This window comes from Niastella yeongjuensis, assembly GCF_900110245.1.
In the GTDB taxonomy this organism is placed as follows: domain Bacteria; phylum Bacteroidota; class Bacteroidia; order Chitinophagales; family Chitinophagaceae; genus Niastella; species Niastella yeongjuensis.
The window spans coordinates 288,358-346,028 of the sequence record NZ_FOCZ01000004.1; the positions used below are offsets into that span (position 1 = coordinate 288,358).

Consider the following 57,671-nt stretch of genomic DNA (forward strand, 5'->3'; position numbering starts at 1 on the left):
TTTCCTGTGGTTTATTGTTTATGGGAGTGGATGGTATTGAACCGGAATTCGGTTTAAGCATTACCAACCTGGCAGAAGCCAGTCTCGATAAAAAGATGATCCAGGTAGCGCAGCAGGTAGTGGTGATGGCCGACAGCACCAAGTTTGGCCGCCGTGGCATTGGCCGCATCTGTGGGCTCGACCAGGTAGATTATATTATTACCGATGCAGGTGCTCCTATGGAAGCCATCCGGCAACTGGAAGAAAAAGGCGTGAAAACCATCATTGCGGAATAACAGGCTCACACCCTATAATTGTTTTTCAGGAATGGGATATTTGTAGTATACTATAATCACGTACTTTCGTTCTTTCTCCACTGGAGGTACAATCTTCAAACTCCTTTTTTCTTCGCCTTTTACGGCTTACTTACAGCGACGTTATAGCGACCTTATAGCGACGCAAATCCTCTATGTTTCCTTTATGGTATCTCTGTGCCTCGTCTGTTGCTTCTCCAGCCACGAGGCAGCAAAGGGACTGCATTGAGGCAGAAGTAAGGAAGAAGTTCCTACAATATCATCATTGGAAATCAAATAATTACAAAGCTGTCCATACTTTGTCTACACTTGTTTTTAGTAATCGTGTTGTGGAAATACGTGTTTTGCGCAAGATTATTTACCGATGCCAGCACCTTCACGGCAATAGCAGAATTGCCGAAGCTGGCACCGGCATTACTCCCCGAATCAATGATATAGCCATAAAATTTATCAAATCAGGAGAACGGGTACAAGGCTTTGATTCATTTATATGCGTCTTAGATAAGCCAAACAAATAACCCTCCCGACTCTTCGGGAGGGTTCTATTTTTAATCATGTTCTTCTAATACTTAACCGGCGTTTTCGCTGGCAGCATTTCCGGTTTTTTCCTGTACCGGTTGAACCGTTACGGGTACTGGTTGAACCGCAGGCACAACAGGCGCTGCTTCTTCATCAACCCAATCGCCAGGCAGGTAGCCCTTATACTTTAACAGGTAAGGGTTCAATTTCTTTTTAACCCATTTGGAGATGATCTCAAACACCAGGAAGCCAATGATAATGGAGATGGCCCATTCCATAAAGCTAAAGGTTTGTTTATCTACCACCGTTTTTTTAGCGGTAAGCCCCCACAGGTTTTTTATACTGCGCGTAGTAAAGAAATGTGCCACCAAACGGGTAGAGGCCATCCCAATGGCAAAGCCAATAAAATTGCCCGTATAGTTGCTGTACACATACTGCATGAACTTTTGGCCGGTATTGTTTTTCATAGATCAAAGTTTGGTCTTACTAAAATAATACCTTCCTTTCGCAAACGCCAGCATGTGAAAAAAATAACTATTTTACAACACTACCAACCGGCGGCAGCTCAGTTCCAGCATCTTTTTAAGCTGTTTTAAATTTCTTCGGCTGGCACTTCGAATGGCCAGTTTCCAAAAAGGCGCTATGGGTTTAAATGCAACGGGAACGCCCCGGTTGCGCAGGGTCATACACGTGGCATTTTCATTGAGCGCCTGCCAGGCCACCGTGGTTTCCATACCCATGCCATTGCCACTGGTTTTCATGATCATTTTTTGACCGGGAATGATCTCCACCACTTCATACACCTGTTGCAGGCTGCGTCGCAGGATCTGTTCATTAACAACCAGTCTGGCACCTGCCCGTAAGGGCGCATCATTGTTCCATTCCACTGATTTTATATGGGTGCACCAACTGGGTGCATTGCCAGGGTCAGAAGCAAATTCAGCTACTTTTTCTTTAGGGAGATTGATAATAATCTCGGTTGATACGTCTACCATTTTTTCAAACTTCAAAGAATAATTTAATGCGATACTGAAATGAGGAGGATCAACAGTGACTTCTGATGGTGAGAGAGGTAATGCAAATGGAAAATAAAGTTAAATATTAAATGTTTACACACCAACTGATTTCCTGTTAAGTTATCATAAATCAATCATTTAAGGTGTTTTGCTCGTTTTAGCAGCACCCTGTACCCTTCCCCGTGTACGGGCCATTTGTTACCTTTGCGCGATGGATTATTTCAAAAGGCTGTTGGATTTACTGAAGACCGAGCGTGAAGAAGACCGGCAATTGTATTTAAAACTCAAACAAACTTCATCCGTAAATCAACGCAGGGCCAATGGATTGACCTGGTACCCCATCGCCATCCGCGACCAGGAAATGAGCCGCGGCGATTACTTGACCGTTGAAGTGGAACGCACTACCCATCACGAGGTGATACACCAGTTACGTTTTGGGATGCCAGCTGTGCTGTTCTCGAACCACGATGCTGAAAATAATAAAGTAGAAGGCACCATCTCCTTTGTGAATGGCAATCGCCTGAAGATCACCCTCCGCACCGATGAACTGCCCGACTGGGCCAGCGATGGTAAACTGGGTATAGATCTCCTGTTTGATGAAAACAGCTACGATGAAATGCAGAATGCCGTTAAACTGGCTTCCTCCCTGGCTGAAAAACCAGCGGAAGGCCGGTTGATACAAATACTTACCGGCGCTAAAACGCCTGACTTCGACACAACTGTTTTCTCCCCCTCTATTGGAGGGGGCAGGGGGGAGGGCCTGAACCCATCTCAACAAGCTGCGGTAAATAAAATATTGCAGGCCAATGACCTCGCCATTGTACATGGTCCGCCGGGAACCGGCAAAACCACCACCCTGGTACAGGCAATAAAAGCCATGATCAAAAAAGACAACCAGCAAATACTGGTGGTGGCTCCCAGCAATACCGCTGTTGACCTGCTGAGCGAAAAACTAAGCGATGAAGGGTTGAATGTATTACGGGTGGGAAACCCGGCGCGTGTATCAGAACGCCTGTTATCACTTACCCTCGACTACAAGATGACAGAACACAGCCACATGAAAGAAATAAAACGCCTTAAAAAACAGGCGTCGCAATTCATGGATATGGCGCACAAGTATAAACGCCATTTCGGCAAGGCCGAACGCGACCAGCGTAAAGCCTTGTTTGCCGAAGCACGCAACATCATGAAAGAGGTTGATAATTCTGAACAATATATCATCAAAGACCTGGTGGCCAAAGCACAGGTGATCACCGCTACCCTGGTAGGCGCCAACCATTATACCGTACGCAACCTGAAGTTTAATACTATTGTAATTGACGAGGCTGGTCAGGCACTGGAACCCGCCTGCTGGATCCCAATACTCAAAGCACAAAAAGTAGTGCTGGCCGGTGACCATTGCCAGTTACCACCCACCGTAAAAAGCGCAGAAGCAGCCCAAAACGGACTGGCCACTACCCTGCTGGAAAAATGCGTGGCTTTACACCCCGAATCGGTAGTACTGCTGGAAGAACAATACCGTATGCATGAAATGATCATGGGTTATTCTTCTTCCACGTTTTATTCAGACCGGTTAAAAGCGCATGCCTCCGTAGCCCGCCATGTGTTGTTCAACAACGACAACCCGCTGGTATTTGTTGATACCGCCGGTTGCGGCTTCGATGAAAAGACCGAACAAACCAGCACCTACAACCCGGAGGAAGCCGCCTTTTTATTCAGGCACCTTACCCAACTGGTTTCGTCGCTAGACAGTCATTATAAACCCGAGAACTTCCCCAGCATCGCCATCATTTCTCCATATAAGCAGCAGATAGATACACTGAAGGAACAGTTCTTAAGCTCACCTGCTTTACAACCTTATACAAATAAGATCGCTATCAATACCATCGACAGCTTTCAGGGACAGGAACGCGACATTGTTTACATCAGCATGACGCGCAGCAACCCCGATAACCGCATCGGTTTCCTAAGTGATATCCGCCGCATGAACGTGGCCATGACACGCGCCCGTAAAAAACTGGTAGTGATTGGTGACAGCGCCACCCTTTCGCAATTCGATTTCTATTCCAATTTCATTGCGTGGGCGCAGGATAGGAATGCCTATCAGAGTGCGTGGGAGTTTGCTGAATAGTTTAAAGTTCAAGGTTGAAAGTTGAAAGTTGAAAGTTGAAAGTTTAAAGTTGAAGGCGCGCACCCAGATCTTTAAACTTTCTACTTAAAACCTGTATTTCTCGCTAACTGATCAACTGGTCAACTGGTTAACTCCCCCCTGTCAATAAGTTCACTGTCAATTTTTTCACCGCTACCCAACTCCCACGTTACTTCACCTGACTTCCTTTCTCGAATCGTTAACTCACTTGTTAACGAATAGCAAATCTTGCCTGATTTTATTTGGAACATTCATTCCAATACCATTACCTTTGTACCGGAATGATCGTTCCAATATAATTTAATCAATCAACAATCAAACAAGTTTTATGAGTCGTTTACAAAATAAAACCGCCCTTATTACCGGCGGAAACAGCGGGATAGGCTTTGCAACAGCAAAAGAATTTCTTGAACAGGGCGCTACCGTAATTATTACCGGCCGTAGCCAGGCCTCACTGGATGAAGCCAAACAGGCGTTACAGGGAAAGGTGCATACCATTCTTTCCGACACCAGTAACCTGGGCGATATCCGTGGCCTTGCCAAACAGGTTCAACAGATCACTCCGCGCCTCGATGTAGTATTTATCAATGCCGGTATTGGCAAGTTTGCACCTATTGAATCGGTAACTGAAGAACATTATGATGAGCAATTCAATATCAATGTAAAAGGCGCTTACTTTACTATTCAGGCATTATTGCCGCTGATCAATGATGGCGGTTCTATTATTCTGAATACTTCTATTAATGCTCACATGGGCATGGCCACTTCCAGCGTTTACTCCGCTACCAAAGGAGCGTTGCTTACCATGGCCCGCACCATATCAGCTGAATTATTACCTCGCAGAATCCGCGTAAATGCCATCAGTCCTGGCCCGGTTACTTCTGAATTCCTGAAAAAGGATGGTTTAACTACAGAACAGATCAATGGCTTTAAAGAAGTATTAACAACCAAGGTGCCTATCGGCCGTTTTGGTGAGGCCGCAGAAATTGCCCGCATTGCCACCTTCTTTGCATCAGATGATTCCAGCTTTGTAATAGGCACCGAAATCATCGCTGATGGTGGGTTCATCACGTTGTAAAAAAGTGGTAAATTTGGAACAAAGATTCCAAGTAAGCTTAATGCCAAAGACAAAACAATTCGACGAAACGGAAGTGCTGATAAAAGCCCGGAAGATTTTCAGCCAGAAGGGATACAACGGCACTTCCATGGATGACCTGGTTCAGGCAACCGGTTTAAGCCGGTCGAGTATCTATGATACCTTCGGCGACAAACATGGGCTATTCCTGAAAAGCCTTAACCAGTACCGCCACGAGCAGCAAACTTCCATGGAGAAACAAACTGCCAAAACAACGTGTCCGAAGAAAAAGATCCGTGCCATCTTCGATTATTTTGTGAAAGATATCCTGGCCGACAAAGAAGGAAAGGGATGTCTGCTGATCAATGTAAGCCTGGAACTGAGTTCGGTTGACAATGAAGTAATCAACATCTTCCATGCAAACATGGATGAAATGGAACAACTGCTGACTTCCCTGATCAGGGAAGGACAGGCAAATGGAGAGATCTCAAAAAGGTTCACCCCCAAAGCCATGGCAAGACTTCTTTACAATTCCTTAATGGGCCTGCGGGTAACCGGTACCAACAAGCCCGATGCAGACATGCTGCGTGATGTAGTTAGGTTAACGCTGTCGATACTGGACGAATAAAGATATCCCAAACGAGGTAGGAAATAGGAAGTAGGAAATTCGCGAACATCTTACTTCTTACTTCTTACTTCTTACTTCTTACTTCTTACTTCTTACTTCTTATCCACCCTCGGCGGCGCTTTAAAGATCGTTTTCCCAATCGGCGGCATGGTATCCCCCAATAAAAATCCCCAGGGTTTCAGCGGCGTAATGCGATCAAAGATCACTTTTATTATAGCCGTAAGCGGGATCGACAAAAACATGCCACCCACACCCCAGATGGCCCCGCCTATAAATACCACAATGATCGACATCAGGGCATTGATGCGTACCTTGGAGGCAACGATCCGAGGAACTATGTAATGGTTGTCGACAAACTGTACTACTGCATACAAAATAAGCACCCATACCACATAGACCGGCGACTTGCTGGTATACGCAATCAGCACGGGCAGCGCCACGGCAATAATACCCCCTATAAATGGAATGATATTTAACAGCGCACCGATGATGGCAAGCAATATCGCATAATCAATGCCCAGCAGTAACAAACCGGCTGTATTTAAGGTGGCCACAATAGCCGCTTCGAGCAAAAGCCCTACCAGGTAACTCTGGATCAGGGTTTTGGTTTCGAACAATACTTCGCTTACGGTTTCGTGGCTTTCGCGGCGGAACAGGCGGGATATAAAATCGAGCAGCAGCGGTTTATAAAAAAGGAACATAAACACATATACGGGGATCAGCAAAAACAGCTTCAGGATGTTAGTGACCGTAACAAGTGTTTGTCCCAGCAAAGCGGCCGATTCATTTAATTGTTTGTTCTCGGTATCCACGATCCAGCTATCTACTTTACCCTTGCTTATATCAAATGTGCGGGAGGCCCAGGCGCTTACATCCTTCAATAGTATATTGATTTTTTGTTGCAAAGCTACCAGGGTATCGCCAAAACGCATGGACTGATTGACAACAAAATAAATCAGTCCGCCAATGAGCAGCAGCAGCACTATAACTGCAATGAATATGGCCAGTACCCGGTTTACCCGGTGATGGGTAAGCCTGTTCACCAGCGGATTTAATAAAACGGCAAATACGGCGGCATACACAACGGGCAGAATGATATCGCGCCCAATGTATAAGATATAAAAGAATACAAAAAGCCCTACCACTACCTGGGCTGCAATAATTACAAAGGGAGTTTTGCGGACAGGTTCCATAACATTCATTTAGAGACTGGGTAACATTTCCTTTTTGTTACTATACAATTCCCGGGCCGTCATTCCCCACCCTGTTTTATGGCAATTTGCCCATACCACTGTAGATTTGTGAACTATGATGCAGGATAGCCTTTTACTCGTTTTATGCCTTTTGTTTGTTATTAGTATCCTTACCATGCTGAGTAGCAAACTGAAGGTAGCCTACCCCATCTTCCTGGTAATAAGCGGCCTGCTCATTAGTCTGATCCCGGGCATTCCCCATATCACGCTGGACCCGGACCTGGTCTTCCTTATTTTTCTGCCGCCGTTGTTATATGCTGCTGCCTGGAATACCAGCTGGAACGATTTCTGGAAATTCAAAAGACCTATCAGCCTGCTGGGGTTTGGATTGGTTATTTTTACCTCCGCCGCTGTGGCCTGGATCTCGAATATGCTGATCCCCGATTTTTCACTGGCATGCGGTTTTTTGCTAGGCGGCATTATTTCACCCCCTGATGCCGTTGCTGCTACTTCTGTTTTGGCGGGTTTGAAAGTACCCAAACGGATCACTACCGTTTTGGAGGGCGAAAGCCTGGTAAATGATGCGGCGAGTTTGATCGTGTTCCGTTTCGCATTGGCTGCTGTAATTACCGGTCAGTTTAATATGTGGGAGGCCACTCAAACATTTTTCGTGGTGGCCATCGCGGGCATTCTCATTGGGTTGGCCATTGGGCACATTGCCTACGCCATGCACCGCTACTTTCCTACCACCCCGGCTATCGATGCGGCATTTACGCTTATAACGCCATATCTTATGTATATCACGGCGGAACATTTTCATGTATCGGGGGTGCTGGCGGTAGTAGCCGGCGGCTTGTTCCTCACTTACCGTTCGCCGGATATTTTCAGTTATGAAGCCCGCATTCAGGTATTGGGGTTGTGGGACACACTCGTATTTTTACTGAACGGCATCGTCTTTATTTTGATAGGATTGCAATTGCCAGAGATCATTAAGGGTATGGAAACCTACTCTGTTGGTCAGGCTATTTCATATGCCATCATCATCAGCCTGGCAACCATTATTATTCGCATTGCCTGGATCTTCCCCGGCGCTTATGTACCCCGAATGCTGTTTAAAAGCATTCGGGAAAAAGAGATCCGGCCCACCTGGCAAATGGTATTTTTAACCGGCTGGAGCGGCATGCGCGGCGTGGTATCGCTGGCTTCGGCGCTGGCCGTACCCCTCACGCTCGCCAACGAAAAGTCTTTCCCTCACCGCAACCTTATATTATTTATCACATTTGTGGTGATCCTGTTTACGCTGGTATTACAGGGGCTTAGCCTGAAACGCCTCATCAAAATATTGAAGATAAAAGGCGATGAAACTGAGTCAAACAACCTGGAGGCGCTCGAAATGCGGCTGCGGCTGGCCAATGCCGTACTGGCGCACATTGATAACAGGTACACGAATGAAATAGAATCGAACGAAACGTACAAACGTGTACGCGACCGTTATGCCCGTATGATTGAAATAACGCAACGAAAGCTGGATGCCCGGGAATCTACACCGGAAGAACAAAATTTTTTACCCCATTACCGGCAAATGTTGTTGGAGCTGGTTGAAGTACGCCGCCGCGAACTGAATCACTTCCGGCATCATAATTCCTATAGTGAGGAGTTGATCCGGGAACGGGAATATGAACTGGATCTGGAGGAGGCGAGATTACGGGGATAGTTTTAGTTCAAAGTTTAAGGTTTAAAGTTTTAAGTCGGGTAATCATGGCTAAAGATGGCGTCCTACCACTCGGGCCAATTTGCCGGGACTTTGAGCTGCATTAACATTCAACTTTCAACATTCAACTTTAAGCATTCAACTTTCAACTTTCAACTTTAAACTTTCAACTTTCAACTTTAAACTCTGGAGCTACATATCAAACACGACCCTAACCATACAACCTTGCCCCGGTGCTGACTCGATATCAACCTTACCATTAAATACATCGGCGCGGTTGACGATGTTGTTGAGACCAATGCCGCGGCGTCTCACCTGCGTATCGAAGCCCCGGCCATTATCGAAGATGGTTAGGATGAGTTTCTTTGCATGCTCTTGCAAGACGATCGATATCTGGGAGGCATCGGCATGTTTCAGGATGTTGTTCATTTGTTCCTGTATAATACGATAGATGGTGAGTTTCAAGCCATAATCGAGTGTTGATTCATCGATATCGGTATGATTAAAATTAATATCCATTTTCTGCACCCACCGGATATCGTTAATCATATCATTGATGGTTTCAATAATGCCCAGATCGGCTGCGCTGGGCGATACCAGTGACTTCGACAGCTTACGGATCTCTTCTATGGCCATATGAATATGTTCAGCCGCTTTAAGCGTAAACTTCTCCCGCTCATCCCCTTCCAGGAAAGGAGATGACAGAAACAATTTAGCTGAAGCCAGGATCTGGTTTACATTATCATGCAACTCCTTCCCTATTTCAGAGCGTTCTTTTTCCTGTATATTGATAGTAGCGCGGGCAACCTGCCGCTGGTGCTCCACTCTTTCTTCTGCCAGCTTTGCCTGGTGAAGGCGCAATTGTTCTTCGGCATGTTTTACAACGGTAACATCATGCACCACTCCAATCAGTTTTTCCGGTTCACCCAACGTATTTATGATCAACTGTCCCTGCGCATGTACAACACGCATATGGCCATCGGGGCGAACAATGCGATGCTCGATATCAAAATCACCATTGCCTTCAATCGTATCTTTAATACTGTTCAAAACATACTCCATATCATCTTCGTGAATGACAGAAAATTGTGGTCCCAAGGTGGGCACCTCGTTTTTAGTATCCCAGCCAAAGATGCGGTACATTTCATCGGACCAAATGGAAACACCTGTTTTAAGGTTGGTTTCCCAACTGCCCAACCCGGCAATTTGCTCTGCCTGTTGCAACAGTTTCTGATTATGCCGGATTATTTCTTCTGAGTGCCTGCGCTCGGTGATGTCGATGCCAATCGCAAAATAACCATTCAGCTTGCCCAGTTTATCAAACTGTGGTTGCAGCTGTACAGCAATCCACACCTTGCGGCCCGATTTGGCATAAATCAGCACTTCCGTATCGAAAGTGCGGCCGTTTTTTTTATTTTCTATCATGTCCAATACAGCCAGCCGGTCGGTTTCTTCCCCATATAAAAAATCTTCCGGCCGTTTGCCGGCAACATCCTGTAAGGTGTATTCCGTTACCCGGGTAAAGGCGGCATTTACCCATGTTATTTTGCTCTCCACGTCGCAAATGATAATAGGGCTCAGTGTTTCACGGGCTATATGAGAAAGCTTTCTCAATTCTTCCTCTACCTTCTTTTTGGCGGAAATGTCGCGCAGGATGGTACTCATCCTGTCTTCCCCATTCAGGTCTTTGAAATAAACCGAGGAGAATTCACAGGGAAAATGTTCGCCATTTCTTCTGATGCCAATCAGTTCCCCCTGTACAAAACCCTTTGTCAGCCGTTCATGCATCATCTGGTACAATTCGGGCGTATGCATTACCACACCGTGGCGTCCGAGCTTTCTAAATTCTTCTTCGGTATACCCGAACAATTCACGGGCCTTTACATTGGTTTCCAATATGGAACCATCGGGTTTGCCCAAAATAAAAGCATACAGACTGCTGTTGGAAATAGCGCGGTATTTTAATTGCCCCAGTTGCAGCATTTGTTCAGCATGCTTATCCTGCGTTATATCCTGAAAGGTGCCAAAGAGTTGAATGGTTTTATTAAAGACCTGTTTGGGCCGGCCTATAGCCCTGATCCACCTGGCCGATGGGCACTTGGTACAATCCAGCTCTATATTAAAAGGCGTACCCTTTTCCACAGCCAGGTGCACGGCGTGTTTGAATTGCAGATAAGCTTCATTGCCAACGAAGAAAAGGATATCTTCCCACGAGATGGTATTGTATTTTGGTGTATCCAGCAATTTATACAGGCCTTCTGTGCAGGATAACCGGTTTGTTTGCACATCGAGCTGCCAGCCGCCAATGCCCGTTGCCAGCTCCGTTTCTTCAAGCAGGTGTTTATAATTCGTGGTTTCGGTAATATCAGTAATACTCACCATCATATACCGGGTGTCATCCGGTTCCATCAATACATTGAGTTTGCAATTAACGCGGAAGATGTGACCGTCTTTTCGTTGTATGGGAAATTCAATAATTGTTTGCCTGGGCACCTGGGCCTCCATAGCGGCATTAAAGGTAAAAAGGGTAAAGTCGCGTTGGATCTCTGGTACCAGGGATAGAAAATATTGCCCGAGCAGTTCGCGGCGATCGTATCCGGTAAGGCGGCAGAAGCTGTCGTTCATATCAACCAGAAAACCTTCATTGTCAGCTACCAGGATACCTACATCAATGGAATTAAAAATGGAATTAAAGACAGGATTGGCCCCACTATCAACAGCAGGAAAATTTCCCCGTTGAGTTTTGGAATGTACACGCATATCACAACCATTTTACCCAACCTCCGCCTGTGCGGTGAAGCCAGTGTATATGTAATAAGTTTCTGTAATTTTTAAATTCATCAGGTACCAGCACTCAGGTAATGCTTACTCAGGAACAGGTTACATCATCTTGCTCTCATTACGAATACCGGATAAAACAGGATCAAATCTGATTAGTGCAGTGTGGAGTTCCACCTGAAAAGGTGATAAAATAAATTTACAATATTATTTAATAAGTAGGCAGAAATAATTGTGCCTGATAAGGACTTTACTGTTGCTCAATACGGTTTAGCCCGGCTTGTTTTTCCTAATCAGTTTGATAATAAATGTTTATGAATATGGATGCACCAAAAAATAACGGACAAATCATATGTAATGACTTGTCCGTTTTACGCTTATCGTCTAAACAAGGTTTCCCCCTGCTTATTTCTCTATGTCTTTAAACTTCGTTTTACCAAATTCATCGGCCAGCTGGTTTAACTGGGTTGCAGAAATGGTATTGACACCTTCATCAAATACAATGCGATATACAAAACGCACGGTTTCCCCTTTTTTCAATTGCAGGTTTTTGGCCGATTTACCATTGGTAAATACTTTTTCGCCAAGTGGATTGGCGGCAAACAAGCCATACCCCCGTGCATGCCAGAAAGTGGGGTAATTGATATTGCCTGGGTGGTCGATGATGGCAATGCTGATGGAATCGTTCTTCATTTTGCCATACAACTTACACCATACACCTCTTGTGCTCCAGGCGCTGTCGCCTTCTTTACCGGCACTGGTTATATAGTTACCGGTAGCGATGGCATCGGTATTGGCTTTTACCACCGTAGCAATGCCTTTATTATCGGTGAACACCTGGTCTTTTTTACTGGAGATCTGTAATTCGTGCGCCACCCGTAAGCCCAGCATACCGTCTTTGGCATCTGTGAACAATACATCCATATCGGCTTTCAGGGTGGTGATGCGGTCGATGATGCGCTGGTTACCGGTACCGCTGAATTCATACTGCGTGGTTTCTTCCAGCAGGATGTTGTTCTTTGAATCGGTCCAGTTGGCATGATAGGCCAGCACGCCTTTGGTACCATCTTCCTTTTTAATGATGCGATCGGTTTTTATACTTCCGTACAAAGCCTTTCTTTCCTTGGGAATAGCGAAAGAGTTATTCCAGAAATCGAGCCCGTTCACATTTTCAAAATTGAACCATAAACCCAGGTGATGCGGGTGATCGGTAGGATCACCGGGCATGGTAAAAATAGGATACCCGCGGGTTACCATAGCCCCATTGGCTGAGAATATAGGATACAATACCGGTTTGGCGATTGTATCCGGATACATAAACCGGGTAAATAGTTTTGAACCTATGAGCACGTTGATAGTAGTCTGGTCTTTTTCAGTTACCAGTTTTACCATTTCATTTTTCTGGGCAAAGGATGCAGAAAACATACAGGAGCCGATCGCCCAAAGGAAAAGTTGTTTCATCCGTTATTTTTTATATTCCTTAATATTTAAATGGCTTGCCGTTCACCATTACTTCCTGTGTTTTTTCATCGAACGTAGCCTTTCCACCGGTATGCACAGCTGCATTGGTCATGATGGTGGCTATGGAGTGGTTGTAACCTGCTTCAACGGGCGCATTGGGTGTTTTACGGCTGCGGATGCATTCCATCCAGTTGCGTACGTGGTTGCTGGTTAGTTTATCACCTCCGGTATTGGCACTGGCCACTACGGCTTCGGTATTCGACAAGCTGAGTTCTGGCAACAGGTTTGCCTGCAGACCCATATCCTCGGCAAACTTCTTGGTTAAACCGCCTTTTGGCGAAACGGTATTGGTGATCAGGTTCAGTTCACCGCCATTGGAGAAATAGATCTCTGATGGTTTTTCGTCGCCATTGTGCATGCGGCTGCCAAACGTTACCTGGAAACCGGTTGAAGGATCATTTATCGGACCATAATCCATTACGGCGGTAATGGTATCCCAGTTCTTTCTGCCATCCTTCCACATGTAAATGCCGCCATTGGCCACTACACTGCGTGGGTGCGGAATACCGCTGAACCAATGCACGGTGTCTATCTGGTGGCTCATCCACTGACCGGGCAATCCTGATGAATAAGGCCAGAACAGGCGATACTCCAGGTATTTGCGCGGATCGAACGCTTCGAACGGACGGTTCAAGAGGAAGCGTTTCCAATCGGTATCTTCTTCTTTTAATTCTTTTAATAATGCAGGACGGCGCCAGCGGCCGGGCTGGTTTACATTCCAGGTAAGTTCTACCATGGTAATGGGACCAAACTTGCCCGATTTAATAAATTCATCAGCCGCATGGTAGTTAGACCCGCTTCTGCGTTGTGAACCGATCTGTACAATTCTGTCGGTTGCTTTAATGGCTTTTAACGCGGCGCGGTTATCCTCCATGGTTTCCGCAAATGGTTTTTCACAGTACACATCACAACCGGCTTTTACCGCTTCTATGGCATGCAGGGCATGTTGAAAATCGGCTGTACTGATGAATACCGCATCTACCAGTTTCTTGCTGTATAATTCTTCATTATTGCGACAGGCTACTATATCATGGCCCATTTTATCTTTCCATTGGGCAGCGCCTTCTTCCCGTCTTTTTTTCCAGATATCAGAGACAGCCACTACATCAAAATTCAGTTCCTTGTAGTGGTTCATAAAACAAGGCATATGCGAACTGCGGTGTCGGTCTGAAAAACCAACTACCCCTACCCGTACCCTGTCATTGGAACCTATGATCCTTCTATAGCTTTGTGCAGAAAAACCGGCTTTGGCAACTAATAATCCAGCTCCGGCCATGGTGGTTTGTTTGATAAACCCGCGACGAGAATTTTTCATATTCGGCAATTATTAAATTGGTTGTGCCTTAAAATTAAGGAACGCAACGCCAATTTAAGCATTAAAAAACAACAGGAATATATTTATATTACTAAATGGGTAGAATTGTTTAATGTACAGTTGTAGCGGGCGCCCAGATGCATGTTTTCAGTTAATGGTTGCATGGGCTGTTTAAAGTATAAAGTTGAAAGTTTTAAGTTGAAAGTCTGTTGCTTCCGGATGTCCGATAATAGGCTGACTTCCTGACACGCGAAGCAACCTTAAACTTTAAACCTTGAACTTCGAACCTATTGAAATTGCAACGCAAAATACTCCAACGCTTCACTGCCGCTGTTCTTTAACGAGTGCAGGGAATTAGACGCAAAAAATATCAGGTCGCCTTCATTTACCGGTTGTGTGGCATCGCCCAGTAATACGATGCCGGTTCCTTTGCGCACCAGTATTATTTCTTCCTGTGGGTGTTTGTGCGGGCTATGGCTCAGCAGTCCCGAATTCAGCGTGGTCACATGCAGTTCCATTTTTTGAAAGGCAGCCGTGAAGCGTTCAAACACTTCCCTTCTTTCGCCCTTTTCATTTTGCTGTACCGACCAGTTTTCCCAGTCGCCGGTAAAAGTGCCGCCCGCCTGTTTACCACGTTCAATATTGAGAGACGTCGTTGGTTTGAACCGGAGGGAATAATACACCGTCAGCACCTTGCTGGTGGATTCAAAGGTATGTTCATCACCCGGCATGATCAGGGCCACGCCACCGGGGCCGATGATAGTAGCGGTGCCTTTGGTAATGACCTTTAAATTGCCTTCTTTAACAATGATGAGTTCTTCAGAATCGAAGTGCGCCAGCGGGGGGTGCGGTTGTTTGCCCGGGTCCAGTTCCACCACCCGCATTTCAAGGTTAGCTAAGGTAGCAGTTGGCCCATTGGCAATTTTCATGACATAGCTGCTGGAGTCCTTTTGTACTACAAGGTCTTTCCAGGCAAACAATTTCGATGGTATAGGTTGTGCTTGACAGATCAAGCCGACTAAAACAGTAATAGTCAGGAAGATAGGTTTCATGGTGTAAATATAACAACTGTTTGTTATAAGTTACGGGTTTCCAGTTTATAACGAACGTAAGTGGGTATTGATTGTGAATAAGTAGGATTATCCGCCAAAAAAAGGAAAGGCGTACATTACAATGGATTAATGACCCACATAATCAACATAATGAGAACACTTGCCTGGGTAATAGCCATTACCTTTTTTCATTCAACGATCTCACGTGCACAACGGTCCGGCAATCCTATTATACCCGATCTGTTAGCCGACCCCAGCATTGTTCAAATCAACGATACCTTTTATTGCTATGCCACTACCGACGGCTATAACCAGGGACTGGCCACTTCAGGGCCACCGGTTGTATGGACATCAACAGACTTTGTTAACTGGCATTTTAAAGGCACGTTCTTTCCGGCAGCGGTTGGACAATTATACTGGGCGCCAAGCACAGTTACAAAAGTAAAAAACAGGTATTACCTCTATCCTACCATCAATACGAATATATATGCAGCAGTGGCGGCCTCCCCTGCCGGTCCGTTTCATGTTTTGAATGGCGCCGATACTTTTGCGGGTCCCACAGCGCCTAAACCAATGGTGCCTCTGAAAGGCCCCAAAGGCACCAAGGGTATAGATGCGGAAGTATTCATAGACGATGATGGCAAAGCTTATATGGTTTGGGCGCAACGCGGCGCAGCAAGGCTGCACGATGATATGGTTACCCCCGATTCTTATGTAGTGATCGATACCAAACGCAGCGGGTATTCTGAAGGCCCCTTTCTATTTAAACGGAAAGGTATTTATTACTATCTGTATACTTTATCGGGCCATGAGAATTATCAGTATGCCTATATCTACAGCAAAATATCGCCATTGGGACCATTTGAATTTCCGGAGAATGATATTATTGCCACTACCGATCATACCCAGGGAATCTATGGACCCGGACATGGTTCGGTATTCAATGTAAAAGGAACGGACAATTATTATTTCGCTTACCTGGAATTTGGCCGGGGCAGCACCAACCGCCAGGTATGGGTTGATAACTTAATCTTTAATGACGACGGTACTATTAAACCTGTTGTATTGACCCGGGAAGGAGTAGGTGCGCTGAAACCGGCAAAAAGCGAGCTCATATCCATCCCCATCAGAAGAGCAAGGGCAAGCAGTTCACTGCCCGATCTGAAAATTAAACCCATCAAGGATTCCACCTTAAACAGGACCGAAACCTATGAACCCCAAAACGCCATCGACCAATCGAATGGTACGCGTTGGATGGCCGCTGCCACCGATTCACTGGCCGTCTTCGGTATAGACCTGGGGTATGCCCGAAAAATAAATAAGCTGGAAATTTATTTTGTAAAGCCAACTGCCGGGCATGCCTATAAGCTGGAATATTCTACCAATGGAAAAACCTGGAAACTTTGTGGCGGACACAGCGATGTGCAGATCCAGTCTCCGCACACCGATGATTTTGCCGTAACAGCCCGCTATTTTAAGATCACCTTCATAAAAGGCGTCCCGGGATTGTGGGAATTGAATGTTTACCAAAAACCCTGATACACCTGGCTATCCATCTACCCTGTTCAGCTCATCACTGGCACCGCCTTTTTTGCGCTGGTTATTTGTAATCTTCAAGGGTTTACCAAATCGCCAGGTAAAGGTGATATTGGCCACCCTGGTATCGAAGATGTTCCTGTAGTGGACCGAAGTATTTTTGAAATTGTAATCTATTGTATATTTCTGTGTATAGAAGATATCCCGTATGCCCGCTTTCAGGGTCCCCTTGCCTTTCAGCACCTGTTTTGAAATGCCTGCAGGCAGTTGGCCAACCGGTTGTCTCGTGACCTGGCCATCTATTCCTTTGGTCCTGTACGTGCCACTTAGTTCTGCATTCCACCCTTTTTTAAAGCTAAGCTGGTTATTCAGGTTTACCATCAACATGCCGGTTACTGATAAAGGCGTCTACGTTTATAATCAGTCTGTCGGCCTTTTGTTCTATCAGCGGTTTGCGGCCGGTTACCGTAACTTCTTTGAGGTTGGTTGTTTTAACAGTGGAATCGGTTTGTGCTTTGCCTGTCGTTGCTACACTGATTAAAATAACAGTGGGCAGGAACGGATTAATTCTCATTCGGCAAAAGTCGGCAGAAGAGAGGTATGGGGCCTATTACAAAATTTTCAGCAGGTATAACAATTATAATATTACTGGGAAGTGTACAACTCAATGCTTCCGCTTTTCGACATGGTGCTGCTGAGCAGAAAACTTTGCTCCTTCTTCCCATATATAATGCGCACATAGGCCGTATTGGGTGGAAAGGTACCGAGGCTTTCAGCGTAGATCACCAACCGGTTGGGATAACCGGGAAATAAAGGGATTTTTACGATGTAAGGCTTTTCTTTTAAACACAGTTTAGGCACCAGCAATTGCCCGTTATAATACACGCTGATGGTATCCCCATCGACTATGCCATTATCCATAAACCTGATTTCGGCTGAATCGGCATCTATGTGGTAACGGGTTGCTTCCGACACTGCCCGGCCGGCAAAGTAATCGCGGCCTACCATGGAATCTTTATAAACAGGTTTTGCGAATGAAAAGCTGGTACCGGCGGTTCTGGTAACAGTGGTTTTGGCAGTGAAGGTACGCGGCGTGATATCAGGTTCGTATAGAAATGCAGGTTTATACACCAGCGACCCGATGTTTTTTGAATAGCGGGCAACAATGTCACAAAGCGTATCACACCTTCTTTCCCCCTGTAATACTACACTGTCCCCTTCCTTTTCAAAGGAGTACTTCATGCTGTCGCACAAATTACAATGCTTGGCCCAGGTATACTGACCGGGCGGGTCTTTGAAGTAAAGTACTTCCTTTAATTTGGTCATGATGTAGTGGTCGTAGATGCGGCCGGTAATGCGGGTGTGTAATCGCACGGTGGTATCTGAAGGCAGAATACATTGCACGATCCCTTCAAACTGCGAACCACTCATTTTAGTGATCTGCAAACGGGTATCGAAAGTTTTGGTGAGTTTGCTTTTCTCGCCGAAATACACGCCATTCCAGGTACCTTTTAACCATTGGTTATCCTGGCTAAAACCAGGCAAAACCATTAGCATACAAACCAGGAGCTTTGTAACCAATATATATTTATTCATTATTTGTACAGTTGAACTGCACGATTCAGGGTGGGTGGGGTTGGCAATTTAAAACCAAAAAACAAACCGGCAAAAACAGAAAAAACAGCCGGTGATTGTCTGTGATTTATACAGGTTGTGCACAAAAAAAGAAACCCCGACGTTGCAGTCGGGGCCTCGCTCCTCTTAAACATGTAGTATTTGTGGACTGGATAAAAACCGTATTTTTTTAAGCCACTGTTAAAATCGGCTCATGCTGCTTATACAGCACTTTCGAAAACAACTCTTCATCCAACAGGTCCTTTACCGATTTTATAATGAAATCAGGGGCGTAACCAAACTGATCAAGATCAGACTCCTTCGTAACGCCCGACAGTGTTAAAACTGTTGTAAAGCCCATTGAGCCCGCACCCAGGATATCAGTGGTCATGGTATCGCCGATCATAATGGTTTCGTCGGTTGACAGCTGCAGGATCTTGCGAGCCATACGCATCATTACCGGACTGGGTTTGCCCACACTAAATGCCTGCTTACCGGTAGCAAATTCCAACATGGCGACAAAAGCGCCACAACCGGCCCGGTATTTTCCGTTGCCTACAGGGCAGTTAGGGTCAAGGTTGGTGGCTATCAGCTTCGATCCGTTCATGATCATGTTAATAGCTTTATCAACCGATTCCAGCATAATGGTGCGGCCTTCACCGATGATCACATAATCCGGATGATCATCGACAATAGAATAGCCTACGTTATGCAACTCGGTCAACAACCCACCTTCACCAATTACATAAGCGGTACCGTGTTCTTTACGGGAAGCCAGGTAACGGGCAGTTGCCATAGCACAGGTAAATATATCTTCGTCGGTTACGTTAAAACCTAGTTTGCGCAATTTATAGCTCACGTCGCGGGGTGTACGCTGACTGTTATTTGTCAGGAATAAAAATGGATACCCTTTTTCACGCAGGGAATTGATAAACTCCACTGCGCCGGGAATAGGTTCACTGCCTCTGTAAATTACTCCATCCATGTCGATAAGAAAGCCCTTTTGTGCCATAGGTTAAGTTTTTTGATTTAATAATTGCTGCTTTTTCAAAATGGCATGCAGGGCAAGCAAATAATTTAAGTTGGCAAGAGTGTATTTATCGGCGGCAAGAAACTGGCAAGGAGTGATTCAGGAATTTATGCGGATGTCTTAGGCAAGTATTGCTATTAAACGGGCAGTCGTTGCGTTTATTGTATAATGCAAATATACAGGTAATTGGGATTACGTTGTTTTAAACAATCATTAATCTTTTTCACGCGACGCAGGTAATATTTCATCGCAGATCTATCGTGAATAAGTGTCAATTTTCATTACATGGATCATATTCCTACGCCGCGTCATCTTCTTCCAGATCTTTTAAAGCTTTATTGAAACGATACAATACCTCCACATACTTCTCCAGCACCGGCAATAATAACCAGCCGGTGGCTTTACCATCAACCAGCATAAAATAATATTGTACGGCGCGTTTTATATCTTTCTGTTCCAGGCAAACCCATAAGCGGGTTAACCAGAAATTGATCACTTCTGAAGAATGGTATTGTTCATACCCCGGTACTGCTTCGCGAATATCCTGGTTTGCATAAATAGTAGCAAAACGATCATCAGGCTCCTGTTGGATCAGCGCCCCCAGGGCCAGGCTAAAATTCAATACCGGATAATATTTGTACATTTTGACCGCATGCTTTTTGGATACTTCGCATAAGGAAGGAAGATCGAGCAGCACCCCTTGTTCATAAATAGTTTGCAGCACCAGGGGATTGTGCGAATGGTTATTGGCCAGCGCCGCCATGCCGCTTTCAAACTCCCGCATCAGTTGTTCGTTGTTGCGGTCGAGCAGATCGGCCAGGTCATCTGTTTGTTTTACCACTGCCAGGTGCTCTTCAAAATGTTCATCCAATACATTATTGGGTTCTTCAGAACCATGGCCAATTTCATCCCACATCTCGTGCCACATCACTTCTTCTGCAGGGGTGCAGGTATTTATTTCGGGTGGTAACAAACGCGTGAGTAATTCCGCATGAATGGTGATCTGCTCCAATACGGAACGTTGTTGTACCTTTTCAGTATTCAACATGTCGTCTGAGCGAATATTCTGCACATTGCTCAAACTTACCTCACCCGGTGGAATATTGTCTATCTGCAGGTTGATACCGGAATTTTCTTCCCGTAAACGCGGTGGCACACCGGGTTCCTCAATTGTATAATAATAATTTCCTTCCCCGGCATATTGTTTCAACTTGGCCAGCACTTCGGCAAATTGACCGGAACGTTCCACAATCAAATGTGGCAATCCGTCAGTACCTAACGGTACCTCGATCACCGGTACTGCATTATTGTCTTCTTCCAGAATATAGCGGGTAATTTCGAAGTTGTGATGGGGATGAATATCAAACTCAAGTGCGAAATCATGACCGGCATAAATGATGTTGTGCGCGAGGGCATAATCTATTTCCTTGAAATCGGTCAGCTCATGACTGTATTCCTCAAAGAAATCATCTTCTGATGTATTGAAAAAAAATACGGTATCTTTTACCCCGAGGCACAACAGATCTACCCGATATAAACCAATGGTTACATTCCCGTTCGTATGTTTCCTCATTACAGAAACATTGGCGATCTGGCTTTCTTCCCAGTCTTTATTCACCATACATTTACTCACGGGTAATGTGCGTGCTTTTGTTTGCACATATTTGCGGGGAGAGAGAGTTTGCATACCGATCTATTTATTGTTGTGCTATCATCCGCTTTCGACAGGTCGAAAGCAAACAGTGTAACCTGGGGTTGAACAATCGTTTCTTACTTGTTTTTACGAGCAGTTGTCCCGGACCTGTAAAGTAAACGCATTTTGATATACAACTACTCAAAAGTGGTTGTCATAATTTTCACACATTTCTGTACACAAATGATAAGATGCTGTTTGATACTGTTTTGTAGTTAATGAATATTTTGACAATCATCATTAAATTTCGTTACCCCCTTTGTGGTATTGGTATGCCCGTATCAAACCCCTAGATTTGAGGAATCTTTTTTACCGGCCCCCACTCCTACCCGCGCACTAATAAATAAATCATATGCAATTGCCTGCCACAAGTACCAAAACATGGTTCCTGTCTATTTTAGCATTCTTACCTGCAACAATCTGCTTTCTTCCCGGCTGCAGCAGCACCAAAATAATCACCGAATACGATTGCGCCGATGCTGCCAACATTAACAAAGACACTACGGTGTGGCATTACTGCTGGGGATTGATCCAGTCGAAAGACATCCGGCCTCAATGCGACAAACGGTATAATCACCTCAATAAAGTAGTAGTAAAGTCAACGCCCGCGCATGTGTTATTAACGGTTATCACCCTGGGAATTGTAATACCGCAGAAAGTCAGCTGGTGTTGCGCGCCACCTAATCCGCAACCTGGTCATTTGGGAAATTAGTGGAGCGTAAACTTATCAACTTTTCAACTAAACACATGACACTACCTGATGGCATATTGGCACTTCCCCTTACCGACTGGCAAAACGGTCACCAGAACTTCACGGTTTCACTAACAAAAGATGCCAGTTTTAATCTTCGGCTGCCATTCGATTTTTCCCAACAGGAAAAAAATTACCACGCTACTACAAAAAACTTTCAATGGTTGATACAACATGCCATTGATAATAATGTTCGCCTGCGGGCACTCGGCAATGGCTGGAGTTTCAGCGACGTGGCCGTTTGTAATGGCGGGCTGGTTGATACCCGTGAGCTGCGTACGTTCTTTAGCATGGGTAATAGTTTTTTATCACGCCAATACCTGGCCACTGGTAAAACTGCACAAGACCTGGTTTTTACCCAATGTGGCATGAGTATTCTACAAATGAACAAGGAACTGGAAGAAGAAAATGGCTGGATGCGTTGCCTCCGTGCTTCCGGTGCCAGTAACGGACAAACCATTGCCGGGGCCACCGCCACCGGTACCCATGGGGCCGGCATTAAAGCAGGCGCCGTACATGACGCTATTGTGGGTTTACACCTTGTAACCGGCCCTAACCGGCATGTATGGCTCGAACGGGCATCGCATCCCGTTGCCTCGCCCGCATTTACCGACTGGCTGGGCGCTGAAGTGTTTCGTGACGACGATCTGTTCAATGCAGCTGTTGTAAGTTTTGGCAGCTTTGGTTTTATCCACGGCGTGCTGCTGGAAACGGAACCTATTTTTCTGCTGGAGAAATACAATTCGGCCAACATTCCCTTTAACGACAAACTGAAACAGGCCATCAATGAATGGAAGTTTGAAGCACTCAATGAATTCCTCCCCTTCCCGCCCGAAAGCCCTGGCCGTAGTTTATATCATTTTGAAATTATAGTGAACCCGCACCATTTTGCCGTCAATGATACTGACAAAGGCGTATTCCTAAGGGCCATGTATAAAACGGCTTACCGGACCACTTACGACAAACCCACACTGCCCGCAGGCAAATTTCAATACGGCGATGAATTGCTTGGACTGATCCAAACCGTTCTCGACAATGTAGGTCGAAAGCTTACCCAAAAGCTGATACCACCATTGGTCACCAAATTATTTCCATTGGCATTTGCATCCAACGAACAAGCCACGGGCACCATTGGCGAGATCTTCACCAATACCAAATTCAGGGGCAAAGCTGCCAGCGCTGCCATCGCCATCGACACAGCCAATGCCAGTCGCGCCATTGAAGAAATTGTGGCTATCAATAAGAATACACCATTTGCCGGAGCACTTGCCCTGCGTTTTGTAAAAGGCACGCAGGCCACACTGGGCTTTACCAAATTCGAAAAGACCTGTGTGCTGGAAATGGACGGCGTTGAATCGGCCACCAGCCGCAAGTTCTTCAGCAGCGTGTGGGACCGGTTTGAAGCAATCGGATTGCCTTACACCCTACACTGGGGCAAAATCAACTTCAACCTAACTGAAGCGCGCATCCGCCAGATGTATGGCGATGCCGCTGTAAACAAATGGCTTACAGCAAGACATAAGTTGCTCGATGATGTAACGCAAAAGGTTTTTACCAATGCTTTTATGGAGAGAACGGGGTTGAGTTCGTGAGTGGTGAGTGCCCTCTGCCTTTTCACACTCTCACATAAATCTTCCTCTTATCCATCCAATACCCAGCACTCCAGCAAAGCAACATATACAAGATCGCCTGTATAAAAGCGCCGAAGTAAGGTGTGGCCCAATAAATAAAGATATTGTCATAGATCCATCTGAAAACGGTGGTGCCGGATGGCAGCCGGAATACATTCCATAAAATGACCAGTACTTCCGACAACAGGTAAATGAACAACGGGTTCCTGCCAAATACCTGGAAGAAAGGTGTCCAGGATGTTTTTTGCTGAATATCGGCAATGTAAACAACTGCAGCAATGAGGAGACAATCAATTCCTACTGTCTCGAGCACAAAGGAGCTGGTCCAGATCTTTTTATTGATGGGGAAAGAATAATTCCAGAAGTGTGCCAGCACCAGCAGGGCAAAACCAGCCAGCATCAATTTGGTCAATGCTTCATAGGTGCCGCCTTTTTGCTGCAGGAATTTACCAACCCAAAAACCAGCCACTACATTCCCTATAGCCGGGAACGTGCTTAAAAAGCCTTCCGGGTCAAAAGGAACGCCTTCGCCATGGTACAAATGGTCGGGACCGATCAGCCACAGATCGAGCTTTAAAACAGCATTGCCGTGTAATGACAAAGGATCGGCCGTGTCGCCAAAGAAATACAACACCGGCCAGTACAATAAGAGAATGGCAGCTGTAATGATGACCGTAGTGCGGAATTTCAGGAAGTAGATCATTAACGACGCAAAACAATACGCCAGTGCAATACGTTGTAAAACGCCAAAAACGCGCGTTTTTTCGAATGGATAAAAGTAGTACGCATGGGTTGTTTTATCCATCCGCACAAAAGGGAACCAGTACATCAGGTAACCCAGTATAAAAATGAGGAGTGTTCGTTTTAAAATTTTGGTTAATACAAAAGCCGTGGAAGCGGTCTCCCATTTGGGCATTACAAAACTCATGGCATTGCCTACGGCAAAAAGAAAAGAAGGAAAGACCAGGTCGGTAGGGGTAAAACCATGCCATTGGGCATGCAGCAGCGGTGCATAGGTATGGTTCCCATCGGGCGAGGTATTTACAATGATCATGAAGCAAATGGTCATGCCCCTGAACACATCGAGGGCCAGGAATCGTTTTTGTTGTTGCATGTCAGTTTGAAGTTGATATAGCAGTAAGTACCTGAACTATCCGAAAGTAATCATTTCAAACGAATGGACAAACAACTGGGCCGGCCGGGTGGGATTTATTTTCTTATTGGAATGTTAAGCGCCGCCTTGATATGGCTTATATGCTGTTTTGTTTTTATGAGAATTGGCCGGCATTGTCCGCAGAAAATCAGACAGTGCTTTTATATTATCAGTATTGATATAATCAACCTGCAAACCCATCAACTGGATCCAGGCATTGGTAAAATCAGGCGCGCCCCAGAAACGAACCGGTTTGTTCAACGCATGCGCATGAGTCACCAGTTTTTGCAACGTATCCAATTGGGGAGCAGGAATGATGCCTTTTCCATTCCACATGGTGTAATGTTTCAGGTCAGCGCTCAACATTACCACGCGGGCAAGGGCTTCCGCCGGATATTCTTTCTGCAACTCCCCATCGAACCAAATAAACGAAGGATAAGTAGCATAAGCCGACACATCAGGCCGGTTGCCACTGATCGCAATCTGCAACGATGCGCATTGAGTGAGTACCGGGTATTTCTGCAACAGGTCTACCAGTTTGTTCAGGGTAATTACACCTTCGGTTTTCAGATCGATCATAAACTGCAAACGACGTTTATCATCCGCATAAATATGGCCTTTGTTCTTTTCTACAAAAGTCTGCAGCGGTTTCAGGTACATTTCTTCCAGTGTTCTGTGCAAGGCCAGCTCCTTTTCGCTGTGCGCCACAAGCAACTCACCATTATACCAGAAAATATCTGCTTCTATTGATCCGAACGCTTCATTATAGGCCGTTAACAACGGTACCGGTTGCTCATAATCGTTGTGGGAATGGGCATTGGCAACGGTATATGTTTTTGGTTGGGAGAACGCCAGGGTGGAAATGAGAAACGATAAGGGTAATAACAGTTTGTTCAATGTATAAGTTGTTTTAGTGTATTAGTTCGCAGGTTATTAAGTTAAAAACCCCGACAAGGTAGTATAAAGCTACATTGTCAGGGCTGCCTATGTTAGAATTTTCAATTAATTAATAATATGTCCTGTGTGCAAAGGGAGATTGTAAAATCAAAACTTCCTGTAATCTGACAAAGCCAATCTGTAAATCAACTTTTTGGGAGTTAACTTAACACTTTAAACCTTAAACTTTAAACTTTTAGCTCTACCCTTCTCTTACCAGCTTCTTCTCCAGCTCTTCCAGCGAAACGCCTTTTGTTTCAGGAACTTTTGTCAACACCCATACCAGCTGCAACGCCATCATAAAAGCAAAAAAGCCAAAGATAGGCCAGGGATTGTCTTTGAAGATACCGTCTTTTTCATCGAGGAACACCGGAGTTATCAGTGTAATAAGTGCAGCGAATACCCAATGTACACTGGCGCCAAACGATTGACCCATGGCGCGTACTTTGTTAGGAAAGATCTCCGAAATAAAAACCCAGATCACCGCGCCCTGACCGATGGCATGTGCTGCAATAAACAACAGTAAAAACACCATCAGCAAACCCGCGCTGGCCTGCGCATAAAAACACCAGGCTACCATAGCCAGACTCACAATATATCCTACTGAACCAATGACCAATAAGGTTTTTCTTCCCAACCTGTCTATAAGATACAAACCCAGAAAAGTGAAGAGGAGATTGGTGCCGCCAATAGCAATGGAATTGAATAATGATTCTTTCGCCGCAAGTCCCGCTCTGCTTAGGATCTCCGGGGCATAGTATAAAATAAAATTGATCCCCGACCACTGGTTGAAGAAGGCTACAAAAAATGCCAGCCAAAGTATGGTCTTATACTTTCCGCTGAAAAAATGCTGGTCATTATTACTGGCATGCGCTTCATGATTGGCACTGGCCGTGATCAGTTGTATTTCTTCATCGATACGGTTCATACCCAGCCGGGCCATTACATTTCTGGCGGTAGCCGTATCCCGTTTTACCGCCACCAGCCAGCGTGGACTTTCAGGAATGCCAAACACCATAAACGTATAGATCAGTGATGGTATGGCCATAACGCCCAACATCCAACGCCAGTCGTTATTACCGCCCACGCCCTGTAAAAAGTAGTTGGAAAGAAAGGCCAACAGAATGCCAAACACAATATTGAACTGGTACATAGCTACCAGACGTCCTCTGGTTGACGGTGTAGAAATTTCAGACACATAGGTTGGCGCGGCAACAGATGAAACACCAATACCCAATCCGCCAATAAAACGAAAAATCGAAAACACATAAGGATCGGTTGCCAGCGCTGAGCCCAGGGCCGACACACTGAATAAAATACCTACCCACAATAACACTTTCTTGCGTCCGTATTTTTGGGTGGGTAATCCCCCAAACAGGGCGCCCACTACGGTACCCCATAAGGCCATGGACATAATGAAAAAACCATGAAACCAGGGAGAAGTGTGCCACAATTCTTTAATAGGTAAATTGGCGCCAGAGATCACCACCGTATCGAACCCGAAAATAAAACCGGCGAGGGCAGCAATCAATGAAATTCCGAACAAATTAGCCGAGGATGAGGTGCTGCCAGTTTGAGCGGAAGCCCTGGTATCGAATGAAACTTGCATAGCAGTCGTTTTGGAAAAGGTAACACTTTTAGCTCATTCGGAATTTGTTTACGGTTTAAAGTTTTAAGTTGAAAGTTTAAAGTTGAAAGTTGAAAGATCCTGCACCTGGGTGCTAAGTTGAAGTTATTGGGTTCGTTGGTTATTGGGTTCTTAGGTCTTCGTTTTCGGTTCGTTCGCGGCCGCGTCGCGGTCTTTCTGCCTTCTGCCCACTGCCCTCTGCCCTTTTTCTATCCACAGCTGTGCAAAAACTATTATAGCTAATTAACCCTGGACCCCTATTTTTGCCAATTTCTCTATAATGTAATCTAGCGCAATGGCAACAACAAAGAGCGATCAGAAAAATGTGTTATTGTTTCAGCCTCATCGTTTATTGTCCGATCATAACCTGATGGAATGTTTACAGATCACCAAAGAAAAAGGTATTCCCAAATATGTAAATAGTGAGTTGAACAGTTCCGAATTAAACAAGAATTTTCCCAAACTTCCCAAAGAAGTGAAAGATGTGCTTTTGATATTCGGAAAAGAGAAGGTTGCCCTGTTGAAAGACGATGTTCAGAAAAAATTCACGCTGCAACGCGCGGGTGTTTCCTATGAAGTATATTCCAAAGCTGCCATCAGCCGCCGGTTGCATGAACATATGGAAAGAATGAAACCATTTGCCACCCTGGTAAAATGGTACCACAAAATACCCGGCGAAAAAGGCAGTTTTAAAACAGCACCGGGCAGCTTCAGCACCTTTAAACCAAAACTCGAATTCGAGGTGGTGAAAAACGGTACCGGTCTTCAATTAAACACCATCATTTCAATAAACGGAACGCCCTATAGCCTCGGCGAATTCAGCCGTTGGCAGTTCCTGCTATTGAGCGGTAATGAATATTTTATTCTTGCTTTTAAAGATTACCAAACGCTTGAATGGCTGAAAGAAAATGATCCGAATCAATACAGCCACCAGCCCAACGAACTGGGAGAAAACATCCTGGCCAAACTGGAAACGGATTATCCGGTTAACCGCAATAACCTGTTCCAGAAAAATGAATTGCGCATCACACCCGTAAACCGGGTGATGCTGAGTGAGATCAGTCAGTCGTTCCTGGTATTAACTCCGCAATGGGATTATGATGGTTTTATCATTGAAGGGCCCTGGAAAGAAACTTACGACATCACCCGCAATGGCCAGTCATTTGCCATTTATCGCAACCAGCAGGATGAAAAAGCCCTGTGGCAATTGCTGGAAGACCTGCATCCCAATTTCAGCAAACAATTAAACGGTTACTATTACCTCCCCTTTGAGGAAGCACAGAAAAAACAATGGTTCCTGAAGGTGTATCACAAACTGCTCGACCTGAACATTCAGGTGATCGGGATGGATATGCTGCAACACTTCCGCTATTCGCAGCATAAGGTACAAGCAGACGTTACCATAAAAAAAGAAGTTACCGACGCATTGGTACTGCACATGATCATTTCTTTCGGCGAAGAAGAAGTATCGCTGACAGAAGTACAAAAGATCGTACAGGCCGGACAACGCGCCATTCTTTTACAGGATGGTTCGCTGGGGATCTTGAACGATGAATGGCTGCAAACCTATGGCACCATCATCAGACATGGTAAAATATCCGGACAGGAAATACAGGTGCCCCGCTGGCTGGCATTCAGCGAAGAAGAATCAGCCGATGGCTCCTCCGTATTGAAACCCACCTTACACAATACCTGGTTGGAAAAATGGCAGCTGTGGCAAAAGGATGGGGAAACAGTGTATGAAGTACCCTCCGTTATTCAGGCCAAATTACGCCCGTATCAACAGAAAGGTTTTGAGTGGATGTTATTACTGGCTGAAGCCGGTGCAGGCGCCTGCCTGGCAGACGATATGGGTTTGGGTAAAACACTCCAAACGATCAGTGTGCTTACGCACCAGCTGCATATAAAAGCTACCCAACGCCATTTGATCGTTTGTCCGTCGTCACTTATCTATAACTGGTCGCAGGAGTTGCAAAAATTTTCGCCGCATGTAAAAGTGCTGATCTACCATGGCGGCAACCGATCCATACAGGATGCGGCCATGGGCGATTACCAGGTGATCATTACCAGCTATGGTACCGTTCGGCAGGATATTGAAGAAATGTGTTCCATCAGCTTCGGCACTATAGTACTCGATGAAAGCCATAACATCAAAAACCCCGCTGCCCAGATCACCAAAGCAGTAGAGCGTTTACAATCCGGGTTCCGCGTAGCGCTGAGTGGTACGCCGGTTATGAACAACACTTTTGATCTGTATGCGCAATTGAACTTTCTGTTACCGGGCATCTTTGGCAGCAGGGAATTTTTCCGGCGCGAATATGCCGATGCCATCGATCATCGCCGCGATAGCGACAAGATCAAAACCCTGCAACGGATCACAGCGCCATTTGTTTTGCGCCGTACCAAAGAACAGGTAGCCAGTGATCTGCCCGCTAAAACCGAAATGGTGATGTGGTGCGAAATGAGCATGGCGCAAAAACGCCTGTACGACGAAATAAAAGACAGTATTCGACAAAGTGTCTTCCTGAACATAGAGCAGGAAGGTCTTAATAAAAGCAAACTGGCAGTGTTGCAGGGTATGTTAAAGCTGCGTCAGATCTGTAACTCACCGTTGCTGCTCCCCAGCGAAGAACAAACCTGCAACGATTCGGTGAAGACCGATCTGCTGATGAATGAATTACAAAACAACCTGAAAGATCATAAAGTACTGATCTTCTCCCAATTCACCAGTATGCTTGATCTGCTGGCAGCAAATTGCCGCGAGCAGGGCATTGCGTATTATCACCTCGACGGGTCAACCCCGCCTGAAAAACGGCAGGATCTGGTAAATCAGTTCCAGGACCCGAATAATACCACCAATGTATTTTTAATAAGTCTGAAGGCAGGTAATGCCGGGTTGAACCTGACGGCAGCCAGCTATGTGATCCTCTTCGATCCCTGGTGGAATACCGCCGTGCAGCAACAGGCTATTGACCGTACGCACCGCATTGGTCAAACGAAGAATGTATTTGCCTATAAGATGATCTGTAAAGACACCATCGAAGAAAAGATCATTTCACTGCAACAACATAAGAAGCAATTAGCCGAAGAGTTGATTTCCGAAGATGAGGGATTTGTGAAGTCATTGACAGAGGATGATATTAAGTATTTATTTAGCTAAAGGAAGACCTGTAAGGTCCATCATTGAGTCTTGCACGATCAGTCTGGCGTCTTGGACCTGACAGGTCTGGATCGCCTCACATTTAACACGACCTGTCAGGTGCACTTCAACCTGCCAACAATGCAAGTTCAAAAAGTGCACCTTACAGGTCTTTGTTTACACCATCGCCCAATGTACTTTCGCTCCAAAATGCATATTATCATTCGCTAATACCCTTTCAAAACATTCCTTCGCTCCCGCTACATCCCCCAATCCCAACAATCCCAGTGCAGACAAATAATCGCAATGCACCCGGTTACGCGTATGGAGGTCGTCATCAAAGATCAGCAGGTTGGGTAACGATACAGCGAAATAATCGATTTTGATCTCGTCATCCCTGTGCGCTTTACCATATTCGATCAGATTCTTAAAGATGGCGGTGGCGCGTTCTTTTTCACCCAGCTGCAGCCAGGCCATGCCCTGGTAAAAGATCTTGTCGGGTTGCTGGTCATTGTAGAACATGGCGGCAGTGGGTTGCGACAACCCATTCGTTGCCTGGGCCAAGCATTCCATTCCTTTTTCATCATCCCCTACTCCAATATATCCCAGTCCCAGCCAGTAAAAGAGATCGTTTTCCTGCGCACCAAACAATTTGCCTTCACCCAGGTTATGCGGATATTCCTGTGCCTGTTGTAACAAGGTGATCGCTTTTTCGTATTCCTTTGCCCGGATGCATTGTTTGGCAAGCTCCGTTAAACTGAACAGGTATTGCGCCGAAACCTTTCCTTCACCACCCTCCCATGGATGGAACTTCCGGTCCATGATCTGCTGATACGCTTTTTCATACTGGCCACTGAAGTTGTATAGAGACGCGCGTTCAAGGTACAGATCATCACGTTGTTCTACCACAGCCAGATGCTTTTCCAGGAATTGCAGCCGTTCTGTTACGTCTTTATTCAATCGTTTATACAACTGGTCCAGCTCCATGAGCACCCGGGCATCACTGGTATCCAGGGCAAAAGCTCTTTCATACAGGGCCAGCGCTTTTGCCGCATCCTGGCGTTTATTGAAATAGGCAATACCCAGGTTGCGGAATACCGTTGGGAATGTATCGTCCCGTTGGGCAGACAGCTCCCATTTGGCAATAGCCTCTTCATACTGTCTTTTATCGTACCATAAATTAGCCAGGTAATAGGGCGCTTTTGCATCTTTGGGTTGAAGGGTCAATGCCAATTGCAACACAGTAATATCTTCCAGCCGGTTGGGGAAACAGGTATTGCTGGCTGCATTGCCTCCCCGGGTAAAATAGTCAGCTGCTTTGTCGTTGTCGTTTTTGCCGTAATGCAACCAGCCCAGGTAATACCATACCATTGGATATACCGGTTCTTTGCCAGTATCTATATATAGTTGTAATAACTGAATGGCATCGTTGTACAAACCACAGGCTGCATAATCCAGTGCATATTCGATGTAGTTATGTACATACCCGCGTGCATGGTGCTGCAGCTGATCCAATGCCTGTTTGGCGGCTTCTTTATTGCCTAATGCTTCCGTGGCCTTATATTGTTCCACATACAGGGAAAGATTGAACGCATCGCGTTGCAGCCCTTCCACACAAACCTGTAAGACACGTTCATATTGTTGCAGTTCATTTAAAGCGGCTGCCTTCAATGCCCAGGCTTTGCTGTTGCCCATATTCCTGTCCAGCGATTGTTGCGCATGTGCTAAAGCTGTAGCTGGTTCGCCCTGTAACAGATCAAGCTGCGCGAGGGAGAAAAAGGCGGCACTTTGCCAGGCGCTGCTCCAGGTAGCCTTATAAAACGCTTCATACGCTTCTTTATACCGGTCCTGGTATTTTAGGGAGAGCCCGAGGTTATAATATGGCTCGCTGTCGTATGGGTTCGGATTGCGTTGCGTGCCAGTGGCGATGGCTTTTCTAAAACAGGGTTCACTTTTCGCAAACTGTCCACGCCGCAGGTACCAGGCGCCCAAAGCATTGTTGCTGCGAAAATCGCCCGCATCGCGGCGCAATGCTTCTTCATAATAAGGGACCGGACTATACGTTGCATGCCGGTACTGCTCCAGGTGTTGCGCGGTTAAAAATAATTGTTCGTTATTACCCACTTCTGCCGGCGGCAAGGCTCCTTTGGCCGGCTGCGGTATTTCATTCTTTTTGTTTGCTGCCGGTTCATACCGCAACACTTCATGGCCAGTTGCATTGGCAAGAATAAACAGGATATTCTCCGGCGTTGTTTCTTTATCTGCTGCTATGGATTTGGTATATAATTTTTCAGGCGACACATCAAGCACTTCTTCCAACAAAGTTTTACCGATATTATTAAAGAGCTTCAATTGCAGCCCATCCTGTTTTGAAGTAGCAAACAGTTTTATTACCAGGCTGCTGTTTTCTTTCTCAATATTCACCAGCAGGTCTTTGGTCGCATTCTTCACCAGTCCCAATTCGCGGTAAGGCATAAAATACTGGGTAAAGGTTTTTTCCTCATAAGGCATTAACCACGAAAAGTCAGGCTGGTTATCGGTGAACACGCCAGTCATCAGTTCAATATACGGACCGTCTTCATCGGTAAGATTGCGGTCCCAGGCCACCCCAAAATCACTATGGCCCCAGGTCCATTGTTTTTTACCGGGCGACACATGGTGATTGGCCACATGTAATACACCTGCCCGCGTATCGTGTTCGTACCCACCCACAAAATCATAATCGGAGTTGATAGCCATGTATGAGGTAGGTACCGGAATGTTTTTATAACGGGAGATATCCGTACCCGGTGAATAATCTACTTTGTAATAAGTGCCTGTTGCAATAGGGAACGTAGACACATCACGTTTGCCATGATCGAATACAGCATTTACATCGGGCGGAAAAACACTTTGGTAATCATCATTCACTTTTACTGCCGGATTGGCCCACCATAAAAAGGTTTGTGGCAAGGGGGTACGGTTGTATAGTTGCGCTTTTATTTCAAGATAGGCCTTGCCGGGATGCAAGGTAAATCCCGCCATCCCTTTGGTACGGAACATGCGCTCCACTTCATTCACCCAAATGGTTTTGCTGCCATCTGTATGTTCTTCGATTGACCAGTCAACCGCTTCAAATGTACTGGGGCGATGGTGCTGTGGCCAGTTGAATTCAATACCACCCGAGATCCAGGGACCACACAAACCCACCAGCGCTGGTTTTATTACCTGGTTATAATAAATAAAATGCCGTTGTTTTATTTTATCATACGCAAGTTGCACGCGTCCGCCCAGCTCGGGCAGGATCATTATTTTCAAATATTCATTTTCCAGGAACAATCCATTATACGTTTTGTCCTGTTTTTCATCATAAATCTTTTCAATAACCGGATGCGGATACACCACCCCGCTGCTGCCCTGGTATACCCTTTTTTCGAAGAACATCGGGTTTTTATCGGGTACCCCAATGGCGTAGGTAGGTATAGTAATGACTTCCTGCCACACCTTTACAGTTGAATCGCTCATTGTATTTGATTGAAAAATGTTAATGAAATGATTGACCGCTTATCTCTTCCAACGTCTTGCCTTTTGTTTCCTGAATTCTATTGCGTACAAACAGGAATCCCAATGCGCAAACACCCGCGTAGATATAAAATGGAACATAGGTGCCCAGTTTTTTCGCCAGTATGGGATATGTGAACACCAGCAAAAAGTAAGCGGCCCATAATGCCAGCACCGCTATGGTGGTAGCACGCGCCCTGATGTGATTGGGAAATATTTCTGCAATAAGCACCCAGGTTACGGGCGCCAGTGAAGTAGCATACAATGCAATCCCGATCAGCACAAAAACCGATACCAGCCCCGCCGCTGCCTGGTTCTGTAACAACAACGCCAGCACCAAATAAATCACGGCTAACCCGGCTGCACCCCCTAACATCAATGGCTTGCGGCCCAGCTTATCAACCTGCCACATAGCAAGAATGGTAAACAATAAATTCACCGCACCAATAGAAACCGTTTCAAACAATTGTTGATTAAGATTGGCACCTACCGATTCAAAGATGGTGGAGGTATAGTTGAAGACGACATTAATACCACAGAACTGCTGGAACACGGCAAGCATGATTCCCGGAATGATAAACCGGCGTACCGATGGCGACCAAATGCCGGCCAATGAAACAGGCTGTGCACCCTGTAGTGATTGTTTAATATCAGTCACCGTATGTGCTGCATATTCAGGATTACCGATTTTTCCTAAGATCTGCCTGGCCCGTTCCTGTTGATTTGCCTGCATCAGCCAGCGCGGGCTTTCGGGCAACCACAATACACCCAACAGGAAAAACAAAGAAGGCACGGCGCCCAAACCAAACATCCACCGCCACGCATGGACGCCGGTATCGGCCAGAAAATAATTCACCAGGTTGGTTATCAGAATACCAAAAACAATGGTAAGCTGGTTAATAGCCACATTGCGGCCACGCACGGCAGCCGGTGAAATTTCTGCAATGTACATGGGACTTAACATGGAAGCCATACCTACACCAATACCTGCTGCCAGCCGCATGCCTATAAAAACACCCAATGTATTCGACACGGCCATACCTATTGAAGACAGGGCAAAGATGATAGCCGCCGTCATCAGGCCAGGTCTGCGGCCATATTTATCAGCCAGCGAACCGGCAATCAAACAGCCCGCAATACAACCCAATGCCAGGGAACCGGTGAGCAATCCTTCCTTCCAGGGTTCGGCTAAATCGAAGGTCTTTTTTAAGAATGGTAAGGCTCCGGAGATCACGGCAAAATCGAAACCAAACAAATAACCACCCAGCGCGGAGATGAATGAAACAGCTATGATATAGCTTGTATTAAAACGATGTTGGGTCATGGCAAACAATTGTTGTGATAATTCTTTTAATGAACAAAAGGATAACTGATCACCCGATATCCAGCCGGCGTGCAAATATCAAAACCAGCACGGGCATTCATTCCGGCCAGGGTTATAGTGGCAGTTTCGCCCGGTTGTAGCGTTGGCAGTTTTTGCTGAACCAGTTTATGCTGCGTATTTGGCCAGCTCACCATAAAACCGGTAACCGTATAAGAAGGCAGCTGGTCTTTATTCTGCAATACCACCTGTACTGTTGTATCATTCAGCTTTTTTACATTGGTAATAAGTATGGGTGATGCCAGTTGCTTGAACACATAGTAGGACGATTTCTTTTTAAAATACAGATCGGTAACACCGTGTATGCGGGCTTTGTAATTATCGGAACCATCCTCCCCCATTTGCGTGCGGTAATCGTTCAAACAAAAATAAATACAGCCTGCAATGTATTTCCGTTTCGCCCATTCCTGGTAATGATAGGTCATGTCTTCGATCCGGCGCAGATCGCCGCCGGTAAAACGCGGTTCGCACAAACCGTTTTCGGTGATCAGCAGGGCGCGGTCGCCAATGCAACTTTCAATTTCAGCAAAAGCAGCAGGCGTTTCCTGGGAACTTTTTCCAAACCAGGTACCAATGTATTCGTTCCAGGTAGGCAGATCGCCGATAAACGAGGCATCGTTTTGTTTACTCCGGAAGGTTATGTTCGACACTACATTAGCCAGCCGGCTATTATCCAGTGATTTTACAAACTGTTTTAGTCTTTTGTATTGTTCAGGAGCAAGGCTATCACCATGCACTTCATTGCTGATGCCCCACGCAAAAATGCAGGGATGGTTATAATCGCGCACGATCATCTCCGTAAACTGCTGCCGTGCTACTTCTTCCAGCTGCGGTGTTAAATGCTCCGGTTGCTGCCACCAGGGGATTTCCGCCTGCAGCAGAATGCCCTTTTCATCCAGTTGGTCCAGCATGTATTCATCCACCTGCCAGTGGAAACGGCTGATGGTTACATTCAGGTCCTTAAACATTTTGGCAACGGAGTCCATCACCCAACGCGGTTCCGCACTGCCATAGGTGGGATGGCTCGATGGCATGTATTCCAGTCCGGGTAAACGCACCGCTTCATTGTTCAGGAAAAGCTGTGGTCCACGTAACTCTATCTTGCGGCAACCAAAGGTGTGGCTTACCTGGTCTGTAGGTTGATTGTTTTGTTGCAGGATTACTTGTACCTGGTAAAGAAAAGGATCATTAAAATGCCAGAGATGCACCTTGCCTAAATCGAGGGTTGTATTAAAATCATCACCCGATCTGGTCAATGATAACTGTTGTGTAAACACTGTCTTCTTCGACCGCTTTTCGTTGATGCGAACCACAGCCTGTACAATTGTTACCTCCGCTTCCCACAATTTCAGATCGAGCTGCGCTTTGGCGGTAGAATCGGCACAATTGATCTCAGGGGTGATATGTACATAGCGAATAGAAGGTTTGCCTGTTACCTGCAGACTTACCCCCCGAATGAGGCCCCCATCATTACACCAGTCGAACTTCTTTTTATAAGGCAGGTTGGTTTCGGAAAACGCGTTGCTTACAGATACCACCAGTTTATTGGGTGTTCCGTATTTCACCTGTCTGGTGACATCAACATAAAATGTTGTATAGCCGGAATTGTTATGGGTGGCGAGTTGTTCGCCATTCAGATAGATCACCGCATCATGGTATACCGCATCGAATTGTAATCGGAGTTGCTTACCGCGGTTTTGTGCAGGTACCGTAAAAGCTTTTTCATACCAGGCCAGTCCGGTGTAGTTTTCCAGCCCCTTCATAACATTCCAGGTATGGGGCACCTGAATGGAAACGGCATTGGCAGGTAACCCAGCCGCCCAGTTTTTATTTTGGCCGGTATGGGTGGAATCGGAAATAAACCGCCAGGTTCCGTTTAAGGAAACGGTATTTCTTCCCTGTTGGGCATAGGTAGAAAATAAGCAAAAAAGTAATAACAGGCAGCAACAAAACCTGGCTTTCATAAATGGCAGCATTGAGATGATCGTATGAAAATTATTATACAAATATGCCGGATAGCAGCGTGCAGTAAAATAGAGATTATTATGTATTTGATGGACAATATTATTTTCCGGCGTACTATTTATCCATTATATTTATAGACAAAAAAAGAAACTGCCTGCCATGCCTGTACCTAAAAAAAGCGAAGGTTTTCAGGGCCAACGGTCCATTGTGCTACCCAGACAGATCGCCACAGAATTGAACAACAGCCACAGCATGGCATCAGGCTTATACATAACCGATATCGGTTATTACCCCAAGGCAAAATACCATTACCGGCGGCGCATCAATGGCAGCGAGCAGCATATTCTTATTTATTGCCTGGAAGGCAAAGGCCATGTACAGGTGCAGAAAAAGAGGTATGATCTGCAACCGGGTTCATTCATAATTATACCCGCCGGTAACCCCCATAACTATGCATCGGCCGAGCACGATAGCTGGACAATTTACTGGATTCACTTCACCGGTTCCCTTTCTAAAAAAATAATAGAAATCTTAAAACAAAAAATAAACGGGTATTGCGGCCGGGTGGCATTCAAACAAAAACGGCTCGATCTGTTCAATGATATGTATGCCTGCCTGGAACGAGGGTACGGGACTGACAATCTGAGTTATGCGAATATGTGTCTGCATCATTATATTTTCACCTTTTTGTACGATGATCAATTTAACCTGGCAGAGAAGGCATTGGCCGACGATCCCGTAGAATTATCCATTAGCTTTATGCAGCAACATATTGCCAAACCACTTTCCCTGGAAGCTATAGCCAAATCAGTAAACTTTTCAGCCTCGCATTTTTCTGCTTTGTTTCGCAAAAAAACAGGCTTTGCCCCCATCGAGTATTTCAATCACTTAAAAATTCAGCTGGCCTGTCAGTATTTACATTTTACTGAACTACGGGTAAAAGAGATTGCCGATAAACTGGGCATTGAAGACCCTTATTATTTTTCGCGGTTATTTACCAAATTGATGGGCATGTCGCCCAATCAATACAGGAGCAGCAAGTTATAGGTAATAAATACGCATTGATTAAAATCAAAACTTCGCCCTGAATACGCTATCCTACTCCACATGTCCATTTTATCCCCTATTTTTACCACTCACAATCGTTAGTTAATTATTCATAAGCATTTCACAACCAAAAACTTGCTAATATGGGGACGTTTATAATTACCAAACGGGTGGATGGGGAATTCATGTTTTGTTTAGAAGCCGGCAATGGGGAAACCATTCTTAATAGTGAAGGCTATTCTACCAAATCAAATTGCCAGAACGTGATCGATTCAGTAAAACGCAATGCTGCAGATGATAATAAATACGATCTGCGGGTAGCTTCAAATGGTAAATTGTATTTCACCCTGGAAGCGACCAATGGCCAAACAATTGGTATCAGTGAGTTATATGAAAGTGAGATGGGCCGCAGTCATGGGATCCTATCGGTTAAAACGAATGCGCCAGATGCAATTATACAGGATGCAACGATTTAGATGTACAGAGCAATTCAGCCAGTGCGTCCCACCAGGGGCGCATTTTTTTTTGCCTGTAACTGGGAGTGAGAAAACTACAGTAAAAATTGATAACCAGTCCGTTGCTACAATAGTTCCGCGCTTGCAAAATTATAAACAGCTGAAGAACAGCTTTTTAACAGGGTTCTAACCCGCTTTTGTTCGGGATTTCTTTTGGTCTTCCCTGAGAGAATACCTGCTTTTCTTCGGGAAAAGCAAAACAAAACCCGAACAAGACCCGGTGCCAACCGGGCGCCAACCAAAAGAAATGGCAGTCTTATGCCTGTCGCAATCACCCCCCAGGATTGTCTCAACCACACCCCAGTCAGGTTTAAAAATAGAACCAACTTTATAGGGTCAGGTAACACATTTCTTTACTTAAATTATGATCTCATGGAAAAGCAGGAATTTAAAATAGCCATTGACGCACCCCGTGAAAAAGTATGGAATGTTTTATGGGAAGATGATTCCTACCGGGCATGGACAGCAGCTTTTTCCGAAGGCTCACATGCCATTACCGACTGGAAGAAAGGGAGCAAAGTACTGTTCCTCGATGGTAAAGGGATGGGCATGGTTTCCAAGATCGATGAAACCGTTCCCAATGAATACATGAGCTTTGAGCACCTCGGTTATGTTAAAGACGGCGTGGAAGATGTGTCAAGTGATGAAGTAAAAAGCTTTGCCGGTGCGCATGAAAACTATACACTGAAAGAGCTAGGCGGAAAAACCGAACTGATCGTTGATATGGATATGAACGACCAATACAAAGACTATTTTACGGAAACCATGCCTAAAGCCCTCGCAAAAGTGAAGGAACTGGCGGAACACGCGTAATAGTCGTCAGGATATAACGCTCAACAACAGGTGGACTATAAAATGGTTCACCTGTTCGCTTTTATTAACCTTAATTACCCTGAAATTAAATCTGACCATCATTTTTTTGTTAAGCGACAACCACTGCTCACATTTGACCGTCATTTAGGTTTGATTTTACTAATTTTATCAAAACCAATATCATGGCTTCCTATACAATTACCATCAACAATAAAAATCATACTGTTGATGTTTTGCCAGATACACCCTTGCTTTGGGTTTTGCGCGATGAACTGAATTTGGTAGGCACCAAGTTTGGATGCGGGATTGCTCAATGTGGCGCCTGTACCGTATTGATGAATGACAGTGCCATCCGCTCCTGCTCCTATCCTGTTTCAGCGATAGGGACCAACAAGATCACCACCATAGAGGGTTTAAGTGAAAACGGCGATCACCCGGTTCAAAAAGCCTGGGATGAAGTGGATGTTCCGCAATGTGGCTATTGCCAGGCCGGTCAGGTAATGGCGGCCGTTGCCTTGTTGAAAAGAAAACCCCATCCTACCGATGAGGATATCAATGCAGCCATGACCAATATCTGCCGTTGCGCTACTTATGTTAGAATTCGCCAGGCAATTCATTTAGCTGCCGGAGCTTCCCAGCCTTCTAAAGGGGGAGCATAAGCAAGACAGTTTCATGTTAACGCTGTCAACCTGTTAACTTGTCAACTTCAACTTTTAACTATGAAACAAGTTTCATCAAATATATCCCGCAGGCACTTTTTAAAAATAACTTCTTTAGCCGGCGGTGGCGTGTTGTTTGGGTTTGAAATGCTGGCCAGTGCAACGGCAGAAACGGTGGCCGATGCACCGCTCTTCTCCCCCAACGCTTACCTTTCTATCGATCCGCAGGGCATTATTACCCTGCTGGCGCCCAATCCCGAGATCGGACAGGGTGTAAAAACATCCATTCCCATGCTGCTGGCTGAAGAGCTGGACGTGGACTGGAATAAAGTAGTGGTTACGCAGGCAGCTTTTGATAAAGAAAAATATGGCAATCAGTCTGCCGGTGGCAGCGGAGCCATCCGTGGCCGGTATGAACCCATCAGAAAAGCAGGCGCTGTAGCCCGTCAAATGCTGATCGCTGCGGCAGCACAAACCTGGAATGTTCCGGAACAGGAATGTTCAACCGAAAATGGTTTTGTGTTGCATAAAACCAGTGGTAAAAAACTCAGCTACGGGGAGCTGGCTTCCAAATCGGCCTCCATGCCGGTTCCGGAGAACATCAAATTAAATGACCCGAAAGATTTCAAGATCCTTGGGAAACGCATCAATAATGTCGACAACAAAAACATACTTACCGGAAAGCCGCTGTTTGGGATAGATACCCGCCGGGAAGGCATGCTCTTTTGCATGGTTTCGCGCCCACCTGCGTTTGGTAAGAAATTGAAGTCGTTCGATGATACCGAAACGCGCAAGATACCGGGGGTAAAAAACGTAGTGCGTACCGAAACAGTGGTAGCCGTACTGGCGACCAATACCTGGGCTGCTAAAAAAGGCCGCGATGCGCTGAAAGTAGAATGGGAAGACGCCAGTAAGCTGGAAAGTACCACCGAGCATATTGCTGCTTTTAAAGATCTGATTCAACAAAAAAGCGACAAACCCGACAGAAATGACGGCAATGTAGAACAGGCTTTGAGCAGCGCGAAAAAAGTGATCGAAGGTATTTATGAAGTGCCCGTGCTAAGCCATGCGCCCATGGAGCCTATTAACTTTTTTGCCGATGTAAAGGATGGCAAAGCCGATCTATACGGTCCAACCCAGGTGCCTGGTAAAGCCATCAGCGATGTAGCAAAGGCATTGGGTATTGCCGAAGCCAATATTACATTGGGCCTGCCCCGGCAGGGCGGCGGTTTTGGCAGAAAACTACGTTCAGACAATGTGGTAGAAGCTGCCCAGATCTCCGCAGCAGCCAAAGCGCCCATACAAATGTTATGGACACGCGAAGATGATATGCAGGGCGATTTTTACCGGCCTAACGGCATGTATCGTTACCAGGCTGCCATTAACGCCAAAAACGAACTCGATGGCTGGTACCTGAGCGCGGTTGCCCTGAATGCAGGCCGTGCTGCGGCACCGGAAAACTTCCCCGCTGGCGCGCTGGCCAATTATCGCTGCGACAGCCACGGTGTTCAATCCAACATTCAAACCGGCCCCTGGCGCGCCCCCACCCATAATGCGATTGGTTTTGCGGAACAAAGTTTCCTCGATGAAATAGCACATGAATTAAAGAAAGACCCCATCGCCTTCCGACTTGAATTACTGGAGAAAGCGAAAAGCAACCCGGTTGGCAAAGTGGGTTATGACATAGAGAAATTCAAAGGTGTGATAAACCTGGTTAGCCAAATGAGTAACTGGGGCAAAAACACACCTGGCCGGTTTAAAGGCTTTGCCGCCTATTACTCCTTCAGCACGTACGTAGCCGAAGTAGCTGAAGTATCCATAGTAAATGGCAAACCCAAAGTGCATAAAGTATGGGCAGCCGTAAACTGCGGACAGGTAGTGAACCTGAGCGGCGCCGAAAACCAGGTACAGGGTGCCATCGTTGATGGTTTGGGCCATGCCTGGTATTCAGCCATCACTTTTGATAAAGGCGCCGTACAACAGAAAAACTTCAACTCCTATAAAATGATGCGGATGGCCGATGCGCCGCCAGCAGTGGAAGTACAGTTTGTGGCAACCAATGAAGCGCCTACCGGCCTGGGTGAACCGGGTCTGCCCCCGATCGCGGCAGTAGTATGTAATGCTATATTCGCAGCTACCGGAAAAAGGATCAGGAAATTACCGTTTGGAAATGAAAAGTTGTAAGTAGAAACTTCCTATTTTTACGACCGCAATGATCAGCAAAATATCCTGGTTACAACGTCTTAAAGATAGTTTTACCAGTCAACCGACAGCTACCGAATCCTTTTCACGATTCCTGATAAAAGACAATCTCAATAAAAAATACCTGCTGATAGCAACAGCAGGTATTTTTATTCAGTTTATCCTGTTCAAGCTTTGTTACCCGTTTGCCGATTATTTTAACGACAGCTATACTTATATCGATGCGGCTGCTCACAATTACCCCATCAGCGTACGGCCATTGGGGTTCTCCCGTTTTCTTTCGCTGGTACATCATTTATCCTCCTCCGACACAGCCCTTGTTTTCATTCACTACCTGACCATACAGCTCGGGTTATTGTATTTATTTTTTACACTCCGGTTTTTCTTTCCCCTGCGCAACAGCATCAGTCATGTGTTGTTTGCGCTGCTGATCTTTAATCCGGTTACCTTATACTTAAGCAATTATGTAAGCAGTGATGCCATGTTTGCGAGCGTGAGTATTGTCTGGTTCACCTTACTGATCTGGCTTATTAACCGGCCTACCTGGACCCGGCTTTTAGTAATGGCAGAATTGCTGTATCTCCTGTTCCAGTTTCGTTATACGGCATTGTACCTGCCATTGGTAACCATACCAGCCATATTGTTCAGCCGGCGGAACTGGTTTTTCAAAATTTCAGGAATTGTGTTGGTAGTAGTGCCCATGTACTTAGGCATGCAACATATAAAAAATCTGACGTATAAGGATACAGGTACCCGGGTATTTTCCGCCTTCGGCAGCTGGATGGCCACCAATAATGCGTTGCAGATGTACCCCTATATAAAAGTGCAGGATAAAGACCTGCCTACAGCGGACTGCATTGCATTCAATAAAATAGTGAAACAATATTTCGATACCCTGCCTGCATCTGCAAGACCCGGTCCCGTTGATTTATTGTGGCTTGACCATTCACCACTTAAAACGTATATGCATGCCCTGCAAAAACAAAAAAAGATCAATGGGTATTTCAGGGCCTGGCATGCAGTGGCGCCTGTTTTTATGCAATACAGCAATACCTTGCTGTTACAACACCCTGTTGCATATATGCGATATTATATGTTGCCCAACGCAAAGACATTCTTTTTGCCGCCGCTGGAGTGTCTTCTTTCCTATAACGAACAGAAAAACACCGTAGATTCTGTTGCGATGAAATGGTTCAGATATAAAAGTAACCGGGTTACCTCCATAAACAAAACAATTCAGGCTTCCATATTAAGTCCCATGCCGGGCCTGTGGTTGCTTTCGAATATTATTTTTTGCGGAGCGCTGGTCTTCGTATTGGCCCGGGCAAAACGTTATAGGCTTTCACCTGTCTTAATACGCACGTTATTAATAGCCGGGGCTTTCTGGGGCACTCACTTTTGCTTTAGCATTTATGCCGCATCGATCGTTTTCCGGTTTCAGTATTTCCCCATGATCGTTACTGTTACCTTTTCCCTGATACTGATCAACATCCTTACCACTCATGATCGCAATAAGCCCGTGTCCACAATGTAACATGTAGCAACACTGCTTTACACCACGCCTTGTGCATTTTTTCGATAACGCCCAGGCTGTGTCCGTTTTTAGCCATAAATGGTTTTATGGAGTCGTTTATTACGGCGGTAAATGCAATTACATATCGCATAGGAATAAACGGCGCCGCATCGGCGTTATCTGTTTTATTCTTTTTGGCCGACATATGGCGTAAGCCGATCTCATGCTGATAATTCAACCAATCCTGGTCATATGGTTTGTAGCAAAGGTCCATGATCCATTGTTTGAACCGTTCCTTTACCCTCGTTTTATATTGTTCGTCGGTTTTACCGGCATCGTTTTTAAAATAATACGCCAGGTGCGGCATTGAACTGATGACCCCGCGCCACATATTTACAATAGACTCGGTTTGCGGCTCCAGCACATCGCCTGCCATTCGTAAGTACTTTTGATCGTCTGAATCGAGGGTAATGGTTTGCTTCAACAGATCCAACTCTTTCACAGTAACCGGTGAGGTGGCTAATTCATTTGCACCATAGTCGTACCCGGCGATATTGTCCACTACTGTTTCCATAACTAATTGTTTTTATTTGCTTTAAACAAATCTTAAAAAACCGTACCATCTGGGATTACCGGTCTGGCAGGCAAAAAAATACCCAGGGAAACAGGGGCTGCCGCTCGTGATGAATGAATCGGGTAACTATTTCTATTAAGAGGAGAAATTCCGCCAGCCACGTTTTTCTACAGTCCGCACATTGGCTGTTGTTTTAAAGGTCAGCAGGTAATTAAATAAAAATTGAAGTTCTTTATCATTTCCATCGCCGGTGAACTCCTTTATATAAACTGCATTTCCATAGTTGGTCCTTGCCTTTTCCGGCGAATCATCCACTATCAGGATCTGTTCAAGACGAAATCCTTTTTTCTTTAGCTTATCGAGTCTTTTTTCGTAATAATAAGTATCATATTCATAATCCCGCTTCATGGTGCATTTGCTACGTCCCCATACCACCAATGGTTCTATTGTTGCGGGCATAATATGATCAACTATTTCTGCCACATAATCATCGCTTGCCGAACTCCAGATGCCTATCGTAAAATGCCGGGCAATATCACTTAAAAAGGAACGCACGCCCGGCCGCTCGTAAACATAATAGGCATCGAACATAAAATGAGCGGGGTAACCCAACTCAGCGCCATTCGCATGAATCAATGTTTCATCCAGATCAAAAATTATCAGCTTATCCGACTTACTTTCCATAAGGTTAAGATAGTAAAAATGAGCAATTGTGTCTAAAACGGCCAAATATCGGAACCAAACCAATATAGTACTGGAACACTATATTGGTTAAATATAGTATTCCAGCACAATATTTCCACTTTATAAAGTTATAACACTATACTTCCTTCGCCAGACCTTCCTCTCAATAAACAATTCACCCGCCCGATTCCCGCCGCGCCCGCCAAAATAGTTCATATTAGTTTCAGGTTACAGGTTGGGGTCCTTATTGCAGACAATCAATTAACCTTTATATTTCCCCTGGTGCAGCAAGCTAAAATCGAAGCCAACAAACTCAATAACTAAATTACTCAAGAACCCGCTTTTAACTTGTTAACTGATCAACTGATCAACCTACTTCCCCCTCGTCCATTTCTTATCGAGCATACGCATAAAATAACCACCTACTACGCTGCGGGCCTGAAAGCCTACCTGTTTTCCATTGGTAGTTTCGTGCCAGTCGCTCAGCGGTACCCGGGTTGGCGTTTCTGTAAGGTAGGTATAAAGCGGGTCTGTGAGCGCTTTAAAAGCCGTTGAATCGCTTGTCAGCGTGGCAGTCCAAATGATCCAATCGCTTTTAGTATAGGTTTTACGGCTATCCAGTGGCAGCCCAAAGGTATTTTGTCTGGTGAGGTAGTATTTTATCTCTTTGTTAGATACTTCGGCCGGAAACAAATGCAGGTTCAATACCCGGTCCCAAACCAGGTTATACTTTTGGCTCCAGGTGTTTTTATCTGAAAAAGTGAGGGAATAATGATCGCCATCATTGGCCATATGCATCCATTTTTTTGCCATGTTAATAGCTGTGGTGCGGTATTTCATACTGGTGGGCACATCATGCATCATTTCGGCCAGCATAGCGTAACAGCCTATAGCGACAATAGCCTTTACCGATAAATTCGCATTGCGTGCCAGGTGACCGGCAAAATCATCGGTGCACAACTGGTTGGCAGGATCAAAGCCTTCTTTCTCCAGGTATTCGACCCAGGTGGTCAGCGTTTTCCAGTGCTTTCTGGCGTAATTGGCGTTTCCTTCCGTTTTGGCAATTGCCGCTGTTAAAATGAGCATATTGCCCGATTCTTCTACCGGCATGTCTTCTCCATAGGTTTGTCCGTTGGCCAATGGATAGGTGCCCAGGTCATGCGCGGCAAATGGCTTAGCAAATTTGCCGCTTTCAGAATAATAAAAGATACCATTCAGCATACCCTTTAACAGATCGGGGTTGTACAGCAGGTACAAGGGCGCTGATGGATATGTTACGTCTACTGTATTGATGGAACCGTTACTGTAGTTCTCTTTCGACAGGAATAAGAGTTCCCCTTTGGGGTCCTTTACGATCTTATGCGCCGCAATGCTCTGACGGTAAGCGGCCACGCATAACTGCGCATATTTTTCGCCACCGGCCTTCACCGCATCTGCATACATTTCTTCATCAAATGCAATACATTGTTTCAGCACGCTTTTATAATCGGCTGCAGCATGGGCCAGTTCTTTTTCTATGGTACGTCCTTCGGTGCGCCAAACCGGTGGCAGGTTCTGGCCAAAATACTGCACAGAATAAACGTCGTCGTACGCCAGCATGATGACCTGTTCGAATGGCCTGTCCTTGAGCCGCAGGGGCGTTAACCCGGTGCGTAAGACCATTTGTTTCCCCGTTATGGAATCAGGCAATACAGCTATACTACGCTCGCCATTGTCGATGCTCAGGACGGGCAATACCTCCTTTGTAGCAACATACAAATAGCCCCAGTCGATCCGCAGGTCATCCCCTTTTTTCTGTAATACCGGTTGTTCTACTGAACCTGCTTTCAACATCTTTAATTCCTCCTGCTTACCTGGGTATATTACGCCTTTTACTTCCTGATCCGGTTTATTAACACATAAATTGGTTGATACATCGAAATCAACACCTGCCAAATGCACTTTACCATCTGTTGCCTGCATTGTAAAGCTTACATAAGAAACCGGTCTTGTCAACAGCGTCCAGTTGTTCAATAATAAAGGGGAAGTAAATTGAACCTGGAGATCTACAGGCCCACAGGTATATTTATAGATGGTTCGGGTGGCAGTAACAGTTATTCCGTTCAATTTGGGCACGCCCACCGGCGGCATTTCTTTATCAGCGACCCGTTTTTCAATGATCGCTTTCAGGTCAGGCCGCCACTCCCCCATGAACCGGAAAATCTGTTTATCGACCGTGATCCAGCCGGTCAGCGACTGTTCGGAACCCGTCCAGTGTCTGGTAGTACTGGCAGCAGGGTCATCAGTAAACGACCATACGCTGAAATAAGGATCATGGGTGATCAGCGGGTAAGCAGGCATTTTCTTTACCTGGGCGGAAATAACCATTGAAAAAAGGAGGAAAACCGGTAGCAAAATGGTATTTTTCATATGTGCGAAAGGTAATTAACGTGATAACAACTGATAAAGATCAGGCAGCAATATTGCATGTGTTAATATGCAATTTACATATATGACCGAATTTACTGCGTTAGCAAATTAAAAACAGCTCACCCGTATAAAAATCTTGTTATAAAATGAACTGGCACACCTCCTCTATAGATGCTATTTTCAAGGAACTTCAAACCAATGCAGATGGACTGGCGGCCGATGAAGTGGCTAAACGAATTCAACAGGTTGGTCCCAATCAGCTGCAGGAAAAAAAGAAGAAACCGGTTTGGCTGTTGTTGTTGATGCAGTTCAAAGACGTGATGATCCTGATATTAATTGTCGCAGCCATTGTATCGGGTGTTGCCGGCGATCTGAAAGACGCGCTTGTAATATTGATAATTATTATCATCAATGCCATTGTGGGCTTTGTACAGGAGTACCGCGCCGAAAAAGCGATAGAAGCCCTGAAGAAACTGTCGGCAGCCATGGTAAAGGTGCGCCGGAACAAACAGGTAACGCAAATTGCCGCTACGGAAATAGTTCCTGGTGATATCATCCTGCTGGAGGCGGGTGATATGGTAGGTGCAGATATCCGCATTTTAAGAAGCAATGCCCTGAAAATTGAAGAAGCTTCTCTGACGGGTGAGTCGCAGGGAGTCGACAAATCGACCGGGGCCCTGCTGGAGGAGGACGCGCCGCTGGGCGACCGTACCAATATGGCTTATAAAAGCACGCTGGTTACCGCCGGTAACGGTGCCGGGGTGGTGGTAGCCACCGGCATGCAAACCGAGATCGGAAAAATAGCCGGCATGTTACAGGAAGGCGAATCGGTAACCCCACTGCAAAAGCGTTTGGCCGATTTCAGTAAAAAATTGTCCTTTGTAATATTGGGCATTTGTGTAGTGTTATATGTCATTGGTTTATTACGGGGGGTAGACCCATTGACCATGTTGCTTACCACCATATCCCTGGCAGTAGCCGCAATTCCCGAAGCACTGCCTGCCGTTATCACCATTGCGCTGGCACTGGGAGCTAAAAAACTGGTGCGCAAAAAAGCATTGATCCGAAAATTACCGGCAGTTGAAACGCTGGGTTCCGTCACCTACATCTGCAGCGATAAAACCGGTACACTTACCCAAAACCAAATGACGGTGCAGGCTACCTGGCAGTATGAACAATTCGGGCTGTCCATTCCGGCAATAAAAAAAGAACAATCTTTATTGCTGGTAATGGGATTGAACCACGACTCCCAAAAAGACCATACAGACAACGACAAACGAAAAGGCGATCCCACCGAAGTAGCGCTTGTAGAATATGCCCTGCAACAGAATGGGTATAATGACAGATGGGAGCAGGATTTCCCCCGGGAGCAGGAACTGCCGTTCGATTCGGACCGTAAGCTGATGACCACGGTGCACAAGACGAACGGCCAATACCTGGTGATCACCAAAGGGGCGCTGGAGTCGATCCTGAAAATATGTAAAACAGGCGATCAACAATGCATCAACGATCAAAGTAATAAACTGGCCGAAACCGGACAGCGGGTAATTGCCTACTCCTGCAAACTGATACAACAGTTACCCCAAAAAGGAGACCAGGCCGCCCTGGAAAGTGATCAGGATTTTTGCGGGCTGGCAGGCATGATCGATCCGCCGCGGCCGGAAGCGCGTCAGGCCATTGCAGAATGCAAAACGGCAGGCATTGTGCCGGTACTAATTACCGGCGATCATCCTGTAACAGCAGCAGCCATAGCCCGCGATATGGGCATTCTGCAAAGCAAGGACGACAGAACCATAACGGGCGCCGAGCTGGCAAAACTATCAGATGAAGAACTTGACAAAAGCATCACACAGATAAAAGTATATGCGCGCGTATCGCCCCAACAAAAACTGCGGATAGTTGAAACCTTACAAAAGAAGCACCAGTTTGTAGCCATGACGGGTGATGGGGTGAACGATGCACCCGCTTTAAAACGTGCCAATATCGGCGTTGCCATGGGCATTACCGGAACCGATGTTTCGAAGGAAGCAGCTGCGATGATCCTGCTCGACGATAATTTCGCCACCATTGTAAAAGCTGTAAAAGAAGGCAGAAGGATCTATGATAATATTCGAAAATTCATCCGGTATGTGCTGGCCTGTAATTTTGCGGAGATCCTGACCATCTTCATGGCACCGGTAGTTGGTTTGCCTATTCCGTTGTTACCGATCCATATCTTGTGGATCAACCTGGTAACGGATAGTTTACCCGGGCTGGCACTGGCGGGTGAAAAAGCAGAACCCAGGATCATGCAGCGGCCGCCACGCGACACCAATGAAGGCATATTTTCACATGGCCTGGGATTGAACACCATTTGGGTGGGGGTCTTAATGGCTGCAGTAGGACTGGTTACACAGGCCTGGGCCATTCATATTGGGGATGCTCACTGGCAAACCATGATCTTTACCGTATTATGTTTTAGCCAGATGGGACATGCGCTGGTATCGCGCAGTGAAAGCGAATATATTTTCCGGTTAGGGGTGTTTTCGAACCGCAATCTTATTGGCGCTATTGCGCTCACCTTCATTTTACAGATTGCGATCATATATATGCCGGCCCTGAATAAAATATTTAACACAGCCCCACTTACCATTACGGAACTGGGACTGTGTTTATTGATCTCCACCATCACGTTTCATGCGGTGGAGCTGGAAAAATTTATTAAGCGCAGATCGGGGAAAATCAATTAATCTACTAACATGTATGGATAGGGATACAACAGCACTTTCCAGTTAACACCCCCATCAGCTGTTATATACAGCTTCTGATCGCCGTACATGATACCGTTCTGTTCATCCTGGAAATGGATCTTTTTCATGTTGAGGTATTCAGTCATATTGTCTGAAACCGTGTTCCAGGTTACACCGGTATCTGTACTTTTCATAACACCGGTACTGGAAACGCCATATACTGTTGCTGGGTTAACCATATAGGCACTGGCCAGTTTCAAATCGGCAGCAGGCTTCTTCCAGGTAGCGCCACTGTCGGTAGAGATGTAAACATTGCCTGCATCTTCAATGGCTGCGATATTACCTTTTTTACCTATCTGCAGACCGTTAATTACGCGTTTATCAATGGCAACCGGTTCACTCCAGGTACGGCCGGTATCTCTTGTTTTTGTAATAAAGGTGCTGAAGGCGCTGTTCTTGTACAACAGCATCCAACCGGTTTTATTATTTACGAACTGCATGTTCAACGGCTGAAAGGCATCATCGTACCAGATCACCCGGCTGGCAGTTGCGGTATTAAGATTAAGCTGGTAATACTGGCGGCTGTCCGCCTCGGTATTTGATTTTTGCTGATAAGACAGCATAACGTTGTTGCTGTCGATAAAAGCTGTGCATACCAGTTCGGTGCTATAAAAACCCGTAGTGCTGATCACTGGTGCAAAGGTTTTCGGAGCAACGGAAGCCCAGGTTTTACCATAATCCAGGGAATAATTGATCACCGGCGCAGCAGACGTACCCGAAGCATATACAACAAAACTTCTGCTATAGCTATACGGGGTCAATTTCGGTTTAGGCAGCGAAATACCGGCGTTTGAAAAGTTTACGAACTGATCGGCGGTCTCAAAATAGTTTTTATCCGAAAAACCTCTGATACCAACGATACTATCAAGCCGCACATTGATCAGGCTATTATCCTTTATTAATATTTTAAGTTTTGAATCCAGGATTGGTGTAGTTGGGATACCCGATACCATGAACCTGTCTTTATCACCACATCCCCACGCTACAGCACCCATCACCAAAAGGAAGTATAGTTTTTTCATAGTTATTTTTTGAAATTGAGATTAACGCCCACGCTCAGGTTTATTGAACTACAGTCGTATACTTTTTTCTCTGGCATATTCAAACCGGCTGCCAGTCTTTCCTGTACCAATTCAGGATTTACTGTCAGTTCGGGTTTATAGTATTCGTAATCCAGTTTAACGTACAGATCACCGGAACGAACCACCATAATACCGGCATCGATTGAATAACTGCTGCCAGTTAATATTTTACCGTTTGTCGTGAATTGAGGGGTAGAAGTTTTCTCGTCGCTTTTTGGGGTAACTGTATTTGCCGACCAGTTGTTATCAGCTCTTATAATGGGGAAAAAAGAGAGATTATTTTTTGTATAGGCCTTGTATTGCAGTTCAAGCCCGGCTTTAAACGTGCGGAACGCTTCGCGTTTGCTTTCACCCAGGTCGCCGGTTTTCCAATAATATTTTATTCCGCCGGCAGGACGAAGCCACAACTTGTTGTTCAGAAAAGCTGTTTTAAAACCGATAGAGCCGGTAAAACCGCCCTTGAAAGCTTGTTTAAGATCAGTACCGGGATTAGAAAAGCCTGCATCGATATCAATGGCATACTTCCATTGCTTTTTAACCTTTGGCTTTTTTTGTTTTCCATTATCGAGCGTTATCAACGGCGACGCAATGGTTGACGTATTTGACGTTGATGTTTGCGGTGCGGCAGGCGCCTCCTGTGCTAGTGCGGCACGCTGGATAAACAACATAGAAAAGACCCATAGGATACAACGGATACAAAGGGTTTTCATTGGATATTTTTTAATAGTCTTACTACAAAAAATAAGATAAATGCGCACCGGTTCTGTGCCAGCCGCCATTCATCCCATCTTTATATTTACATTAATCAATATGTGAAATAAACTACAGTATCAATGCCATACGCCTGCTTTCCCCTTTTCAAACTTCGTTCACACATGTATTGGTACTTTAGACGGACTATAAAACGTAAATACCCGTTGTAGTATTGTTGGGAAAACTAATTTCCCATTGTTTTCTTTTGACTGATAGACTGTTATGAGTTGATGTATTATTGTAAGTTGATAAGTTAACAGGTTAACGAGTTGACAGGTTAACCTGTTCTTCTGCCTTCCGCCCTGCTCTCTGCCTACTGCGGACTAATAGGTTCATCCTGTTTCCCTGGCTCTTCCTCCGGTTCCGGAACAGGGATCTCACTGGGTGAAGTACCACCCGGATCATCTTCCGGCACAATTTCAGGCTCTTCAAACGGCCCTATGGGTTTACTTGGCACTGTCTCGGGTGTAATTTCCGGTTTTTCGGGTGTAGGAATTTCGGTTGGTTTATTGGGGTTTGTCTTCTTGGCCATAGTATTTGTTTAGGGCAGAAATGCAAAAGCCATTCCACCCAGAATGCCTGATATCTAAACAAACAGGAACCAAACCACTGGCACGATTGTTCCATATTTAATACATGACTTCAAAGCCAATATTCCAGGACCGCATCGATGCCGGGCTCGCCTTGTGCCAGCATTTACAACATTACAAACATGTTGACGGTATAGTACTGGCTGTTCCCCGCGGCGGTGTTCCGGTTGCATTACCGGTAGCTGGCATTTTACAATTACCACTTGAGCTTATTCTCTCTAAAAAGATTGGTCATCCCATGCATAAAGAGTTTGCCATTGGTGCGGTAAGCCTCACAGGACAGGTCCTCTCGCCCAATGCATTTGCATCGGATGAATATATTCAACAGGAAACCCTGCACATACGACAGCAATTAAGGGCCATGTACAAAAAGTTCATGGGCAATAAACAGCCAACGCCCATAAAAGGGAAAATAGTGATTGTAATCGATGACGGTGTTGCCACGGGCAATACATTGTTAAGTACACTTGAAATGATCAAAAAAGAAGGGCCTAAAAAACTGGTGATCGCCGTGCCTGTGGCCTCCAAACAAGCCGCACAAAAATTAAGCGAGGTAGTGGATGAATTTGTTTGCGTATGGATCCCCTCCCACTTTCGTTCAGTAGGCGAGTTTTATTCAGATTTTACCCAGGTAAGTGATGAAGATGTTATTACAATGCTTACACCCCCGAAATAGTTCCAAGTTCTAAGTTGAAAGTTTAAAGTTGAAAGTTTAAAGTTGAAAGTTTAAAGTTCAACATTTCGGGTTCTGTAACTTACAGCCTGTATTCGCTTAAAGCTTACAGTTGCATTCAAACTTTAACCGTACTCGTTATCTGATCGGGTAATCCTTGCTGTTGTTTGGCCTGTAACTGTACAGCCCTTTCCAACTCATCTACGGCCAGGCAGGCGCTTTCGTTAAAACTGCCCGATCGCCGGTGTACGAACAACGAATCGCCATACAACGTAAGCCTCATTTCGCAGATCTTGTTCTCGTGTGGCATGGCAGCAGCATCATCACGCAGAATAATTTCGGCTTTTACAATATCCTTAATGAGGTGGGAAAAAGACAGCACTTTCTCCTTAACTGGTTTTAATATGGATTCATTTACATCAGAATGCGGGGCATGAATCTCAATAATCATTGACTCAAATCGGAATGCCATATAAAGTATTGTATACCTAAGTTACGATTATAAATGCATAAAACGCACGCCCATAGCGGGTTTAACACTTGTTGTTCAAACAGGAAATACCTGGATCAAAGTCCCATAACAACATGATAGATAATGCGTTTCCCATCAACACTAATTATGAGTGATGAAGAAAGGCAGATCAACGCCTTTTAAAAGCGGCTGTTGCCGGCTTCACCAGCTCCGACAACCCATTTCGGCCATAGGCGCCCATTACAACAATGGTATGCTGCCGGTCGTGCAGGAACGTGAATAATGCTTCTGTAGCCTTACCCTGCAACACCTTGAAACCAATGCTGGAATAATGCAACCGGAGCCATTTACCCAGGTGGTCCTGCTCGGTAACAGGCATATCATCGTCTTTATTTACCTGTAGTACGATGGCCTTTTTCTCTGCCAGCTCGGGGAATAGATAAGTGAACTGTTTGATGGCAAAAACAGCTGAGCGGCTGCCATCATATGCAAAAACAATCTCCTTTATTTCTGCCAGACTGTTAGGCGCCACCAATACGGGACATTCCGCTGCTGCCAATACATCTTTTACAAATGGTGTAGGCGTATCCTTCCATTTTCTTTCGCGCGTTGCGGAAGCCTTGATGATCAGCAGATCGGCAAAACGGCTTTCTTCGATGACCGATTCACTTCCATAACTGTTATTATTGAATTGTACCTGGCAACGCACGCCTCTCACCGCGCAGCTTCTTTTAAACTGCGTAATATGATCTTCCAGTTGTTGCAGGGTAATATTTGGGCCCGCACTGTAAACGGGCGGTTCTTCAATATAAGGCGCGCCAAACTCCATTTTCGTGTCTGGCGCTTCTTCTTCATAATTACCAAAAAACAAACCGGTTAATGAGGAATGAGAAAGCGTTGCAAAATTGCAGGCGAAGTGTATGATTTCGGTATCGACGTGTGCCGCATCGAGTACCAGCAGGATCTTTTTCATGGTGCTTGATTTTAGATCAAAGCTATCCTACTGGTACGCCCCGTTATATGATGTTTATTAGGATGAATAATGATTATGATCAGAAGAAGGCAAAGGGCAGAAGGCAGAAAACCTCAGCGCGGCCCCCGGAACCGTATCATACCTTTCAACTCCGTCAACCCTATCAACTTTAACTTTTCACCCCGAATCCACTTGCATTTGACCTGATTAACTTGTTAACTTGTCAACTTGTCAACTTGTTAACTTGTTAACTTGTCAACTAAGAACCACATCCCAATCCTTCCACACCGGTTCATAACCTATTGATGAAATAACACGGGCCATTTCGGCCGGACTGCGTTCATCGGCTATCTCAAATTGTTCGAGCGATTCCGGTTCCACCGCATAACCGCCCGGATTGGTCTTTGATCCCGCGCTGATAGAAGTAATGCCTAATTGCATTACATGGTCCCTAAAGCGGGGTAATTCCCTTGTAGATAACGATAACTCCACTTCCTGGTTAAAGATGCGCCAGGCGCAGATCAACTGCACCAGCTCCCGATCTACCATCTCTACTTTGGGTTCCAGTCCACCGGAGAAAGGCCGCAGGCGCGGGAAGGAAATACTGTATTTTGTTTGCCAGTACGTACGTTCAAGGTATTGCAAATGCAAGGCCGTGAAGAAAGAATCGGTGCGCCAGTCTTCCAAACCTATCAGAATACCCAAACCAATCTTATGCACGCCTGCTCTGCCCAACCGGTCAGGTGTTTCAATACGATATTGAAAATTCGACTTCTTGCCTTTCGGGTGGTGCTTTTTATAATCTTCGCGGTGATAAGTTTCCTGGTATACCAATACGGTGTGTAACCCTTCTGTGATCAGCTCCCTGTAATCCGCTTCATCGAGCGGTTGCACTTCCATGGAAATATGCGCAAACTGTTTCTTCAACAGGTTGATGGCATTTTTAAAATATGGTACATGCACCGTCTGATTGGCTTCCCCGGTTACCAGCAATACATGTTCATACCCCATCGACCTGATGGCTGTTGCTTCCTGCAGCATTTCAGTAGCCGACAGCGTTCTGCGCCGCACCTTGTTATCGAAGCTGAACCCGCAATAGGTACAAATATTATTGCACTCATTGCTCAGATACATGGGTACATATAACTGGATCGTTTTCCCAAAACGTTGCTGTGTGAGTTGTTGGCTCAACCGCGCCATCGGTTCCAGGTACGGAGCGGCAGCGGGCGAAATGAGGGCCATAAAATCATCCAGCGTTCTGCTTTGCCGGCCCAGCGCTGTTTCAACGTCGGCGGCGGTTTTGCTATAAATACGCTGCTTTACCTCATCCCAGCTGTATTGATTGAATATGTCGATAAAACTAACCATGGTATTCATCTAAAAATGCCGTTAATGGACTACTTGCAATAGCGGTGTTCAATGGTTGGGCCAACCGTGCTTCGTAAGCTATTCTTCCTGCTTCTACGCCCATTTTAAAAGCAGTGGCCATTTGTACCGGCTGACCGGCAACTGCAATGGCTGTGTTCACTAAAACGGCAGCTGCACCTATCTCCAATGCTTTGGCCGCATCAGATGGCGAACCAATGCCTGCATCCACTACTACCGGCACCTTGCTTTGTTCTATAATGATCTCCAGAAAGTCGATTGTTTTTAACCCCTTGTTACTGCCTATGGGTGAACCAAGCGGCATTACCGCTGCAGCGCCGGCTTCTTCGAGGCGCTTACACAAAACCGGATCGGCATGAATATAGGGCAACACCACAAAACCCATTTTTACCAGTTCTTCGGTTGCCCGTAAGGTTTCAACCGGATCGGGCATCAGGTATTTGGGATCCGGATGTATTTCGAGTTTCAGCCAGTTTGTTTGCAAAGCTTCGCGTGCCAGCTGCGCGGCAAAGATGGCTTCTTTGGCAGTACGTACCCCCGAGGTATTGGGCAACAGGTTGATGTGTTTATGTTGCAGGTGACTTAAAATATCATCCTGCGGATTGTTCATATCAACCCGTTTCAAGGCAACCGTTACCAGTTCTGAACCGGATGCCAGCAAAGCATCTTCCATTACCCCGGTGGAACTGAATTTACCGGTACCAGTGAATAAACGGGATTTGAATGTTTTATCTGCTATTGTTAACATGTCATTTCTTTTTATAAATACAAATCACTTATCTGCTTCACCACTTGCTGTTTATCTTGCACGTTAGTAATTGCTCCGGACAAAGCGACCCCATATATACCCGCATCCCTTAACCCCGGCACATCATCGGGTAGAATCCCCCCAATGGCCACAATGGGCGTATATATCGCAGCTGCCCGCATTTGGTTCATAATGTGTTGATAGCCCTCCAACCCCAGCACCGGGCTTAATTTTTCTTTGGTAGTAGTAAAGCGAAAGGGCCCTAAACCGATATAATCCACACCTTCCAGCACCCGCTGTTGAATGTGTTCAAACGTATTGGCGGTACCGCCTACAATCATATTACTGCCTACAATGGCACGCACATCGCTTACAGCCATATCCTGTAACCCTACGTGTACGCCCCAGGCATTTACCGCCCGGGCCACCTTCGGAAAATCATTAATGATCAGTTTGGCGTTGTATCGATCGCACAGGGCTTTTGCAGCCTTTGCCAGTTCCAGCACTACGGCTTCCGGCTGGTTCTTCACCCGTAATTGAATC

The 57,671-nt window shown here is 45.6% G+C and carries 46 protein-coding genes (2 of these 46 only partly in view); 17 read left to right on the plus strand and 29 right to left on the minus strand.

The annotated features are described in order from the left end of the window. Positions 1–275 carry the end of a DeoR/GlpR family DNA-binding transcription regulator gene (locus tag BMX95_RS12580; RefSeq protein ID WP_081204859.1) on the plus strand. It extends 490 nt beyond the left edge of the window, so the window shows 275 of its 765 coding nt (coding positions 491–765); its start codon lies off the left edge, out of view; it ends in the stop codon at positions 273–275. Between the two features lie 587 nt (positions 276–862). Here the strand turns inward: BMX95_RS12580 and BMX95_RS12585 are convergent. Beyond that, positions 863–1,279, minus strand: a complete 417-nt coding sequence (locus BMX95_RS12585) for a hypothetical protein (protein WP_081204858.1) — start codon at positions 1,277–1,279, stop codon at positions 863–865. 72 nt (positions 1,280–1,351) lie between these two features. After that, positions 1,352–1,822: an SRPBCC family protein gene (locus BMX95_RS12590; protein WP_133054101.1), complete on the minus strand. Its 471-nt coding sequence runs from the start codon at positions 1,820–1,822 to the stop codon at positions 1,352–1,354. 217 nt (positions 1,823–2,039) lie between these two features. Between BMX95_RS12590 and BMX95_RS12595 the strand changes: the two genes are divergently transcribed. From BMX95_RS12595 to BMX95_RS12605, 3 genes are all read left to right on the plus strand, one after another. Further along, positions 2,040–3,959, plus strand: a complete 1,920-nt coding sequence (locus tag BMX95_RS12595; RefSeq protein WP_081204856.1) for an AAA domain-containing protein — start codon at positions 2,040–2,042, stop codon at positions 3,957–3,959. A gap of 346 nt (positions 3,960–4,305) precedes the next feature. Continuing rightward, entirely contained in the window at positions 4,306–5,055 is a 750-nt protein-coding gene (locus BMX95_RS12600; RefSeq protein ID WP_081204855.1) for an SDR family oxidoreductase, read from the plus strand. A gap of 40 nt (positions 5,056–5,095) precedes the next feature. Beyond that, a complete protein-coding gene (locus BMX95_RS12605; RefSeq protein ID WP_165759130.1) occupies positions 5,096–5,680 on the plus strand; it encodes a TetR/AcrR family transcriptional regulator in 585 nt (194 codons plus the stop codon). Positions 5,681–5,772: 92 nt separating this feature from the next. On the opposite strand, the gene BMX95_RS12610 is transcribed toward BMX95_RS12605, so the two are convergent. Beyond that, positions 5,773–6,873 (minus strand): AI-2E family transporter, encoded by a 1,101-nt coding sequence (locus BMX95_RS12610; protein WP_081204937.1) that lies wholly within the window; start codon positions 6,871–6,873, stop codon positions 5,773–5,775. A gap of 118 nt (positions 6,874–6,991) precedes the next feature. Between BMX95_RS12610 and BMX95_RS12615 the strand changes: the two genes are divergently transcribed. Beyond that, complete coding sequence (locus BMX95_RS12615; protein WP_280517376.1) at positions 6,992–8,587, plus strand: Na+/H+ antiporter; 1,596 nt, start codon at positions 6,992–6,994, stop codon at positions 8,585–8,587. A gap of 189 nt (positions 8,588–8,776) precedes the next feature. Here BMX95_RS12615 and BMX95_RS12620 read toward each other — a convergent pair whose 3' ends face one another. From BMX95_RS12620 to BMX95_RS12635, 4 genes are all read right to left on the minus strand, one after another. Continuing rightward, positions 8,777–11,344: a sensor histidine kinase gene (locus BMX95_RS12620; RefSeq protein WP_081204852.1), complete on the minus strand. Its 2,568-nt coding sequence runs from the start codon at positions 11,342–11,344 to the stop codon at positions 8,777–8,779. Positions 11,345–11,767: 423 nt separating this feature from the next. After that, positions 11,768–12,823 (minus strand): DUF6807 domain-containing protein, encoded by a 1,056-nt coding sequence (locus BMX95_RS12625; RefSeq protein WP_081204851.1) that lies wholly within the window; start codon positions 12,821–12,823, stop codon positions 11,768–11,770. Between the two features lie 19 nt (positions 12,824–12,842). Further along, complete coding sequence (locus BMX95_RS12630) at positions 12,843–14,198, minus strand: Gfo/Idh/MocA family protein (protein WP_081204850.1); 1,356 nt, start codon at positions 14,196–14,198, stop codon at positions 12,843–12,845. A 287-nt stretch (positions 14,199–14,485) separates the two neighbouring features. Further along, a complete protein-coding gene (locus tag BMX95_RS12635; protein WP_081204849.1) occupies positions 14,486–15,250 on the minus strand; it encodes a cupin domain-containing protein in 765 nt (254 codons plus the stop codon). A 150-nt stretch (positions 15,251–15,400) separates the two neighbouring features. Between BMX95_RS12635 and BMX95_RS12640 the strand changes: the two genes are divergently transcribed. Then, positions 15,401–16,789 (plus strand): family 43 glycosylhydrolase, encoded by a 1,389-nt coding sequence (locus BMX95_RS12640; RefSeq protein ID WP_081204936.1) that lies wholly within the window; start codon positions 15,401–15,403, stop codon positions 16,787–16,789. 9 nt (positions 16,790–16,798) lie between these two features. On the opposite strand, the gene BMX95_RS12645 is transcribed toward BMX95_RS12640, so the two are convergent. From BMX95_RS12645 to BMX95_RS12665, 5 genes are all read right to left on the minus strand, one after another. Then, on the minus strand, positions 16,799–17,173 hold the full coding sequence (locus BMX95_RS12645; RefSeq protein ID WP_081204848.1) for an outer membrane beta-barrel protein: 375 nt from the start codon (positions 17,171–17,173) through the stop codon (positions 16,799–16,801). Further along, positions 17,151–17,360, minus strand: a complete 210-nt coding sequence (locus BMX95_RS12650) for a hypothetical protein (protein ID WP_081204847.1) — start codon at positions 17,358–17,360, stop codon at positions 17,151–17,153. Before BMX95_RS12650 ends, BMX95_RS12645 begins: the two co-directional genes overlap by 23 nt. 71 nt (positions 17,361–17,431) lie before the next feature. After that, positions 17,432–18,382 (minus strand): hypothetical protein, encoded by a 951-nt coding sequence (locus tag BMX95_RS12655; protein WP_133054100.1) that lies wholly within the window; start codon positions 18,380–18,382, stop codon positions 17,432–17,434. A gap of 208 nt (positions 18,383–18,590) precedes the next feature. Further along, positions 18,591–19,412 (minus strand): HAD-IIA family hydrolase, encoded by an 822-nt coding sequence (locus tag BMX95_RS12660; protein WP_081204845.1) that lies wholly within the window; start codon positions 19,410–19,412, stop codon positions 18,591–18,593. 316 nt (positions 19,413–19,728) lie between these two features. Continuing rightward, on the minus strand, positions 19,729–21,117 hold the full coding sequence (locus BMX95_RS12665) for a hypothetical protein (RefSeq protein ID WP_133054099.1): 1,389 nt from the start codon (positions 21,115–21,117) through the stop codon (positions 19,729–19,731). 358 nt (positions 21,118–21,475) lie between these two features. Here BMX95_RS12665 and BMX95_RS12670 point away from each other — a divergent pair, with 358 nt between their 5' ends. Further along, entirely contained in the window at positions 21,476–21,835 is a 360-nt protein-coding gene (locus BMX95_RS12670; RefSeq protein ID WP_081204843.1) for a hypothetical protein, read from the plus strand. Positions 21,836–21,870: 35 nt separating this feature from the next. After that, a complete protein-coding gene (locus BMX95_RS12675) occupies positions 21,871–23,466 on the plus strand; it encodes an FAD-binding protein (protein WP_081204842.1) in 1,596 nt (531 codons plus the stop codon). 22 nt (positions 23,467–23,488) lie between these two features. On the opposite strand, the gene BMX95_RS12680 is transcribed toward BMX95_RS12675, so the two are convergent. From BMX95_RS12680 to BMX95_RS12690, 3 genes are all read right to left on the minus strand, one after another. Further along, positions 23,489–24,619, minus strand: a complete 1,131-nt coding sequence (locus BMX95_RS12680; protein WP_081204841.1) for an acyltransferase family protein — start codon at positions 24,617–24,619, stop codon at positions 23,489–23,491. Positions 24,620–24,733: 114 nt separating this feature from the next. Then, a complete protein-coding gene (locus BMX95_RS12685; protein WP_165759128.1) occupies positions 24,734–25,555 on the minus strand; it encodes a phosphatidylinositol-specific phospholipase C/glycerophosphodiester phosphodiesterase family protein in 822 nt (273 codons plus the stop codon). Between the two features lie 241 nt (positions 25,556–25,796). Beyond that, complete coding sequence (locus tag BMX95_RS12690) at positions 25,797–27,203, minus strand: sugar porter family MFS transporter (protein WP_081204840.1); 1,407 nt, start codon at positions 27,201–27,203, stop codon at positions 25,797–25,799. A gap of 313 nt (positions 27,204–27,516) precedes the next feature. Between BMX95_RS12690 and BMX95_RS12695 the strand changes: the two genes are divergently transcribed. Continuing rightward, a complete protein-coding gene (locus tag BMX95_RS12695; protein WP_081204839.1) occupies positions 27,517–30,381 on the plus strand; it encodes a DEAD/DEAH box helicase in 2,865 nt (954 codons plus the stop codon). A gap of 156 nt (positions 30,382–30,537) precedes the next feature. On the opposite strand, the gene BMX95_RS12700 is transcribed toward BMX95_RS12695, so the two are convergent. Genes BMX95_RS12700 through BMX95_RS12710 form a run of 3 tightly spaced genes read right to left on the minus strand, consistent with a single transcriptional unit; the run spans position 30,538 to position 37,245 of the window. Then, entirely contained in the window at positions 30,538–33,864 is a 3,327-nt protein-coding gene (locus BMX95_RS12700; protein ID WP_081204838.1) for a DUF5107 domain-containing protein, read from the minus strand. A gap of 19 nt (positions 33,865–33,883) precedes the next feature. Further along, complete coding sequence (locus BMX95_RS12705; protein ID WP_081204837.1) at positions 33,884–35,224, minus strand: sugar porter family MFS transporter; 1,341 nt, start codon at positions 35,222–35,224, stop codon at positions 33,884–33,886. Positions 35,225–35,250: 26 nt separating this feature from the next. Continuing rightward, positions 35,251–37,245 carry a glycoside hydrolase family 2 protein gene (locus BMX95_RS12710; RefSeq protein WP_165759127.1) on the minus strand — a complete coding sequence of 665 codons (1,995 nt, stop codon included), beginning with the start codon at positions 37,243–37,245 and terminating at the stop codon, positions 35,251–35,253. Positions 37,246–37,405: 160 nt separating this feature from the next. On the opposite strand from BMX95_RS12710, the gene BMX95_RS12715 reads away from it, so the two are divergent. The 6 genes from BMX95_RS12715 (at position 37,406) to BMX95_RS12740 (ending at position 44,016) form a co-directional block, all read left to right on the plus strand. Then, positions 37,406–38,293, plus strand: coding sequence for an AraC family transcriptional regulator (locus tag BMX95_RS12715; RefSeq protein WP_081204835.1), 888 nt, complete (start codon positions 37,406–37,408; stop codon positions 38,291–38,293). Positions 38,294–38,436: 143 nt separating this feature from the next. Continuing rightward, positions 38,437–38,769: a YegP family protein gene (locus BMX95_RS12720; RefSeq protein ID WP_081204834.1), complete on the plus strand. Its 333-nt coding sequence runs from the start codon at positions 38,437–38,439 to the stop codon at positions 38,767–38,769. 411 nt (positions 38,770–39,180) lie between these two features. Then, positions 39,181–39,621 carry an SRPBCC family protein gene (locus tag BMX95_RS12725; RefSeq protein ID WP_081204833.1) on the plus strand — a complete coding sequence of 147 codons (441 nt, stop codon included), beginning with the start codon at positions 39,181–39,183 and terminating at the stop codon, positions 39,619–39,621. A 182-nt stretch (positions 39,622–39,803) separates the two neighbouring features. Beyond that, on the plus strand, positions 39,804–40,280 hold the full coding sequence (locus tag BMX95_RS12730; protein ID WP_081204832.1) for a (2Fe-2S)-binding protein: 477 nt from the start codon (positions 39,804–39,806) through the stop codon (positions 40,278–40,280). A gap of 60 nt (positions 40,281–40,340) precedes the next feature. Next, positions 40,341–42,464, plus strand: a complete 2,124-nt coding sequence (locus BMX95_RS12735) for a xanthine dehydrogenase family protein molybdopterin-binding subunit (protein ID WP_081204831.1) — start codon at positions 40,341–40,343, stop codon at positions 42,462–42,464. Between the two features lie 28 nt (positions 42,465–42,492). Further along, complete coding sequence (locus tag BMX95_RS12740; RefSeq protein ID WP_081204830.1) at positions 42,493–44,016, plus strand: hypothetical protein; 1,524 nt, start codon at positions 42,493–42,495, stop codon at positions 44,014–44,016. Here BMX95_RS12740 and BMX95_RS12745 read toward each other — a convergent pair. The 3 genes from BMX95_RS12745 to BMX95_RS12755 form a co-directional block, all read right to left on the minus strand. Then, a complete protein-coding gene (locus tag BMX95_RS12745) occupies positions 43,976–44,569 on the minus strand; it encodes a protoglobin domain-containing protein (RefSeq protein WP_081204829.1) in 594 nt (197 codons plus the stop codon). The genes BMX95_RS12740 and BMX95_RS12745 overlap by 41 nt on opposite strands. Positions 44,570–44,704: 135 nt before the next feature. Beyond that, positions 44,705–45,253, minus strand: coding sequence for an HAD family hydrolase (locus tag BMX95_RS12750; RefSeq protein WP_081204828.1), 549 nt, complete (start codon positions 45,251–45,253; stop codon positions 44,705–44,707). Positions 45,254–45,625: 372 nt separating this feature from the next. Then, positions 45,626–47,662 carry a glutaminase domain-containing protein gene (locus BMX95_RS12755; protein WP_081204827.1) on the minus strand — a complete coding sequence of 679 codons (2,037 nt, stop codon included), beginning with the start codon at positions 47,660–47,662 and terminating at the stop codon, positions 45,626–45,628. 146 nt (positions 47,663–47,808) lie between these two features. Here BMX95_RS12755 and BMX95_RS12760 point away from each other — a divergent pair, with 146 nt between their 5' ends. Then, positions 47,809–50,391: a calcium-translocating P-type ATPase, PMCA-type gene (locus tag BMX95_RS12760; RefSeq protein WP_081204826.1), complete on the plus strand. Its 2,583-nt coding sequence runs from the start codon at positions 47,809–47,811 to the stop codon at positions 50,389–50,391. Here the strand turns inward: BMX95_RS12760 and BMX95_RS12765 are convergent. The 3 genes from BMX95_RS12765 to BMX95_RS12775 form a co-directional block, all read right to left on the minus strand. Continuing rightward, positions 50,388–51,473 carry a sialidase family protein gene (locus BMX95_RS12765; protein ID WP_081204825.1) on the minus strand — a complete coding sequence of 362 codons (1,086 nt, stop codon included), beginning with the start codon at positions 51,471–51,473 and terminating at the stop codon, positions 50,388–50,390. The two genes, BMX95_RS12760 and BMX95_RS12765, sit on opposite strands and share 4 nt — an antisense overlap. A gap of 2 nt (positions 51,474–51,475) precedes the next feature. After that, positions 51,476–52,243 carry a hypothetical protein gene (locus BMX95_RS12770; protein WP_133054098.1) on the minus strand — a complete coding sequence of 256 codons (768 nt, stop codon included), beginning with the start codon at positions 52,241–52,243 and terminating at the stop codon, positions 51,476–51,478. A 356-nt stretch (positions 52,244–52,599) separates the two neighbouring features. Next, positions 52,600–52,818 (minus strand): hypothetical protein, encoded by a 219-nt coding sequence (locus tag BMX95_RS12775; RefSeq protein WP_081204823.1) that lies wholly within the window; start codon positions 52,816–52,818, stop codon positions 52,600–52,602. A gap of 104 nt (positions 52,819–52,922) precedes the next feature. Between BMX95_RS12775 and BMX95_RS12780 the strand changes: the two genes are divergently transcribed. After that, positions 52,923–53,552 (plus strand): phosphoribosyltransferase, encoded by a 630-nt coding sequence (locus BMX95_RS12780; protein WP_081204822.1) that lies wholly within the window; start codon positions 52,923–52,925, stop codon positions 53,550–53,552. Between the two features lie 115 nt (positions 53,553–53,667). On the opposite strand, the gene BMX95_RS12785 is transcribed toward BMX95_RS12780, so the two are convergent. The 5 genes from BMX95_RS12785 to BMX95_RS12805 all read right to left on the minus strand — a co-directional run. Continuing rightward, positions 53,668–54,021, minus strand: coding sequence for an HPF/RaiA family ribosome-associated protein (locus BMX95_RS12785; protein ID WP_107686061.1), 354 nt, complete (start codon positions 54,019–54,021; stop codon positions 53,668–53,670). A gap of 169 nt (positions 54,022–54,190) precedes the next feature. Next, positions 54,191–54,994 (minus strand): universal stress protein, encoded by an 804-nt coding sequence (locus BMX95_RS12790; protein ID WP_081204820.1) that lies wholly within the window; start codon positions 54,992–54,994, stop codon positions 54,191–54,193. A 255-nt stretch (positions 54,995–55,249) separates the two neighbouring features. Next, positions 55,250–56,371, minus strand: a complete 1,122-nt coding sequence (gene thiH / locus BMX95_RS12795; protein ID WP_207631733.1) for a 2-iminoacetate synthase ThiH — start codon at positions 56,369–56,371, stop codon at positions 55,250–55,252. Further along, the gene (locus tag BMX95_RS12800) at positions 56,355–57,128 is read right to left on the minus strand and encodes a thiazole synthase (RefSeq protein ID WP_081204819.1); all 774 of its coding nucleotides are present in this window, start codon (positions 57,126–57,128) and stop codon (positions 56,355–56,357) included. The genes thiH and BMX95_RS12800 overlap by 17 nt, the downstream gene beginning before the upstream one ends. 11 nt (positions 57,129–57,139) lie before the next feature. Beyond that, a protein-coding gene (locus BMX95_RS12805; RefSeq protein WP_081204818.1) for a thiamine phosphate synthase crosses the window boundary here: on the minus strand, positions 57,140–57,671 show its 3' portion. The gene runs 92 nt beyond the window's last position; the window shows 532 of its 624 coding nt (coding positions 93–624); its start codon lies off the right edge, out of view; it ends in the stop codon at positions 57,140–57,142.

Bases quoted from the DNA above. Each gene is read 5' to 3' on its own strand.
- BMX95_RS12585 (WP_081204858.1), bottom strand. From the start codon at position 1,279: ATGAAAAACAATACCGGCCAAAAGTTCATGCAGTATGTGTACAGCAAC.
- BMX95_RS12595 (WP_081204856.1), top strand. From the start codon at position 2,040: ATGGATTATTTCAAAAGGCTGTTGGATTTACTGAAGACCGAGCGTGAA.
- BMX95_RS12600 (WP_081204855.1), top strand. From the start codon at position 4,306: ATGAGTCGTTTACAAAATAAAACCGCCCTTATTACCGGCGGAAACAGC.
- BMX95_RS12605 (WP_165759130.1), top strand. From the start codon at position 5,096: ATGCCAAAGACAAAACAATTCGACGAAACGGAAGTGCTGATAAAAGCC.
- BMX95_RS12610 (WP_081204937.1), bottom strand. From the start codon at position 6,873: ATGGAACCTGTCCGCAAAACTCCCTTTGTAATTATTGCAGCCCAGGTA.
- BMX95_RS12615 (WP_280517376.1), top strand. From the start codon at position 6,992: ATGCAGGATAGCCTTTTACTCGTTTTATGCCTTTTGTTTGTTATTAGT.
- BMX95_RS12620 (WP_081204852.1), bottom strand. From the start codon at position 11,344: ATGCGTGTACATTCCAAAACTCAACGGGGAAATTTTCCTGCTGTTGAT.
- BMX95_RS12625 (WP_081204851.1), bottom strand. From the start codon at position 12,823: ATGAAACAACTTTTCCTTTGGGCGATCGGCTCCTGTATGTTTTCTGCA.
- BMX95_RS12630 (WP_081204850.1), bottom strand. From the start codon at position 14,198: ATGAAAAATTCTCGTCGCGGGTTTATCAAACAAACCACCATGGCCGGA.
- BMX95_RS12635 (WP_081204849.1), bottom strand. From the start codon at position 15,250: ATGAAACCTATCTTCCTGACTATTACTGTTTTAGTCGGCTTGATCTGT.
- BMX95_RS12640 (WP_081204936.1), top strand. From the start codon at position 15,401: ATGAGAACACTTGCCTGGGTAATAGCCATTACCTTTTTTCATTCAACG.
- BMX95_RS12645 (WP_081204848.1), bottom strand. From the start codon at position 17,173: ATGTTGATGGTAAACCTGAATAACCAGCTTAGCTTTAAAAAAGGGTGG.
- BMX95_RS12650 (WP_081204847.1), bottom strand. From the start codon at position 17,360: ATGAGAATTAATCCGTTCCTGCCCACTGTTATTTTAATCAGTGTAGCA.
- BMX95_RS12655 (WP_133054100.1), bottom strand. From the start codon at position 18,382: ATGAATAAATATATATTGGTTACAAAGCTCCTGGTTTGTATGCTAATG.
- BMX95_RS12660 (WP_081204845.1), bottom strand. From the start codon at position 19,412: ATGGCACAAAAGGGCTTTCTTATCGACATGGATGGAGTAATTTACAGA.
- BMX95_RS12665 (WP_133054099.1), bottom strand. From the start codon at position 21,117: ATGCAAACTCTCTCTCCCCGCAAATATGTGCAAACAAAAGCACGCACA.
- BMX95_RS12670 (WP_081204843.1), top strand. From the start codon at position 21,476: ATGCAATTGCCTGCCACAAGTACCAAAACATGGTTCCTGTCTATTTTA.
- BMX95_RS12675 (WP_081204842.1), top strand. From the start codon at position 21,871: ATGACACTACCTGATGGCATATTGGCACTTCCCCTTACCGACTGGCAA.
- BMX95_RS12680 (WP_081204841.1), bottom strand. From the start codon at position 24,619: ATGCAACAACAAAAACGATTCCTGGCCCTCGATGTGTTCAGGGGCATG.
- BMX95_RS12690 (WP_081204840.1), bottom strand. From the start codon at position 27,203: ATGCAAGTTTCATTCGATACCAGGGCTTCCGCTCAAACTGGCAGCACC.
- BMX95_RS12695 (WP_081204839.1), top strand. From the start codon at position 27,517: ATGGCAACAACAAAGAGCGATCAGAAAAATGTGTTATTGTTTCAGCCT.
- BMX95_RS12700 (WP_081204838.1), bottom strand. From the start codon at position 33,864: ATGAGCGATTCAACTGTAAAGGTGTGGCAGGAAGTCATTACTATACCT.
- BMX95_RS12705 (WP_081204837.1), bottom strand. From the start codon at position 35,224: ATGACCCAACATCGTTTTAATACAAGCTATATCATAGCTGTTTCATTC.
- BMX95_RS12710 (WP_165759127.1), bottom strand. From the start codon at position 37,245: ATGAAAGCCAGGTTTTGTTGCTGCCTGTTATTACTTTTTTGCTTATTT.
- BMX95_RS12715 (WP_081204835.1), top strand. From the start codon at position 37,406: ATGCCTGTACCTAAAAAAAGCGAAGGTTTTCAGGGCCAACGGTCCATT.
- BMX95_RS12720 (WP_081204834.1), top strand. From the start codon at position 38,437: ATGGGGACGTTTATAATTACCAAACGGGTGGATGGGGAATTCATGTTT.
- BMX95_RS12725 (WP_081204833.1), top strand. From the start codon at position 39,181: ATGGAAAAGCAGGAATTTAAAATAGCCATTGACGCACCCCGTGAAAAA.
- BMX95_RS12730 (WP_081204832.1), top strand. From the start codon at position 39,804: ATGGCTTCCTATACAATTACCATCAACAATAAAAATCATACTGTTGAT.
- BMX95_RS12735 (WP_081204831.1), top strand. From the start codon at position 40,341: ATGAAACAAGTTTCATCAAATATATCCCGCAGGCACTTTTTAAAAATA.
- BMX95_RS12740 (WP_081204830.1), top strand. From the start codon at position 42,493: ATGATCAGCAAAATATCCTGGTTACAACGTCTTAAAGATAGTTTTACC.
- BMX95_RS12745 (WP_081204829.1), bottom strand. From the start codon at position 44,569: ATGGAAACAGTAGTGGACAATATCGCCGGGTACGACTATGGTGCAAAT.
- BMX95_RS12750 (WP_081204828.1), bottom strand. From the start codon at position 45,253: ATGGAAAGTAAGTCGGATAAGCTGATAATTTTTGATCTGGATGAAACA.
- BMX95_RS12755 (WP_081204827.1), bottom strand. From the start codon at position 47,662: ATGAAAAATACCATTTTGCTACCGGTTTTCCTCCTTTTTTCAATGGTT.
- BMX95_RS12760 (WP_081204826.1), top strand. From the start codon at position 47,809: ATGAACTGGCACACCTCCTCTATAGATGCTATTTTCAAGGAACTTCAA.
- BMX95_RS12765 (WP_081204825.1), bottom strand. From the start codon at position 51,473: ATGAAAAAACTATACTTCCTTTTGGTGATGGGTGCTGTAGCGTGGGGA.
- BMX95_RS12770 (WP_133054098.1), bottom strand. From the start codon at position 52,243: ATGAAAACCCTTTGTATCCGTTGTATCCTATGGGTCTTTTCTATGTTG.
- BMX95_RS12775 (WP_081204823.1), bottom strand. From the start codon at position 52,818: ATGGCCAAGAAGACAAACCCCAATAAACCAACCGAAATTCCTACACCC.
- BMX95_RS12780 (WP_081204822.1), top strand. From the start codon at position 52,923: ATGACTTCAAAGCCAATATTCCAGGACCGCATCGATGCCGGGCTCGCC.
- BMX95_RS12785 (WP_107686061.1), bottom strand. From the start codon at position 54,021: ATGGCATTCCGATTTGAGTCAATGATTATTGAGATTCATGCCCCGCAT.
- BMX95_RS12790 (WP_081204820.1), bottom strand. From the start codon at position 54,994: ATGAAAAAGATCCTGCTGGTACTCGATGCGGCACACGTCGATACCGAA.
- thiH (WP_207631733.1), bottom strand. From the start codon at position 56,371: ATGAATACCATGGTTAGTTTTATCGACATATTCAATCAATACAGCTGG.
- BMX95_RS12800 (WP_081204819.1), bottom strand. From the start codon at position 57,128: ATGTTAACAATAGCAGATAAAACATTCAAATCCCGTTTATTCACTGGT.